25 protein-coding genes, 2 rRNA genes, 1 other RNA gene and 2 pseudogenes (2 of these 30 running past the window's edge) are annotated in these 57,671 nt (G+C 35.7%); 16 read left to right on the top strand and 14 right to left on the bottom strand.

The genetic code is table 11. From position 1 onward, the window contains the following. Together GFK82_RS03055 and rrf are read left to right on the top strand one after the other, a co-directional pair. Positions 1 to 2,480, top strand: a 23S ribosomal RNA gene (locus GFK82_RS03055) (it extends 429 nt beyond the left edge of the window). 94 nt (positions 2,481 to 2,574) lie between these two features. Beyond that, positions 2,575 to 2,690, top strand: a 5S ribosomal RNA gene (gene rrf / locus GFK82_RS03050). 110 nt (positions 2,691 to 2,800) lie between these two features. On the opposite strand, the gene dksA is transcribed toward rrf, so the two are convergent. Then, positions 2,801 to 3,256: an RNA polymerase-binding protein DksA gene (gene dksA / locus GFK82_RS03045; protein ID WP_226810520.1), complete on the bottom strand. Its 456-nt coding sequence runs from the start codon at positions 3,254 to 3,256 to the stop codon at positions 2,801 to 2,803. A gap of 2,285 nt (positions 3,257 to 5,541) precedes the next feature. Here dksA and rpoH point away from each other — a divergent pair. The 3 genes from rpoH (at position 5,542) to fbaA (ending at position 12,313) form a co-directional block, all read left to right on the top strand. Beyond that, complete coding sequence (gene rpoH, locus GFK82_RS03040; protein ID WP_226810519.1) at positions 5,542 to 6,399, top strand: RNA polymerase sigma factor RpoH; 858 nt, start codon at positions 5,542 to 5,544, stop codon at positions 6,397 to 6,399. Between the two features lie 3,563 nt (positions 6,400 to 9,962). Next, positions 9,963 to 11,126, top strand: a complete 1,164-nt coding sequence (locus GFK82_RS03035; protein WP_226810517.1) for a phosphoglycerate kinase — start codon at positions 9,963 to 9,965, stop codon at positions 11,124 to 11,126. Positions 11,127 to 11,233: 107 nt separating this feature from the next. Then, entirely contained in the window at positions 11,234 to 12,313 is a 1,080-nt protein-coding gene (gene fbaA, locus GFK82_RS03030; protein WP_226810515.1) for a class II fructose-bisphosphate aldolase, read from the top strand. 785 nt (positions 12,314 to 13,098) lie between these two features. Here the strand turns inward: fbaA and rpmE are convergent. Then, positions 13,099 to 13,314: a 50S ribosomal protein L31 gene (gene rpmE, locus GFK82_RS03025; RefSeq protein WP_226810514.1), complete on the bottom strand. Its 216-nt coding sequence runs from the start codon at positions 13,312 to 13,314 to the stop codon at positions 13,099 to 13,101. Between the two features lie 199 nt (positions 13,315 to 13,513). Here rpmE and priA point away from each other — a divergent pair, with 199 nt between their 5' ends. Both priA and GFK82_RS03015 read left to right on the top strand, forming a co-directional pair. Then, complete coding sequence (priA, locus tag GFK82_RS03020; RefSeq protein WP_226810504.1) at positions 13,514 to 15,733, top strand: primosomal protein N'; 2,220 nt, start codon at positions 13,514 to 13,516, stop codon at positions 15,731 to 15,733. 5,080 nt (positions 15,734 to 20,813) lie between these two features. Continuing rightward, complete coding sequence (locus tag GFK82_RS03015) at positions 20,814 to 21,431, top strand: TRIC cation channel family protein (RefSeq protein WP_226810503.1); 618 nt, start codon at positions 20,814 to 20,816, stop codon at positions 21,429 to 21,431. A 442-nt stretch (positions 21,432 to 21,873) separates the two neighbouring features. Here the strand turns inward: GFK82_RS03015 and erpA are convergent, their stop codons facing one another. The 10 genes and pseudogenes from erpA to GFK82_RS02965 form a co-directional block, all read right to left on the bottom strand. Continuing rightward, a complete protein-coding gene (erpA, locus tag GFK82_RS03010) occupies positions 21,874 to 22,221 on the bottom strand; it encodes an iron-sulfur cluster insertion protein ErpA (protein ID WP_226810494.1) in 348 nt (115 codons plus the stop codon). A 1,235-nt stretch (positions 22,222 to 23,456) separates the two neighbouring features. Next, the gene (gene lnt / locus GFK82_RS03005) at positions 23,457 to 25,022 is read right to left on the bottom strand and encodes an apolipoprotein N-acyltransferase (RefSeq protein WP_226810489.1); all 1,566 of its coding nucleotides are present in this window, start codon (positions 25,020 to 25,022) and stop codon (positions 23,457 to 23,459) included. A 7-nt stretch (positions 25,023 to 25,029) separates the two neighbouring features. Continuing rightward, positions 25,030 to 25,905, bottom strand: a pseudogene (locus GFK82_RS03000) (transporter associated domain-containing protein). A 29-nt stretch (positions 25,906 to 25,934) separates the two neighbouring features. Next, complete coding sequence (ybeY, locus tag GFK82_RS02995) at positions 25,935 to 26,420, bottom strand: rRNA maturation RNase YbeY (RefSeq protein WP_226810487.1); 486 nt, start codon at positions 26,418 to 26,420, stop codon at positions 25,935 to 25,937. Between the two features lie 1,373 nt (positions 26,421 to 27,793). Further along, positions 27,794 to 29,908, bottom strand: coding sequence for a bifunctional GTP diphosphokinase/guanosine-3',5'-bis pyrophosphate 3'-pyrophosphohydrolase (gene spoT, locus GFK82_RS02990; RefSeq protein WP_226810478.1), 2,115 nt, complete (start codon positions 29,906 to 29,908; stop codon positions 27,794 to 27,796). A 30-nt stretch (positions 29,909 to 29,938) separates the two neighbouring features. Continuing rightward, positions 29,939 to 30,214 (bottom strand): DNA-directed RNA polymerase subunit omega, encoded by a 276-nt coding sequence (gene rpoZ, locus GFK82_RS02985; protein ID WP_226810477.1) that lies wholly within the window; start codon positions 30,212 to 30,214, stop codon positions 29,939 to 29,941. 53 nt (positions 30,215 to 30,267) lie between these two features. After that, the gene (gene gmk, locus GFK82_RS02980; RefSeq protein ID WP_226811293.1) at positions 30,268 to 30,891 is read right to left on the bottom strand and encodes a guanylate kinase; all 624 of its coding nucleotides are present in this window, start codon (positions 30,889 to 30,891) and stop codon (positions 30,268 to 30,270) included. Between the two features lie 1,098 nt (positions 30,892 to 31,989). After that, entirely contained in the window at positions 31,990 to 32,415 is a 426-nt protein-coding gene (locus GFK82_RS02975) for a MarR family winged helix-turn-helix transcriptional regulator (RefSeq protein ID WP_226810470.1), read from the bottom strand. 2,401 nt (positions 32,416 to 34,816) lie between these two features. Continuing rightward, positions 34,817 to 35,437, bottom strand: coding sequence for a LysE family translocator (locus GFK82_RS02970; protein ID WP_226810468.1), 621 nt, complete (start codon positions 35,435 to 35,437; stop codon positions 34,817 to 34,819). Between the two features lie 681 nt (positions 35,438 to 36,118). Beyond that, positions 36,119 to 36,301 (bottom strand): hypothetical protein, encoded by a 183-nt coding sequence (locus GFK82_RS02965; RefSeq protein WP_226810467.1) that lies wholly within the window; start codon positions 36,299 to 36,301, stop codon positions 36,119 to 36,121. 3,998 nt (positions 36,302 to 40,299) lie between these two features. On the opposite strand from GFK82_RS02965, the gene GFK82_RS02960 reads away from it, so the two are divergent. The 5 genes from GFK82_RS02960 to ffs all read left to right on the top strand — a co-directional run bounded on the left by GFK82_RS02960 (position 40,300) and on the right by ffs (position 45,567). Further along, complete coding sequence (locus GFK82_RS02960) at positions 40,300 to 40,509, top strand: DEAD/DEAH box helicase family protein (RefSeq protein ID WP_226810466.1); 210 nt, start codon at positions 40,300 to 40,302, stop codon at positions 40,507 to 40,509. A gap of 240 nt (positions 40,510 to 40,749) precedes the next feature. Next, complete coding sequence (locus tag GFK82_RS04115; RefSeq protein ID WP_226810465.1) at positions 40,750 to 41,043, top strand: hypothetical protein; 294 nt, start codon at positions 40,750 to 40,752, stop codon at positions 41,041 to 41,043. Between the two features lie 2,034 nt (positions 41,044 to 43,077). Next, positions 43,078 to 43,314 (top strand): major outer membrane lipoprotein, encoded by a 237-nt coding sequence (locus tag GFK82_RS02950; protein ID WP_226810463.1) that lies wholly within the window; start codon positions 43,078 to 43,080, stop codon positions 43,312 to 43,314. A 617-nt stretch (positions 43,315 to 43,931) separates the two neighbouring features. After that, entirely contained in the window at positions 43,932 to 44,588 is a 657-nt protein-coding gene (gene rpiA / locus GFK82_RS02945) for a ribose-5-phosphate isomerase RpiA (protein ID WP_226810461.1), read from the top strand. A gap of 883 nt (positions 44,589 to 45,471) precedes the next feature. Continuing rightward, positions 45,472 to 45,567, top strand: an RNA gene (ffs, locus tag GFK82_RS02940) — signal recognition particle sRNA small type. A 1,119-nt stretch (positions 45,568 to 46,686) separates the two neighbouring features. On the opposite strand, the gene lpxK is transcribed toward ffs, so the two are convergent. Both lpxK and msbA read right to left on the bottom strand, forming a co-directional pair. After that, positions 46,687 to 47,688, bottom strand: a complete 1,002-nt coding sequence (gene lpxK / locus GFK82_RS02935) for a tetraacyldisaccharide 4'-kinase (protein WP_226810458.1) — start codon at positions 47,686 to 47,688, stop codon at positions 46,687 to 46,689. After that, a complete protein-coding gene (gene msbA / locus GFK82_RS02930; RefSeq protein ID WP_226810457.1) occupies positions 47,685 to 49,433 on the bottom strand; it encodes a lipid A ABC transporter ATP-binding protein/permease MsbA in 1,749 nt (582 codons plus the stop codon). The genes lpxK and msbA overlap by 4 nt, the downstream gene beginning before the upstream one ends. Positions 49,434 to 51,298: 1,865 nt before the next feature. On the opposite strand from msbA, the gene GFK82_RS02925 reads away from it, so the two are divergent. The 4 genes and pseudogenes from GFK82_RS02925 to uvrD all read left to right on the top strand — a co-directional run. Continuing rightward, complete coding sequence (locus GFK82_RS02925) at positions 51,299 to 51,517, top strand: LptM family lipoprotein (protein WP_226810455.1); 219 nt, start codon at positions 51,299 to 51,301, stop codon at positions 51,515 to 51,517. 67 nt (positions 51,518 to 51,584) lie between these two features. Further along, the gene (dapF, locus tag GFK82_RS02920) at positions 51,585 to 52,400 is read left to right on the top strand and encodes a diaminopimelate epimerase (RefSeq protein WP_226810447.1); all 816 of its coding nucleotides are present in this window, start codon (positions 51,585 to 51,587) and stop codon (positions 52,398 to 52,400) included. A gap of 1,034 nt (positions 52,401 to 53,434) precedes the next feature. Beyond that, on the top strand, positions 53,435 to 54,151 hold the full coding sequence (gene yigB, locus GFK82_RS02915; RefSeq protein WP_226810442.1) for a 5-amino-6-(5-phospho-D-ribitylamino)uracil phosphatase YigB: 717 nt from the start codon (positions 53,435 to 53,437) through the stop codon (positions 54,149 to 54,151). A gap of 1,573 nt (positions 54,152 to 55,724) precedes the next feature. Continuing rightward, positions 55,725 to 57,671 (top strand): annotated as a pseudogene (gene uvrD / locus GFK82_RS02910) (DNA helicase II); its annotated part runs 93 nt beyond the window's last position; the annotation flags it as partial.

Raw genomic sequence — 57,671 nt, 5'->3', positions numbered from 1 at the left:
ATACTCCTGACTGACCGATAGTGAACTAGTACCGTGAGGGAAAGGTGAAAAGAACCCCGGCAAGGGGAGTGAAATAGAACCTGAAACCGTGTACGTACAAGCAGTAGAAGCATTCTTCAGGATGTGACTGCGTACCTTTTGTATAATGGGTCAGCGACTTATATTCTGTAGCAAGGTTAACTGTATAAGGGAGCCGTAGGGAAACCGAGTCTTAACTGGGCGATGAGTTGCAGGATATAGACCCGAAACCCGGTGATCTAGCCATGAGCAGGCTGAAGGTTGGGTAACACTAACTGAAGGGCCGAACCGACTAATGTTGAAAAATTAGCGGATGACTTGTGGCTGGGGGTGAAAGGCCAATCAAACCGGGAGATAGCTGGTTCTCCCCGAAAGCTATTTAGGTAGCGCCTTATGAATTCATCTGCGGGGGTAGAGCACTGTTTCGGCTAGGGGTCCATCCAGGATTACCAACCCGATGCAAACTACGAATACCGTAGAATGTTATCATGGGAGACACACGGCGGGTGCTAACGTCCGTCGTGAAGAGGGAAACAACCCAGACCGCCAGCTAAGGTCCCAAAGTCATGGTTAAGTGGGAAACGATGTGGGAAGGCATAGACAGCCAGGATGTTGGCTTAGAAGCAGCCATCATTTAAAGAAAGCGTAATAGCTCACTGGTCAAGTCGGCCTGCGCGGAAGATGTAACGGGGCTAAATCATGCACCGAAGCTGCGGCAGCAGCATGAGAGTGTTGCTGGGTAGGGGAGCGTTCTGTAAGCCTGTGAAGGTGCACTGTAAGGTGTGCTGGAGGTATCAGAAGTGCGAATGCTGACATAAGTAACGATAAAGCGGGTGAAAAACCCGCTCGCCGGAAGACCAAGGTTTCCTGTTCAACGTTAATCGGAGCAGGGTGAGTCGACCTCTAAGGTGAGGCCGAAAGGCGTAGTCGATGAGAAACAGGTTAATATTCCTGTACTGAGTGTGACTGCGAAGGGGGGACGGAGAAAGCTAGGTTCGCCGGGTGACGGTTATCCCGGTTTAAGCGTGAAGGTGAAGGAAGTAGGTAAATCCGCTTCTTTTAAACACTGAGGCGTGATAAGAAGCCATTTAGATGGTGAAGGAATTGATGCTACGCTTCCAGGAAAAGCCTCTAAGCTCCAGGTCACATTTAATCGTACCCCAAACCGACACAGGTGGTCAGGTAGAGAATACCAAGGCGCTTGAGAGAACTCGGGTGAAGGAACTAGGCAAAATAGTGCCGTAACTTCGGGAGAAGGCACGCTGGCATGTAGGTGAAAAGCCTTGCGCTTCGAGCTGAAGCCAGTCGCAGATACCAGCTGGCTGCAACTGTTTATTAAAAACACAGCACTGTGCAAACACGAAAGTGGACGTATACGGTGTGACGCCTGCCCGGTGCCGGAAGGTTAATTGATGGGGTTATCTTTAGGGAGAAGCTCTTGATCGAAGCCCCGGTAAACGGCGGCCGTAACTATAACGGTCCTAAGGTAGCGAAATTCCTTGTCGGGTAAGTTCCGACCTGCACGAATGGCGTAATGATGGCCAGGCTGTCTCCACCCGAGACTCAGTGAAATTGAATTCGCCGTGAAGATGCGGTGTACCCGCGGCAAGACGGAAAGACCCCGTGAACCTTTACTATAGCTTGACACTGAACACGGAGTATTAATGTGTAGGATAGGTGGGAGGCTATGAAATCTAGGCGCTAGTTTAGATAGAGCCAACCTTGAAATACCACCCTTTAATATTTAATGTTCTAACTTAGCCCCTTAATCAGGGGTAAGAACAGTGTCTGGTAGGTAGTTTGACTGGGGCGGTCTCCTCCTAAAATGTACCGGAGGAGCACTAAGGTCAGCTAATCACGGTCGGACATCGTGAAGTTAGTGCAAAGGCATAAGCTGGCTTAACTGCGAGAATGACAGTTCGAGCAGATACGAAAGTAGGTCTTAGTGATCCGGTGGTTCTGAATGGAAGGGCCATCGCTCAACGAATAAAAGGTACTCCGGGGATAACAGGCTAATACCGCCCAAGAGTTCATATCGACGGCGGTGTTTGGCACCTCGATGTCGGCTCATCACATCCTGGGGCTGAAGTGGGTCCCAAGGGTATGGCTGTTCGCCATTTAAAGTGGTACGCGAGCTGGGTTTAGAACGTCGTGAGACAGTTCGGTCCCTATCTGCCGTGGGCGCTGGAAGATTGAGAGGGGCTGCTCCTAGTACGAGAGGACCGGAGTGGACGTACCACTGGTGTTCAGGTTGTCATGCCAATGGCATTGCCTGGTAGCTACGTACGGAAAAGATAACCGCTGAAAGCATCTAAGCGGGAAACTTGCCTCAAGATGAGTCTTCCCTGAAGCTTTAAGCTTCCTAAAGGGACGTTAAAGACGATGACGTTGATAGGTCGGATGTGTAATCGCCGTGAGGCGTTGAGCTAACCAATACTAATTGACCCGTGAGACTTAACCTCACAACACCTAAGCTGTTTGAGAGTGAAAAATTTTTTTAGCAGCCATGTTCCAGATAATTTAAATATAATACAAGGAGTGTGGTATAAGAATTTACCTGGCGGTATAAGCGCAGTGGTCCCACCTGACCCCATGCCGAACTCAGCAGTGAAACGCTGTGGCGCCGATGGTAGTGTGGGGTTTCCCCATGCGAGAGTAGGAAACTGCCAGGTATCCCATAGGTCGAAAGGGCTTGATCCCGAGCGATAGATAGTAAAAAATATGCCCGCCCTATTTTATAGGGCGGGGCTTTATGAATAAGATTGGTATCTTCAAATGGATATTATCCAGCCATCTGTTTTTCGCGAATTTCCGCTAGGGTTTTGCAGTCAATGCATAAATCGGCAGTTGGACGTGCTTCCAATCGGCGAATACCAATTTCTACTCCACAGGATTTGCAAAATCCAAAGTCAGTTTCTTCTACTTTCTTCAGAGTTTTTTCAATTTTTTTAATTAGTTTGCGTTCTCGATCACGGTTTCGTAGCTCAAGACTAAATTCTTCTTCTTGCGCAGCACGATCTACCGGATCAGGGAAGTTAGCAGCTTCATCCTGCATATGAGAAACGGTACGCTCCACTTCATCTCTAAGTTGATTTCGCCATGCCTCAAGAATGCGCTTAAAATGTAGAAGTTGAGCTGCATTCATGTATTCCTCACTAGGATTTTTCTGATATGGCTCCACCCCAGCTATGGCGAGAATACTCAAGGAGGATGTTTTACGCGTTTGCTTTTCTTGCATGTTCTTTCTCCTTTTTAAACACATTTTCGATCTCTAATCTAAGGAAAAGTAGGCTGCTATAAATAACAGATGATGTTAAGATTAGCAATTATTCATATGTCTACTTAATAAAATAGTCAGGTAATATGGGTCGAAATCGATAATCATTTTCATAAAAATAAGTAACTTTATATTTTTAAAATTAATGTTATAATGCAATTATTATTGTTATATTTAAGTTTGTTAACAGCAATAAATGCTGAGAAAGCATCAAAGGATCTTTTCGTTAATATCAACATTAAAGTATACAGCTAAAAATAATATATTCTCATTATCACTCCATGATTAGAGAAGGGTTTACTAAAATATTTGAGTGGTGATTAAGATAAATTTGTAGACTTTTTCAACTGCGAACAACGTTATGACAGATTTTAATGACCTGTTTGTAATTAGTTGAAATTTTTGTGTTAAGAAAAAATAACCATCTGTAAATATAATATCTCGATATAAAATTATACTTGATATTTTTTAATCTCAAGAAGAATATATCAGAATTGCATGAAATTGGGTAAAGAAATACATATTATGTAAGATGAATATAACATCACTAATAGGTCACGACTTCGTTATTACTGAGTATTTTTCTTTCATCTTTTGAAAAAAGATGAAAATTGCGAGGATCATCAGATAGTAAAATAGTGGAAATTTAAGGAAGGAAAGCGTCGATATTGAATTATATAATCTAACCATCTTTAGAGATAAAGGGTGGTAGGGAGGGGATCTAAGATATACTATATTAATTAATATAAATATTTTTTTTATAAAACGGTAGATTATACAACACTGACATTAACTGTTAGTGGGTTTTTCTAGCCATCTTGAATTTTTAATTCAACATTCTGAACTTCAGTCAGAGTATGAAGTCTGCTGTTTTGAATATAAGAGAAATGAAATCAGAGCTTTTTTGATTTAATTGAATCACTTCACGTGACTTTTTTCCATCCTTTATCTTTCTTTTGAAGTATTTTGATCTCAAGGTTTAGAGATCTTTATAGAGATAAGAGCTCTAAGAGTAGTTGATACTGCTTAAAGAAATTAGATAACGCTTATAGCGTAACTTAAATAGAAAGCTATTTCTATTGTTCTCATATATCTCTTATATAAGGAAAATACCAAGCTATCATTTCTGTATTTATAAAATACAGAAGATATTTGTTATGTATTCCGTAATAACATGTTTTAATTATAGAAAATATCTACTTAAAGATATAAGTGATAGAAAAATTTTGGATAAAATATCCCCTAAGAGTTAAGCTAAACTTAATGTAACGTAAGAAAGCATATTGATTTTATAGGCGATGTCTTTTTTATTAGTGATTTACTAATCTTTTGAATTTTCCTTAGTCGTACTATACCTTCATGAGCTTTGGATTGTTTTTAGGTAATCCCGAAAAAAAGAATGTATATATAATTTAAAATATGCCTAAAAGATTTTAGTATAAAATATTTAACATCTATATGTTCGCTTATCTAAATATCGGTATATGTTCTCGTTCTGAACTTAAATAAAGCTTAAATATTATTTGGTTCAGTACCGTAAAAACAATGCATAATATTTCGTAGTGAATTTTAACTGAGATTGGGTTTAGCATATATGAGATGTATTCAGGGATAATCTCAACAGACCAGGGGAAGAAAATATGATTTTAGTTTATTAAAGACTAGCATTTAGTTAAATCTAACTTATTCAAAAAAACCATACTATGGTTTAGTAATTCTTACTTAATTATCATGATATTTAGTCTGTGGGTATTGTACTCAGTAGCCATATAGACAGTACTGAAGGAGGGTGTGCAATTAATATAGGTCGCGATAGTGATATAGAAAAATACTTTCTTATCGGCAAGTTCATGTAACTTTGTTTTTTAGCCTGGATGATAAAATTCATCTTTACTCGCAATAGGTTGATCCTAAGACAATTTTAAAAAATTGTATCTCTGGTATAACTGATGTATTTATCTGATTGATTTTAGTATCTCTGTTCGATCATGGTGAATGTAGCGTAATGTTTGGTAGTATTTAAAGACTAGATAGCTAAGCGAAGATAAAGTCACGATTACCTATCTGATAAGCGTAGGTTGGTGAGTGTAAGAGATTTAGAGCAGTTTACGCCTGATGAGAATTTTTTACTGAAATTCTGGAGTTTCTAAACTTACCAAAGAAATCTCACTCTTATTTATTGAGCGTTTATTAGGGTGTGGGCGTTAAATTGAGCAGCGTTCGATTTTTTTATCAAGAGGTCATGAATGATTAAAGATATGCAAGTTTTAACCTATGTCCCCCAGGGCAGTCTGGAAGCATATATCAGGGCAGCTAATACTTATCTAATGCTAACAGCAGAGGAAGAGCAAGCACTGGCGAAAAAGCTGCATTACCATGGTGATTTAGAGGCTGCCAAACAACTTATTGTGTCTCATTTAAGATTTGTTGTGCATATTGCACGTAATTATTCGGGATATGGTTTACCTCAAGCTGACTTGATCCAAGAAGGAAACATCGGACTTATGAAAGCCGTGCGCCGTTTTAATCCAGAAGTGGGGGTACGGTTGGTATCCTTTGCTGTGCACTGGATTAAAGCGGAAATACATGAATACGTGTTGCGTAACTGGCGTATTGTAAAAGTAGCAACCACAAAAGCACAGCGTAAGTTATTCTTTAATCTACGGAAAACAAAGCGGCGCCTAGGGTGGTTTAATCAGGAAGAAGTAGAAATGGTAGCAAAAGAGCTTGGTGTGACTAGCAAAGATGTCCGTGAAATGGAATCGCGAATGGCTGCACAGGATATGACGTTCGATCCCATCCCTGAAGATGAAAATAGTGATGGGTGTTCAATGATGCCCATGTTTTATCTGCAAGATAAAACATCCGATTTTGCTGATGGCATTGAGGAAGATAATTGGGACGGGCACGCTGCCGATAAACTAAGTGGAGCCTTAGAAGGCCTCGATAATCGTAGCCAAGAAATTATTCGTGCCAGATGGCTAGATGATGGAAATAAAAGTACCCTGCAAGAATTAGCTTGTCGATACGGAGTTTCTGCAGAGCGGGTACGCCAGCTTGAAAAGAATGCTATGAGGAGAATGCGTATAGCGATTGAGGCCTGATGATACCTAAGCCGCACTTATTATAGATATCTATCACGACGATCTATCATGGATTTAGAATCGGTTGTGATATTGCTAATATTCTATGAGAAAAATGGTATGATCGTAATCATTAAATGACATCTTTTTTCCGATAACGCGATATTTATAAATATCCGCTATCAAAAATATATACTAGTAGCCAATTGCTATACTACGAGTAGTAGCTGTCGTCCTCATTAACTATACTATTTAGCATTTGTCGTGAGGATTGATTTAAATAAAAGCATACGTCCTGTGACCATAATTTAATATGGGCTTTATCTTGATTCAAGTTTTACTTGAGTTGATGTTTGAACCTCGTAGGAAATCCTTGATTAGAGCTTGTTCAGTGTTTTTTTAGAACCTGTATATCTAGACTAGATAAAATCTTCTTTACTTCAGGTGGATTTGAGTGTTTTAAATTTGTTAACTACTCAATCATTACTTGCATGGATTTCTGAAAGGCCTGACCAACCTTTATATCTTATATCAGAATAAATTTATCTATATTATATTTGAACTCATATGAGGATCGACAGGATTCCTTATCCTAAAAAATTAATACTAATTCAGCTCAATACTTGATTGTAGAAATAAGTCTGTTATGGTCGTGTAGTGTTATATATACCAACATAATAAAAAGTATATCTTTTTTTATTTGCGGACACTATCAATCCGTGAAGACACTTCCTGTATCAGATCTCTAGAGGGAACACTTAAATTATTGTGATGCTAGAATGGAGGTGTATTTAACGCTATTTTATATAGTGTTTTGTTTTTTTTCATATTATAAAAACCAGCCATTTTTATGGAAAGTATACCTTATCTATATATAGAGATGTAATGAAAGAATTTTTACTTTAATTACACTATATAGAATAAGAAAAGAAAACTTCTTTTATAAGGAATAGTTCCTTTTTTATTGCTGTCACCTATATGTACTAAGTGAGACTTGAATTTGAGTTACATATAAATCAGTGTTTTCTAGGGTATTTATTATAGACATTAGCTTGTAGTGAATAGTAAGTTATTTTCTGATGATGTAAATCCTTACTATTTTTATAATACGTCGATTTATACAATATAATTAAGAGTTAAAATCGTTATAATCTACCTTTAGTAGATTAAAGTATTACCTTTCATAAAATTACAGTTGCACTGAAAACAGGTACTCGAGCCTACGTTCACCTTTTGGTGATATGAACTATCACTTATAAGTATATTTTTAGTAGTTTACTAGTATATTGTTATGACAGCCCATTACATGTAGATGATGTATGCTTGTATATATCCTAGCTAGAACTTGATAGCGGTATATTTGATCGGTATACGCCAGATGCCAAGATGTATTGTATACGATTTTGGAATAAAACATTATATATTGATGATATAAGAATAGATAATTGTCGGGTATGAGGAGTTTTAGGCGTGTGTAAAAGGTGAGGAGAGAATATACATTTTAATTATTAATATGTAGTGCTAGATATAGCGTAGCGGTCTTAACAGAAAATATAATATAGTATCTCCAAGTAATACCATGATTATATAGTGTAAAAGAGGTTCTAGAATCATATTCGAATTTTTCTATGAAGTTTTAGATTACACAGCATTGATAGGTTCAATTCTATAAGTATATAATGTTTCATTATATTAAAGTAGTAAAAAAGCTCAGTTAATACAATGACTTCAAATGATAGAAATTAAATGATATAAGAAATCTCTCTTTCCTTTATCAAGGAGAAAATATGATTTTTATTAAAATCCAGTGTGTCTTTGTATAAAGGAACCTTTCGCTCTTGTTAAGGAAAATATTTATAATATTCAATTTTCTTGGTCGCCATCAACGGTGTACTGAAACAAAGATATCGCTAATGATCTGCATGCTTAAACTGAGTTTAAGTAGTAGTAATAAGCTATCAGCAACGCTGATTTACCTCTTCTATCTGTCCCGTTATTGCTTAAATATTTTTTTTACATCTCATTCTATTTTTAACCTAGCTTTATATAAAGACGCCAATACTGTGTTGATATAAAAACTCATGAACTGGGTCATGAGTTTTTATATCTAGAACATTAGATAAACCTTAATCACTCAGTGAGTGAGACAACGAATTTTCTGATTAGGTATGAAGTTAAGAGTGAAAGAGAATGATGAATGCTATTCTTGAATTGGCAATCATCACTATTAAAATTAGAGCAGAATTTTAGAAAAGTCATGTATTTGTCCATAACTCAATTGAGAGGTTATGAGGTTACAATAAACTCTTTTAAATGGTAAAATGTAATTACATTAAGAATTAGAGACCTGTATTTCGTTTTTTTTGAGAGATAATACTGCCTATTTGCATAGGCAGGTATAGTGATGAGTGAAATGTTATTTAAGTATGTTAAATCGAGAAAATAGTTTTTATAGGATAACGAGGATATTTTGATTTTTATGTGTATCCATGTGTTTTTTATTAGGTGGGGCCTGAGCTAATATATAAAACATCATCTCTACTAGATATATGGAGCCAATACTGGCATATTGCATATAAGATTATTATAGAAGAATCTTCTTCTCAAGAAGTTTTATATTTTTTTGGGTAAGTGTTGGTATGGTCTGGATTTTACAAAAAATAAAATGTTTCGCTGAGCTTTTGGATAAAAATAGTTTGTTTTTATGTTGATAAAAATTTGATTTGTTTATCAAGACATCCATATTTAATTATTATAAAAATGAATTTAACAAAAACAAGGGTTTATTGGTTTTCTGATTTATCTATCAGATAATATACTTTAATTCATCCTCGTTAATTATGAGGATAGATATGAAAAAGAAAAGTAAAAAATAGACATGCTGTACGATGCAGGCACTCTATTCTGAGTGGATATGTTGTAATTAAAAGGCATTTAGTGACTGCTCTCTAACAGAAAAAAGTAAAGTGCCTATCAAAAATATAAACTACTTCTATACAGAAGTAGTTCTACATCGCTTATAGATCTGTAATCTAGAGAGGGTTTTTCTATAAAATCAAAATTCAGGTTATAACCAGGCGTTTTTATTGTGATTTTTACTGAGCATCTTGCATACTTAATCTTGAGGTACTTGCTTTTAAGGTAATTAATTAACAAACTATCTTTAAAATTCAATAGGTTTAAGATCTGCTAAAATTTTAGCTGATTTAAATAGTAAGAATTTATTAAAGTTAAAAAATATACTCGGTCAACTCCAACATCTTTAAAAAAACACTATCTTTTAGTGTGAGTAGAGATAGATATAAGTGATGTTATTTATATCGTAACTCTACCCCAAAGTAGCAATATTCAGCATAGGTATAATTACGTGATATAGGAGATAATGGTGAATGATTACTTAGGCTGATTTTTTTCCTCGTTCGCGAAATTTTTCATAGGAATGACTTTATATCATCTGATCTATCAAAAATTCAGTCTTTTCGATTGATGTTGAATGAATAAGGTAGGAAGAAAATACTTGCTTGTATGAGGAGGTGTTTTCATTATGTAGGAGCTTTAGTAAGCTAAATATAAGAGGTTGTACCATGGCTATCATTAAGATGAATGAGGTAGATCTAGCCGGTAAACGTGTTTTAATTCGTTCTGATTTTAACGTGCCAGTTAAAGATGGGAAAGTAACTTCCGATGCGCGTATTCTCGCCTCCCTACCTACAATAGAAAATGCATTGAAAGAAGGAGCTCGAGTTATGGTAACTTCTCATCTTGGTCGTCCTATTGAAGGAAAATATAATATTGAGTTTTCTTTACAGCCAGTTGTATGTTACCTCAAAGATAAACTAGGTTTTTCGGTTCGTCTAGTAAAAAATTATCTAGATGGAGTGGATCTCGTCGAGGGTGAAGTCGTCGTACTCGAAAATGTGCGTTTTAACAAGGGTGAAAAGAAAAATGATAAAGTCTTAGCCAAGAAATATGCTGCGCTGTGTGATGTGTTTGTTATGGATGCTTTCGGCACTGCTCATCGTGCCCAGGCATCGACCCACGGTGTTAGTGAATTCGCTTCCATTGCCTGTGCTGGCCCTCTACTAACTTATGAGCTGGAAGCCTTATCTAAGGCGCTGGATAATCCGGCGAGACCAATGGTAGCTATGGTTGGCGGTTCAAAAGTTTCCACTAAACTAAGCATATTAGATGCGTTATCTAAAATTGCAGATCAGATTATTATTGGTGGTGGTATTGCTAATACCTTTCTTGCAGCACAGGGTTATAATGTCGGTAAATCGCTCTATGAGCCTTGTCTAATACCGGAAGCTAAATTTTTATTAGAAAGTAGACGTATTCCCATACCAACTGATGTCCGTGTTGCAACTGAATTTTCTGAAACTGCGACTGCGACTCTAAAATCTATTAGCGATGTTCAGGATAATGAACAAATCTTAGATTTAGGCGATGAATCTGTTGCTAAGTGGGCAAAGATTTTAAAAAATGCAAAAACAATTTTATGGAATGGGCCAGTTGGCGTATTTGAATTTATCAATTTTCGTAAAGGTACAGAGATCCTGGCCCACGCTATTGCGGATAGCGAGGCATTTTCTATTGCTGGTGGTGGTGATACCCTGGCAGTCATCGAGCTCTTTAGTATTGCCGATAAGATTACCTATATTTCTACTGGTGGTGGTGCTTTTCTTGAATTTTTTGAAGGTAAATTACTTCCTGCAGTGGTTGTTCTTGAAGAACGTGGCAGACCTTAAGTTTTAAGAGGATCGATTATTATCTTTTCCCGGTTCGTATAAAGGTTCAGATTTTAGTGATAAATCACCTTCTACTTTATTATTTTATAAATACAGGATAAATTTATATGTCTAAAATTTTAGGTTGTATTAAACCAGGGGTCATTACTGGTGATGATGTGCAAAAAGTATTTGCTGTCGCAAAAGAAAATAACTTTGCTCTACCCGCCGTTAATTGTATAGGTACCGATTCTATTAATGCTGCGTTAGAAGCAGCGGCTAAAATGCGTGCGCCAATTATCGTGCAATTCTCAATTGGTGGTGCTACCTTTATTGCAGGAAAAGGGATAAAAATAGAAGATCAGACGGCTGCAGCAGTTCAGGGTGCAATTTCTGGCGCAATGCATGTTCATCATATGGCAAAATATTACAATATCCCTGTTATCCTACATACCGATCATTGCGTTAAAGAATGTTTGCTGTGGCTAGATGGGTTACTCGAGGCTAATGAGAAGCATTATAGAGCTACCGCTAAGCCGCTGTTTTCATCTCATATGATTGATCTTTCTGAAGAAGCGTTAGAAGAAAATATCAAAATTAGTGCAAAATATCTGGCACGTATGGCGAAGCTAGATATTACGTTAGAAATTGAGCTGGGTTGCACTGGCGGCGAAGAAGATGGCGTGGACAAGAGTTATCTACATAATTCTGCTCTCTATACCCAGCCGGAAGATATCGCATATGCTTATGAAAAATTACGGGCTATTAGCCCGCGCTTTACTATTGCAGCCGCTTTTGGTAATGTTCATGGCGTTTATAAGCCGGGCAGTGTCAAATTGACACCAAAGATTCTTGATAACTCACAAAAATATATTTCAAAAAAATTCAATCTTCCAGATAAATTCTTAAATCTTGTATTTCATGGTGGTTCAGGGTCGACTTCAGAACAAATTCAAGAAGCCATCAGTTACGGAGTGGTTAAAATGAATCTCGATACTGATATTCAGTGGGCAACCTGGGAAGGTATCCTAAAGTATTATCATCAGAATGAATGTTATCTAAAGTCTCAACTAGCTAATCCGGAAGGCGAAGATAAACCTAATAAAAAGTTCTATGATCCCCGTGTTTGGATCCGTGCCGGTCAAATATCTATGATAACGCGCCTAGAACTGGCTTTTAAAGAACTTAATGCTGTTGATATACTATAATGATTTACTGATACTTAATTGTTGTATCCGTAGTAAGTTAAGTTTAACAATCAATCAATTTTGTAGACTGATATGATATTTGAGTATCTCCATACTCATAGAGACCGTGTTTAACCATAGTGAAAAAACATCGCAATACTCTCTGTTTAAATTCTTTATATTAGTAAAAGTTCTGGAATATTTTTTTAGTAAAAACACGGTTAAAATCTTGAAACAGGCATTGTATTAACCGGTGTTGTAATATTAACGAATCAAACCTTTTATCGAGTCAGTATATTTTATACTGATGTATAAGCAATTTATCGAGATGTTATTTACTACTATTTATAATAATGCTTAGTTTTAGATGCAAGGATATTACTGAGTGTTAGGTATAAAATGAAGTGACTATTATTTTAATGAATTTAAGAAAATAGCAGATTACCGAGCAAGGCTATCACTACATTTTTTATCTAATATATCCAGATAAATATTTTTAATTTCGTAGGAACAAGTAATTCTCATAGATATATAAATATATGATTTTATAGATAAAACTTTGATTTCTTATATCAAGAAACATTAAGTGAATTTACGCTGGTTTTTACATAATACATGCATTTTTCTGATATTAAAGACATCAGCCCCCTATACTATTTATATTAAAAACATATAAATTATCAAAAATAACAGCCTAATATGACATCATCTTTTATAGTTCACGAAGATAATCGAGCTATTGTGAACTAAATATAAAAATATTATCAATATATCTCGCCTGCTGAGATATTTGCACAGAAAAAAAATTATTTTTTATTATTAAGCAGGTTGAAACGTTTATTAAAACGATCAACACGACCGCCAGTATCAACTACACGTTGTTTACCAGTGTAGAATGGATGGCAAGCGCTGCAAACATCTAGATTTAGGTCATGACCTAGGGTAGAGTTAGTCTTGATAATATTACCGCAAGAACAGGTGGCACTAATTTCTGTGTATTTTGGGTGAATATTTTTTTTCATCGGAACCTCTTTGATAAGACCACGTCACAATCTAGTCCATCGGTAGCTAGCTAGATACTACGCGAATAAAGTTAATAGATTTATATATTGGATAATACTAAAGTTGACGGATGATACAGAATTCACCCTATTTTTACAAATAGAAAGAAGTGAAGACAGGGTAAATTACCAATGCTTTTGTAACATTTAGGATACATGGATGCCTGTTGTAAGCATTGTCTTACCAGTGCCACTACTAAGGACATTTGATTACCTGTTGCCAGATAATGCTGCTCCGGCGATTGGAGGTCGGGTACGGGTTCCTTTTAATCACCGTGAAGCTATCGGTATTGTTACGGCTATCTCTACACATAGTAAACTTGATTTAGATAAGTTAAAATTTATTATTGAAGTAATCGATAGTCGATCGTTATTTCCGCATAGTCTTTGGCGACTTCTTAATTGGGCTATTGATTATTATCATTACCCCGCTGGTAAGGTGTTGTTCCATGCTTTGCCAATCCGGCTCCGTCAAGGAAAACCTGCAGAAACGACGCCGATATGGCAGTGGTTCGCTACTGAACAAGGACGCCGTGCTCTACCTGATACCCTTAAAAGAGCTCCAAAACAGAACGCTGCACTGGCAGTACTACTGAAGAAGAAGTCGATTTATACTCATCAGATGGGAAGGTTTAATCTAAGTAGTTCGACACTGCAGGCGCTACGTGCTAAAGGATTATGCGATCTGCGACTCCAGTGTGTGGATACGCATGACTGGCGGTCTGTATTCAGCGTTAATCGTCAATGCTTAATGCTAAATAGAGAACAAGCTACTGCCGTTGCTGCTATTTGCAGCGATGGTAATCGGTTCCTCACTTGGTTATTGATTAGTCTATCCGGATCGGGTAAGACTGAAGTGTATCTAAGCGTTTTAGAAAAGGTCCTGTCTAAAGGACAGCAGGCGCTCGTCTTAGTACCGGAAATTAGTTTAATATTACAAAATATTACTCGCTTTCGCGAATACTTTAATACCCCGATAGAGATCTTGCACTCGAGACTAAAGGAAAGCGAACAGTTGGCTGTCTGGCTGAAAGCGGGTCGAGGCGATTGCGCTATTGTCATTGGCACTCGTTCAGCGCTATTTACCCCGTTTGCTAAACTGGGGATGATCATCCTCGATGAGGAGCACGATATTTCGTATAAGCAGGACGAAGGATGGCGCTATAACGCTCGCGATCTAGCAGTGTTTCGTGCACAAGAAGAAAATGTACCAATAGTGCTCGGTACTGCCACCCCGTGTCTTGAAAGTCTTTATAATGTTAAGAAAAAAAAATATCATCAGCTTACGCTGGGTGTTCACACTTGTAGCACCTATACCACCCGGCAGCAAGTATTAGATATGAAAAGGTTGCCGCTGAGAAATGGTTTGTCAATACCGCTATTAGATAAAATGAAGGAACATTTATTGGCTGGCAATCAAGTCATGTTATTTCTCAATCGTCGCGGTTTTGCTCCGGTTTTTTTGTGTCATGCATGTGGCTGGATTGCTACATGCAAACGCTGCGATCGCTATTATACACTACATCTGGATCTGCATTTGCATCTTGATCTGCATCAGTGTCATTTACGTTGCCATCATTGTGCGAAGGAGTCTCCAATGCCGTATCAATGTTTAGACTGCGGATCTATCCGGCTAATGAGTATTGGGCTTGGCACTGAACAGGTGGAGTCGATACTACCCTCTTTTTTTCCGGAAATTCCAGTAATACGTATTGATCAAGATAGCACGGTTCGAAAAGGTGCTTATGAGAATGGTCTATCCCAAGTGCATATTATTGGCGGTGCGCGTATTTTTATCGGCACTCAGATGCTCACTAAGGGTCGAGATTTTCCGCATGTTACATTGATCTCGCTGTTGGATGTAGATGGTGCACTGTTCTCCGGAGATTTTCGCGCTACTGAACGTTTTGCCCAGTTTTACATCCAGATTATTAACTGTACTAGTAAAGAAGGGGAAGTTTTACTACAAACTCATTATCCTGAGCATGTTTTATTGAACACATTACTAAATCAAGGTTATATGGCCTTTGCTCATCAAACGTTAGAGGAACGTCAACAGGTAGGGCTCCCTCCTTTTAGTGGTCAAATTCTTTTTCGTGCGGACGATGATGATAATCATCAGGCCGTGTTATTTCTTGATCAATTGCGCCAATTGCTATACAGTAGCCCGTACTGTGATAGTAGCCTTTGGCTCATGGGACCAAACCCATCATCTCCCACTAAGCGTAAAGGGCGTTTTCGTTGGCAGTTGCTATTATCCCATCCTTCCCGTATATACTTGCAGCACATGGTTAATGCCAGTTTACCACAGTTAACCACTCTTCCTCAGGCGCGTAAGGTAACATGGTCTTTAGATGTGGATCCGCTTGAGAACCGATAATAACCTCTTAAGAATTTAGCGCCGAAAATAGTATTAATATATATAATGTTGATACATTAACTTCTTATCGGTATTACCAGATTATACGGAAAGATAATTTAGAACAAAATGAAGCGAAGATACTTCTTTGTCTAATTAAATGATTTATGTGTAAGTTTTTCTCAATTATTTCAGTGAAAATTTGTTAAAATAGTTTATTTTTCTATACTGAAATAAATTTTATTATGCACTATCTGCTCACTTTTTTCAGTGAATAGTTCTAGTAAAGAATTACATTCCATATAAACAAGTAATATTAAAGGATTAGTAGTTATTTTTTGGTTCTCTTAGTTGTGTATCTGAAGATCATGATAAAGTTTCTAAGAAAATCCATATTGAATGTCATAAGAAATAGATCAGATTAAGTGAGTGACTAGATACTGACAAATGATAAGCTAGTATTTACGGGTTCTCTTTGTGTTAGAAATAACATGTCTATATAAATCCATCAAAATTTAATGTTATACCTAAAAATGCATGCTATATAAAAGGTATAGATGAATTTAAAATAAGGTGTATTTGTAATACAATCGGAGGTGGTCATATAGTAGAATATCTACTATTCCGTGTTGGATGAAATCAACTAATAAATATAATACTTAATGGAATTAAGTATTAAGTAGAAAATTTCTGCCTATGTGACTAATATTGATTCTTTATGATGAAAACTAACATCTTTAACTTTTTAAGTATCATATTGAGTTAGATATTAAAATCTAAAAAAAATTGCTTCTATTCAGTACATCAGTTAATCCTTACATTTTATATATGAAATATAAGTATTATAAAATACTATGTTGTCAAGAGACTGATTAGTTAATAAGAATTTTTAAAGAAGACACAACACCACTATCTATTGTGTTATCTCTTTTGAAATTAATTGTATTATGATCAAATCATGATTTGATAAGACGGAGTGCATATTTTTTAGGCATAGTTTTTTGCTTGACCATATATGAGTAGAGTAACTAGCGTTAAGCCAAATTAAGTGCTTGGAACTGCAGTTTAGGCTAGATGGTGTGTGCCATCCTGCATATGAATAATAGTCTGGATTCTATCCAGGATTGGATTTAGTACAAAACACTATTGTTTTTTAGTAGGTTTTGCATATTGGAGCAAAATCCTGTCTTTAAGATCAGGCATCTATTGTTAATAAAAAATCGTGGTACTTCGGTGGTTTTATCAATGTTCATATCAAATTCATCGGAATTATCATTATTTGTAGTACAGTTGCAATGACATAACTGCCGACTAAGCTTCTAGCTATACTAACTTATAGGTGACTCTGTCATGTTCTGTCAGACTCGATGATATTAACGAAATCTGGCGCTTTTTCCTCTTAATGGCATGAGTATCGCTACCTAGAAAACAGAATATATTAGGAGTTTAGGATTTAATAGAAAAAGAATCTATTTTATCATGGATCACAATACCGCTATAGTGATAACGATCATACTGTGAATGTAGTAGGCATTCAGCGTATATGTCACTGCTGCCACTGCGTGGCTTTTTGATTAATTAAGAGAATATTAGGTTATTTGATTGTTCTCATATGGTAAGCATCCCTTCCTTGTCGAATAGTAGAGCATGGTTTCATGTGATTTAAGTCGATCTATTTTGATAATGTTAGTGTATAACTTGCTAGTTACATCCTAAAAAAATTAGCCATCAGAATTACCTAGCTATTTAGAACGACCGGTGTAAGTATACTTCATTGTTTTCGATATCACTTATAGCAAATTAAGGCTACTGATTCCCAGTTAAGTTCAATAGAAATTTTTAGGGTCTTCAGGATCTGGTAACCGTGATAACGGCTATCCACCATCGATCGATGCTCTATCGATTTTTAATTAAAGAGATTTTTACCATTGTTCTGTCTATCTCACCGTTGAATCTCTGTGACAATCTGAATTGAAGATAAAACCTTTTTTCCTAACAGGAATCGCTGGTCTGATTACTCAATGCGCGATTTATTGATCAGTAACGTTTAAAGGTTATGGTTATGTCTGCTATGGAGTTTGGTGTTCTTGAGGAAAGAGGACTGCAGTTATATGGCATTGTCATCTGTTTTGATAAAGAATATATATGTCACGATCTTTAAGGTTATGTGATAAACACTAATTGCTGTGGTATATCTGGTCGGAATAGGTAAAAGAATACAGCCATCGCGTCTTAAATTACTGAACTAAAGATGATTAACCCCCGCTGGGGAAAACCCTAATGGTTCTTTCGGCGTCGTCTAATACATTTTATGTATACTAGCAACTATGCTATTGGGTTAAATTGATAGAATAAAAAATAGGATTGTAAATGCTATAAGCGAAAATGACTATGATCAGTTTTGAGAGACTGAAGAAAATCTTTAGTCCCGTAATCTAGAGGTTATCATATAGCAAGTAAGGTAAGAGAATGATAATTCTTCTTATCGATAGATATCTTTAAAAAAACGTTTGTTTTTTCAAGGGACTTACTTAAGTAAGTCCCTTTTATATATAACTATGCCATTTTTCTACTCGATATTAATCGAAGCAATTTTAAGTACATCAATAAATGATATGCTCAAAATTATATGATTTATATACGTTGTATAATTAATGCGATATATAAATATATATCCTGTTCTGAAAGGAAAAAATATTTCTTTTCTACCATATAGATTTCTATATCTATCTAATAATTTTTAATTATTTAAAATTAAACCAATTGTTTTAGTGTGGGTTAGGTGTAATATGTTTATTGTAACATCAATATTAATAATAGGATCTTTCTATTTTTATATAGATCTCTTATTTTTGCGTTTATCTTTTCCCTCATTTCTTTTAAAGTTTACGAATGTACAAGTAAGTATTTTATCTGATACTTATCGTGTATGGCAAGATATATGAAATATCATGTCTTCGAAGAAGTATATGCTTTTTTGCTTCAGGATTTGATTATTTTGTATATCTATTTTGTTTTAGTGCTAAGATGGGTTTATTTCATAAAATAAGAATCACGATTATAGATATATGATATCTCTAGATAAAAAATATCAGTTAGTGAGAAAAATAAATTTTTTGTATGGTTAGAAAAAGAAAAGGTCGATACTTTTGTTTCTTGTCAAATATTTTTTTTGATAGTTCTTTGAAAAGAAAAACTATTTAGCTTTAAAATTCAAAGGTTTTCAGTAACCATTTCATAGAAATGGTTACTGAAACAAATAAAACTGTTTTAAAGAAAGTAGGTGTCTATATAACATCCCATATATATTTCAAATATTTTTAGTAGATGAATATATTATGGTTAAAAATATTGTGCAAGAGAAATGTACATCGTATTGGTTTGTGACTGGGTATGATTTAATATCATGTCGAGTTATGTACTATTCATAATGGTTCTATGAGTATGTCGCTATAATTTTATCTCATTGCTTCCTTAATATAGCTTTATTGTCATGGATAATTTTAGTTGGAAAAAGTATTAGCAATCAAGATTATTGAGCACTGTAATCCCATTGCTTCAAAGCATAAAGAGACATTGGTTTTGATATAAAAACCGTATCTTCTCTTAAATTAAAATAATGACTTTGTAATGATTTGGAGAAATTAACACCATTAATCATATTGTCCATAATAGAGTAAATAATAATTTATTAATATTTGATGACATTGGCTGCACAATCTCCTATTGTGCAGCAACAAAACATACTTGGTAGATATAGATATAGAAATATAACTTTAATTTAAGTATTAATATTTTTAATATTCCATAGAGTGATGATATTTTAGCAATGTTAAATATAATATATTATGGGGGGTATAAGGATTTAACTTTTTAAAATCCGTCTCATCTAATACCTATAAATATCCTATGAGCGCCGCATCTATCCACAATGACAGTTGTCTTTAATAAATAATATGCTATGCAATTTTATTGCTTCAGAATAGATATTCTAGAATATGTTTGTTCATATTATTTATGATTAAAACTGTTGTTTTAACGGACATCTTTACTAAAAGATTGATGTTTTTTTGTGTTCTTGGATAGGGGCATCACTATTTTATCATCACTAAAAATCACTTGATTTACTATCAGAATATGATAATGTGTAATTTATTAAGAATAGTCTAGATAACCAGAAAATTTCTGTAACCCTAGCTAAAATGTTTCGGTTAAATTATTTCATATTATCGTTAGTGGTTAACGATCCTTCTTAAGTTGATCTAATGTCGTTTTTAAAAATCATGCATCTTCTAGTATCTTATATAAAATAAGATATATGCGATAGCAGTACTACCTGCTTGATAAAAAACTATTTAAATGTGATCATGTTTCATTTAAAAAAACTTTTTTAGCGATATTGTCGCTATTGATAATCTGTTTTCCTCATTTCTTCTTAATAATTAGGAGGTGATATCGTCAGATTAGGTTGAAATATTCCCCCTATATTGTGCCCAATATTCCCCTTATTTTAACTGGATTTGTTTTTTAGGAAGGGAAAATAGGCAACTTATCCTGGTACTAAAATTGGAACTTTTGCTAAGTTTTTATATTGGAAAGTTTCAAGAAATATTAGGAATGTTATTCCTTTTAAATCGCTTGGTTTTCATCATGAATGCATAAATGATTAGCGATGGGGCATAGGTTCTGAAGAATTGTGTTAATACCTCTGGCCTATATCAGCAAGATGCTGTGAAGTGGGTCAGGAGGATAGAAAATTCACAGACGATATTTAAATTAAATTATAGGCACATCGTGCTACGAGAAAATGAAATTTTTACACTTGGAAATACGCATGATATTTTTCGATTAACATTTTTATTAACTCGTTAACTGTGAGAAAGTAATAATTAAACAGTTCAAGATTATTATATAACTTGGTTATACTAGTGCTATTCACCTAGTAGGTGATATGTGTCTGGTTCTATTAAGAGACCCAGGTAAGTGATCCCTGTTATAAAGATTATGTATCTATCGGGATACCAGTGATTTTATTAATGGAAGGACAACTGTACCTCAAGTTGGCTATAATTCGTTTTCAATCTCGTCTAAGGTATTAGAGATGCTCTATTGGTTTGATGTTTTTGGTACAGGGGTATTCGCTCTTTCTGGTGTACTGTTAGCGGAGAAATTGCGGATGGATCTATTTGGTATACTAGTTCTTGCTGTAGTAACTGCAGTAGGTGGAGGAACGATTCGCGATATTATTTTAGGTAATAGTCCAGTTTTTTGGATAAGAGATCCTACTAATTTAGTAGTGGCGATTCTTACTTGTTTTTTCACTCTTTTAATTATGAGATATAACTGCCAGTTACCCCAATGGATTTTACCTGTACTGGATGCAATTGGATTAGCAGTCTTTGTCAGTATTGGAGTGAATAAAGCATTTTCTAGCGGCTCTGGTCTCCTTATCGCAGTATGCATGGGGGTGATTACCAGTGTTGGTGGTGGGATGTTGAGGGATATACTTGTCAGAGAAATACCATTGGTTTTTCATTCTGAGATTTACGCTACAGCTAGTATCGCCGGTGGTATTGTCCATGCGGTGGCATTTAGTGTATCGCATTTTAGCCTTTCAGTTGCTGCCATAATGGGCATGGTGACTACCTTACTTATCCGATTAGCAAGTATCCGATGGCACCTGAAACTACCGATATTTGAATTTACTTCTCACAACTAGAGAGCGTCTAATTACTAGAATTACTTGATTTTTTTATAGTAATTCTAGCTAAGATAATCACCCCAATAGGGGCTGATGCGCTCTTCTCATCATGCCATCTACATTGCGCATGGTATCTCCATGTCAAAATAAATATCTCTTGTCTTATAGTTTTACACTGTCACTTGTACAATCAGAATTGTATCTGTTTAAAATGCTGATGAGTCGGAAGTAAAATTATTGATGAGAGCAAGAAAAGCTTCTCTTCTACAATATAGGGAGAGAATAAACTATATCAATATAACAATTAATACGCATGATCATATTAAAAGCATGCAGAACATCTGCTAACACATTAATGAAATCTTAATACTGTTAAGTAAAGTTATAAGATATCGAGATATACCTTACAAAAAAATCAAATACATCTTCTTTCTTTTAAGTCATCTTATCGTCCGGCAGATTAGATGCTAAACGACGATCCACATCCACAGGTGGTCTTGGCATTAGGATTGACAACAATAAATCGTGACCCTTCCAATTCTTCGCTGTAATCCACTACCCCACCTATAAGGTATTGTAGACTCATAGGATCAACCACCAATCCTACACCTTGCTTTTCAAGAGTAAAATCGTCTTCGTTTACTGTATCGTCAAAGGTAAAACAATACTGAAATCCACTACATCCGCCACCAGTGATGTAAACACGTAATTTTAGATTCGGATTGTCTTCATGTGCGATAAGGTATTTTACCTGACGTATCGCTAAATCAGTTAGCTGTAATGGTAATGTAGAGATATCAGCAGTCATAATTGCATTCCTTGGTTATAGTTGAAGGAAAGAGATAATACTCTAATCGTTAAGATTATTATCCGGTATAGATTCTTTAGGTTTTAGTATAGTAAAATAACTTAATTTTAATTCAGTGATATGAATTCAAGTAGAATGTTATCATAACGGTTACCTTTTTATTTTTCATTAATTATTATTTTTACATATAAACATTCAGACCTATAAAATACATAAGAAAATATTCATAAGATAAGCAGCGATCATAATAGCTTATGCAATGTTATATTTTCATTGAGATTGATACTTTTACTATGGAACTTTTAAAGTATTTTAATACATTGTATGTATCATGTAATTAAAGTGACATCACTGAGCTAAAGTATTTTCTTTTCTTATTAATTCTCTAGTTCTAAAAAATAATATATAAAAATCTTTTATCAACGCCTTTAATTTTCAGATATTTTTTATTTTATCTGCATGTGATTATTTTTATAAAAGATTTTCTTTGTTTTGGGGGAAGTCTATAGTTTTTGTATTTTTTTATTAATCATTTTGATTCCCATGTTAAGATAAGAAATCTTAATCCAGATTAAGACTCAGCTTTATTGATAGTAAAAGTATATAAAGAATATTCTCGAATAATATTTATTATAATGATGTATGTCTAGAAAACCATAGACTCAATCATCAGTCTATATTAAAGTCGTCTAAAGGTTATAGAACAATCAGTTTTAAAATATAATATTTGTAAGTGTGAATGTGATGTTTCTGATAGTATACAGAGGATCTCCTTCTATTTGAAGAATGCAATAGTACTTTCCCAGTGTAAAGTATATTTTATTTTTTAAGGATGTTATAACGATCTTATATAGATTTCTATACTTTACTTTATCATTATTTAAATGAGGCGTAGTTCGGTTTTTATGTTGGTGTAGAGTATAAAATTTTAGTCAAATGCAACAGATAGTACGAAAGCTACATATAACGAATTAAAAAGATATGAATTTCGGTGATTTATACATGGAATTAAGTGTATTCTACGTGTCTGACCTAAAAGAAAATGCACTTTTCTTTTTATTTATACGAATCGTAAAAACCGATGAGTTTTATTAATCATGACAACTAGAGTATATTAGAGAAGATGTAAAGTATTTCATGAGAACTTTACTAAGTATCTTCCTGGATATTGATGAGATAAGGACAGACATATATTATATCCTTAAAAATATTCTTATATTATGAAATTATTGCGGTTATTTGTTTGGATACATTGATCTTGTTGAAGATGTTAGATAACGTTTATCAATCACTAGTGCAGTTAATCCTAGCAGTGTTCCAAAAATCCAGAGTGGCCAGTATCCAGCACGGGTATAAGGGGTGATGCCCTTCGTGGGGCTGACACGGGCGATAAGGACGTCGCGAGTAAATTGTGGTAATTGTGCTTGCGGGATTCCATTGGCGTTAATCACTGCGGTGATGCCATTGTTCGTGCTGCGAAGCAGTGGTCGACCTAGCTCTAGGGCGCGCATACGTGCCATTTGGAAATGTTGCCAGGGACCGATAGAATCCCCAAACCAAGCATCATTAGATAGGGTAAGGAGGAAGTCTGTATTAGGATGAAAATTATCCCTTACCTGCATACCGAGGATAATTTCATAACAAACAGCAGCGGTGAGCTTCATTCCGGCTACCTGAAGCTGCGGCTGTAAATACTCTCCATGACTAAGAGAAGACATTGGAAGATTAAATAATGATGATAGTGGTCGTAATAAGTTCTCCAAGGGTATGGTTTCACCAAAAGGTACTAGGTGATATTTTTGGTAGCGATTCTTGGAGGGATAAAAATAAGGAGTCTCTTCACCTAATACCAGGATGCTATTGTAAGCATCATAGTGATGAGAGGTAGGTCGTATGTCTATGATGCCACTTATTAACCGAGTATGCTGGGCTCGTAGTTGTTTATCAAACTGAGTCAGGAAAACGTTCTGGGAAATTTCATCGTCGGGGATGGCTGTTTCCGGCCAGATTACTATCTGCGCTTTACCAAAAGTCGGTAAGGTGCGCTGTAGATAAATATTCAGTATCAGCTCAAGCTGACGGGGTTGCCATTTTATTAGTTGAGGAATGTTTCCTTGGACTAACGCCACATTCAAAGCTCGCTCCGGTTGAAGTTGGTACCAATGTAGAAAGCTCAGTGGCCAGGGGAACAGGAGTAAAGCTAACGCACTGAGTGCCAAGTACCACTTCTGCTCTATCATTGCAGTAGCAGTTAATCCGCTCACTATAACAAGAACAAAAGTGATAGCCTGTACACCGAAGATAGGAGCGATACCTTTTAATGGTCCGTCTATTTGACTGTAACCAAATTCTAGCCAAGGAAACCCCGTAAACACCCATCCACGTAAAAAATCAGTTATTAACCAAACCGTTGGCGCACCGAGCACTAGTCGACATAAATTGCTATGAGGCCATAACTTGACCAATATAGTAGAAAACAACATAGGATAAAGCGCTAGATAGGTAACCAGTAGTGCTATAAGTCCAATGTTTACCAGGTGTGGAAGATCACTAAATTTTACAATGCTGACGTAGATCCAGTTAATGCCAGTGCCGAACAGGCTAAATCCCCAAAGAAATCCAAGCCATGCAGCCTCTCGGCTACTGCAGTGAAAGGTTATTACCATTAGCAAGCCGACAAGTGAGATAATGGCTGCTGGCCAAAAATCATAAGGAGAAAATGCTAAGGTACCGCATGTTCCAGTAAGAAGTGCAAGTAATGTACGGAGCCACTGCTGTGAAAACACTGAGGGTATAACCATTGAAAATTTAACCTTCCATATTTTGTTTTGGTGACTGTTCGGGAATCTTGACATTTACCTGAATAATTCGCTGACTATCCGCTATCGTTATTTTAAAGTAATATCCAGGCTATGTTAATAGCTTCACCATTCGACAGTAAATGATTAAAGTCGTGCATTGCTAGCCCTGATAGTAGTCACTTCCGAGTGACTGAAGTGTGTATGGAAGCCCTCATGGAAAAATTTAATCGGTGTTAAAGCACGAATTTTAAAAATACGTCGGTTTAATTGAGAGATATCCAGTTCTTCATTATGAAATTCATTCTCAATTTTCCCAATACTCAGTGGGAGAACATCCTCGATGGTCACTAGACCAGATCACTTCTGAATTCGTCTATAACGATAGCCATATGATATGGCTGAGAGTAAAATTTTTAAAGCATAGGGTCCACTAGCTTGCTTTTTGCGATTAGGATCGCGATCCTAAGGATTCTATTGATCTTAAATAGTGTTGGTGACTGAATATGAATGATAGCTAATCTTTATCTAGTAAGATCCCATCCAGATGATCTTTATTATTGCTGATAACCGGGAAGCAGGAATGAGTGGATAAGACGGTAAGATCAAGACATTCCTTCAGGGACTGGTTTTTCTTTAATATAGCAATAATCTGCGAACGGGAAATCATAATATCCCTCACTCGTTATTCGGCGGTGTCCATAGCATCTACTAGCCTATCTCGAGTATCGGGGTCAATTAGCTCATGCCGTTCAGAACTTTTAATGATTTCCAAAAGATTATGACGGTTTTTAGGTTCACCGTAAAATAGCTGATTGAGTCTGAGGGTAAAGAAATTTTTCTTATGACTAAGACTATTATTCCTCGGATCATGCTTGTCGCTCATAGAGCTTACTAAGCTTCACTCTTTATAGATTAAAGGGAAAGGGATGTTTCGCATATATTAGTAATGTATGGATTTGGATAACCGAGTTTTTTCATGAGCTTGATTTCTAATAATTCCATTTCCAAAGCATCTGCATCTCGGATGTGATTATACCCTACCAGATGCAGTGAACCGTGAACAACCATATGTGCCCAATGTGCTTCTAATGCTTTCTTCTGCTGCTTTGCCTCCTGTTCTACCACTTGTCGACAGATAACTAGGTCTCCCAGAAGCGGTATTGTTATTTGTGGGGGGGTTTCAAATGGAAAAGCGAGTACGTTAGTGGGTCTGTTTGTTTTTCGGTAGGTCATGTTAAGCTTATGGCTTTCCGTTGTATTTACTAATCGCACTGTCACTTCTGAGTGGTAGAAAAATAACGGTAGTACGGCCTGTAACCATCGAAGAAAGTTTTTGGCTGCTGGTAGACCTTGAGTTGTATCACAAGCCAGTTGCAGATCAAGTATGACTTTTCTCATATCTTTGTTTCCTTGAAAGAGGATTGTTAGGTTGCTCATGGTTTTGGCTTATGGTTCGTATTTTTCTTTCCTTTGACGGTTAACTTTGATTTGTATCTTAAATGAGCAAGTTTTAAAATGCATGGAGATTAAGAATACATATTAAATGACGTACGCTGGCATATTTTCTTTTAAAGGAGTTAAGTATGACATTGCATGAATCTGTTATGAGTTACCATAAGGTTTTAATAGCTAATATATATTGAGGTTGTTCCTATTTTAGAGCATAAGATATTAGTAAAATATGTGCTCAAACTTTTCAACAGAATGAGTGCAACACATCGCTTATCAAGCGTATGAAACTATTTGACCATGCTAATTTAAAGGTGTGGTATTCTTCACTCAGATTCTTGTATACAAAGATGGTTTCTGTCTGATAATGCGTTTCAATAGTAAAAGTGTAAGCACTTAAAATATCCGTGCTGTAGTTGAGAAAAAAATAGGAACCCTCGAGTTAAGTATTGTCAGCTTCTTATTTATCATGTACAGGCAATGTTGCTACCTGAACGCAGGGAGAGTGTATAAAGCTTTTTATCAATAGTTTTTTGCTTATTTTAGACGATTTTTTAATGAAAATATGTTAATGTATACGCAACATATACCATATTAATTAAAGCTTGATCGTTGTCTCTTTAGACAGAGAGTAAGATGCATTTTATATAATGCACTATAACGTACTAATATCGTGGGATAAAGTGTTTTACAATCACCATTTCTCTTCTCTAGATCTATAGCTAAAGGATAGTTAATCACACTATTATTTCGGTAAATATTATTTTGTAGAATGAGATTCTCTGTTAATACTCTGAGAGTATTTTATCAAATACTGTGGTCAGAATTTATATGATATAAGTTTTTTTTCTAAAGTAATTGGAAAAGTTAAGATGCGCGTTAGCGCGTGATTTAACTGAAGATCAATAACAATCGAACTAAATAGCACAGAAATCTGTTTTATATCAAACAAAAATAAGTGATACATCATAATATAGAAATGAGTACCTATGTGGGTACTCATTTCTACAATCTGGTTTAAAGGTTTTACATTAGCAGAGGGAGAGCATCAATAGTGTAGAGACTGTAAGTTTATTAAGATCAGGATGTTAATATAGGTAAGAGCCTAAAAATTTAATCTAGATTTCTAGGAAGGTGTGACAATCCACTATTGTGAAAAGAATTTATATGGCTAAATCTAGCATAGAGATTTATGACCGTATGAGTTAAATAAAAGCGACAATTAACATCTGTTTGCTCTAGCTAAGGGGTAGATCATACTTGACTTAGTGATATCAGATTCTATATGGAAATCTCCGCGAGAAGGATAGTAATATCATACTTTAATTTCGATTACGGTGCACTTTTATGACATCTGGTATAATACGGATTTTTCGCATAATTTTTGCCAGGTGATTACGATCATCTGTCGTTAAGCGAATACATGCAGTATATACTCGGCCGTTTTTTTCCTCGGTGTTAAGGCTTTGGATATTAGAATTAGCTGCATTGATCGATGCGGTTAAATGGGCTAGTGCTCCTTGATAGTTGAACATGGCAACCTTAATTTCTGCGGTAAAGTCTTGTTTGTTTACTATTTCCCATTCCACTGGCATAAATCTCCCCGGCTCTTTCTGGTGGCTGCGAATATTACGGCAGCATTCATGATGAATAACCAACCCTTTTCCGGGACTAATATGGGCGATAATGAGATCGCCTGGAATAGGTCGACAGCATTTAGCAAAGGTAATTAGCATACCATCAGCGCCTTTTATTGGTAACTTATTCGGGCTGCTAGAGCGAGAGAGATTCGATCGCTTCCCCTGAAGATTCTTAGCAATCACTAGGCTCATCGCATTTCCGAGTCCGATTTCGGCCAGTAAATCTTCTAGCGTCGCTAGTTTCATTCTATCTAGTTCGCATTGAATATTATTCAATGGCATGGCAACTAGTTTTTGACTACCGCCTAGCGCATGGTTGAGCAGACGACGCCCGAAGGTGATAGAGTCTTCGCGTTTAAGATTTTTTAGCATTTGGCGAATTTTAGCTCGAGCTTTAGAGCTAACGATAAAATTTAGCCAGGCAGCGTTAGGTCGAGCGCCAGGAGCAGTGATGATTTCTACAGTTTGACCGCTGTGAAGTGATTGAGAGAGTGGATAAGGTTGTCTATCCACGCGCGAACCTACACATGTGTGGCCAATATTGGTATGTACAGCATAAGCGAAATCTACAGGACTAGCGCCTGCAGGTAATTCAATGATACGGCCTTCCGGGGTAAAGACATAGATTTCATCAGGAAAAAGATCGGATTTAACGTTTTCAATAAATTCAAAGGAGCTACCAGCGCTTTGTTGTAGTTCAAGAAGACTTTGCATCCATCGTTGCGCGCGGATTTGCGCTGTTGTACGAGTCTCGCCCTGCTCTTTATATGTCCAGTGTGCCGCTACTCCCATCTCTGCCATTTGTTCCATATCTTCAGTGCGGATCTGTACTTCAACTGGTACACCATGAGGACCTATCATAGATGTATGTAAGGATTGATAGCCGTTCGCTTTGGGAATTGCAATATAATCCTTTACTCGACCAGCTCTGGGTTTATACAGGCTATGCATTTGACCCAATACCATGTAACAGGTGTCTAGTTGACTAACGATCACGCGAAAAGCGTAAATATCCATAATAGAATGAAATCTTTTTTCTTTCCGGTACATCTTGCAATAAATTGAGTAAAGATGTTTTTCCCGTCCACTGACACGACAGGAAATACTCGCTTCACTTAACCGACCTTTTATCTCAGAAAGGATTTTTTGGATCATTTCCTTTCTATTGCCACGTGCTGATTTGACTACTTCTTTAAGAACGTGATAACGGGTAGGATACAATGCTTCAAATCCTAGTTCTTCTAATTCTGTTTTGAGGTGATGAATACCTAGTCGGTGAGCAAGTGGGCTATAGATTTCTAATGTTTCACGCGCGATGCGTCGACGTTTTTCTGCTCGCAACGCGCCTAGGGTACGCATATTATGAGTTCGATCGGCAAGTTTTATAAGAATTACACGGATATCTTGCACCATTGCCATAATCATTTTACGAAAGTTTTCTGCTTGGGCTTCTTTTTTATTGCAGAATTTTAGTTTATCTAGTTTATCTAGCTTAGATACGCCTTCAACCAGTTCAGCAACACTTTTACCAAATAGCTGTTCTATATCTTGGTAGGTAGCTGGAGTATCCTCGATAACATCATGAAGAAGTGCGGCCATTAATGTCTCATGATCGAGACGCATCTCAGCTAAAATGTAAGCGACCGCAAGTGGATGGGTGATATAAAGCTCTCCACTGGAGCGAGTCTGCCCATCATGTGCATCTCGAGCAACAGAATAAGCTCGCTGGAGAAGTGTGATCTGATTTACAGGCAGATAGTGTTGAATCAAAAGATTCAGATTATTAAATAAATACACAGTAGGGAAGATAAAGATATTTATTTCTTTTTAAAAGCGTCTTTCAGCGATTGAGGTAACCGCTTGAATTTCAGCAGCGTCTTGTTCTTGTTGTTCTTGACAATCACGAAAATCTAGAATTGGAGTGGTGATTAGGCCTTTCTCGATTTCACGCAAGGCGATAACGGTATATTTATCGTTTTCCTCTATAACCAATGGATCTTGACCGCCAACTTGCATCTGACGAGCGCGTCGTGCGGCCACCAGTACTAGATCAAAACGATTACCAATTTTTTCGACGGCGTCTTGTACAGTTACGCGTGCCATATGTAATCTACTCCACAGATAAAGCAATGTGAGTTAATATTACTAAAAATACGTCATTCTGCCAACAATTTGCTAATCAATACATCATGGCGTAATTTTTGACGCTTAAGACGAAGTTGCTCAACCCAGACAATAGTTTTCAGATCATATAATGCAGTATTAAAGTCTTCGTTAATGATAAGGTAATCATACTCTGTAAAATGGAGCATTTCAGCAATTGCATGTGCCATGCGTTGTTTAATGATAGCTTTGCTATCCTGCCCGCGTTTGCGTAGTCTGCGATTTAACTCCATCCTAGATGGAGGAAAAATAAAGATGCTACGAACATTAGGAATTTTATGGCGGATTTGCTGTGCCCCCTGCCAATCAATATCGAGAAACACATTAATACCGATAGCCAGTTTTTTCTCGATGGTGTCACGAGACGTGCCATAATAATGACCGAATACTCGAGCGTATTCTAGAAAAGCACCTTCTTCAATCATATGCTCAAATTCTTCCTCTGATATAAAAAAATAATCCTGGCCGTTTTTTTCTCCTGGACGGATAGTACGACTGGTGTGGGAAATTGACACTTGGGTATCATGAGACAGACGAATATTCATCAATGCCTTGATTAAACTGGATTTTCCAGCTCCGCTCGGAGCGGAAACAATATATAGATTACCCGGAATTATCATGAAAATAAATTGGCTGAGGTTGAACACTATAGGGTATTTTATATATTATACACAGCATTAAGAATCGATATACTATTCAATGTAGCGATAGTTCCAGGAGAATAAAAACAGGAGAAAGAAGCCACAAGATTAGTGTTTAGTTTTAGATTATTCGATGGATTTTTATAACTTGATTTGGATCTTCTTAAGAAGATCCCCATAAAGTATAATGATATCTAATTTCTTTAGATAGGAAACAAGTCTACTTAAAATTGAATTTGATTGCAGATAACTAAGATTTCCTGATTCAACTTGGATAGGAGTTATGGAATTTCTGAATTAACTTTTATCAACGATATTAATACGAAAAAATTGATTTTTTATCAGGTTTTCTGTATAAAAATTAGCCTTAGAAGGCGTTTTTCATAAGCATTTACTAAAGAACTTTCGTAATAGAAAAAATACGAAATCTAGAGTTTTTATTGTTAAAAAGTCATCATGTGATTTATTGCACAGGTATATGGGTATATGTGGAATATCTTTATCATGTCATTAAAGCCTCACATAGTTATCTATCGAGTACCACAAGATAATTAGCAGGTATTTAAATAATATCTTTTATATTAGCAAGGCTCCTTGATAGAAAAATATGCATTTGTTTATTGATGTGGAAAGGTTTACATAAACTATTTTAGTATATTGGTCTAGCTGAACATAAATGGTCAGAAAAATCCTTTGTTCAGGATATGGAAGATATTTCTAAAATCTACTATGTCGATCTTAATCAATGGAGTGATGTGAGTACTAAGTAGTGAAGAGTTCAGAGCATTAGCATATAGTGAAATCAGAATGATTTAATAAAATATGTTTTTTGTCGATATAAAAGATGAGGAAGCACGGGTACTGCTGAAAATCTTCCATGCTTTCCCTTTTTAAGTATGTTACAGATGTTTCTGCAAAGATAAACGAGTAAACAATGTTTTTAGTCTTAAAATAGAATAATATTGATGTTCTGGTAGCCCGAACAGTTATATACCGGTTCGGTTACGAAAAATGAATACGAGTATCTGACTTTTTACTGAAGATTATCATACTAATATGACGTCATATATTGTTCTATTTTTGCTGGGTTTCCAGTAAATGGCAAATTTCGCTGAACTTCTCTAATTCCATATCAGACAATGGTGAAAACATGCGATCTAGAATAGTTTTATGGGTTTTTTTGGCAATATGTAATTTTTCACGGCCTCTTTCTGTAATATAGACATATTTCACTCGGCGATCGGTAGGGCTTTGCTGCCGTTTTAGCATTTCCTCTTTTTCCAATGAATCAAGTACCGTTACCACGGTACGAGATGAGAATCCCATATAATTCTTGATATCGGTAGCACTAGTTTTTCCAGTAGTGATTAAGTGTAAAATTTTCATTTTTGACATAGAGAGGCCTTCATTCACCAGCTGGCCGTTTATTTCTTTTCTTAGGTTGTGATAAATACGCGACAGGGATTCTACCATTACTGAAATATCGGTTGATTTATTCATATTCTAGTCTCTTAAAATTATTACTTGGCCATTTGGTTATTCTAAAATCACGTTAATTGCCTGTTTCGTATGAATAAAAACTTTAATGGCATTAAGTAAACATGCTGCTTTTTATAAAGTTTGTAACCCTGTTAAATATTTTTAAGCAGTTTCGCTAGGTGATTTCAATAAGAAATACGTGTTTTAAATAAAGATATTAAAGTGTTCTCAACCTCCATACAGTGATAAAAAGTCGAGGCATCCTAGATATAAGAAGAGTATGGAGTCCTGCGCAGTATATCATTAAATGATGAAATAGAGTGCGATTGGTTCCTGACTTAATAACTATTAAAGCAATGTATCGAGATTTTTTAAAATGCAAAATATAACTATAAGAAAAAGATACGTACTATATAAAATATATTTTCTTGTTTTTGATTAAAAAATTACATGTATCGATATCATGCTAATTATATTATCCATTTATATGGATAGAATTTGTTTTGGAAAAGGGTTATCTATGCCTTTTGAGGTGATGCGATTTCTACTATAATTTCAGTAGGTTAAAAGCATCCAGTATATTAAGTATATTTTATTTGTATTGGGACATCTGTTATAACGCGGCATTCTTCTACTTGAAGAATCGCTTATAATAAGTGTAATTATATCATTTAACTGAACTAGTTACAAATTTTAATGATTTATCGATGTGATCATATTTCTCAATCGGTATGAAATGTGTTTGAAATATTGCTAAGAAGTTTTAATTTGGATGTAAAGATAATAGTGAATAGTTGTATATGAGATAATAATCTTTTCGTGTATTCTATCACCTGATAACAAGCTATAGAAAATGTTAAGAAAAGACGTTTGATATGAGTGTGTCAATTTATCTTATATCTCTTTTATCCGTTTAGATTAAAGGACTAAGCGGTGCTATATGTTTATATAAGACGCGTAGTTTTATCTTATTGATTGAACCAGGGTAGATTGAGCAAACGATTTAAAGGTAACATACCATATTAGTTACTCTTCACAGTTACAGCGCCTAGCATTCTCAAGATAAAAATTAATGGTATATAACTAAAAACTATGTAATCCCATCGTAATTCATAATTATCTTATATTGTATTTTAAATCATGTGAGTGGTGTTTTTGACAAATTTAAATGAGGTGCGGTGATGTTTAAATAGGTAATCTTGATCGAGGTATGCTTGATAATAAAGCTTAAGATATAGGCGTGTTATAGTATTAAAGGCCATTATTACAATGGATAAAGCTAGGTTAGCAACATCGATTTTATTAAACACGGATTGAATCATTTAATAATGGCAAGGTTTATATGCAATCTGTAATAACAATCGGTGTCATCTATCGTTTGTAATGTTGAACTTTCTCAGTTTACAAGAGTCTATAAGTTTCTTACTGTTGACTTTAAAGATAATCATACTATGAAGACTTTATTTTTATGTTATAGTTCTTTATTTCTATTTGACTTACTCATATTAAAGCTGTTCTATACACCTCGTTTACTTGATTCAGATAAAATCTATGAGACAATATATGAAAAGTGTTTAGAGATATAGATGCTATTTAAAACAGAAGATAGAGCGTAAGTTTTTATAAAATCAGCAAAGTAATTTTATATCTTTTTATGTTTATATAATTTTATTTTTTAAAAAAGACACAGTATTCACCTCGCATTAATAAAACAATGATACATTTAAGATGGGGAATTTTTTAGGAGTAAAAAAGGACAAGAGAGAATTTTAATTAAAAACAAGTTATGGTAATTAACAAAAGTTAATGTTTCTAGATGTTAGTAATGTTTTCACTCAAGGTTGATTGTCAGTCAAGTAGAGAGAAAACATTCTAAATTCTCTAATAGACAAAATCGGTTTTCTATTATATTGCAATGTAAAATAAAGTGTTTTATATAAATCGTGATTCAAGAATTGTTAGCAAACTAGCACTTATGCTTTATATCAGGTAAAGCGTCTATCTATATTTATTAAAACCAAATTCAATGCCGCTTCGATAAAGAAAAACCTTTTTGAGGATATAGAAAATCTTTGTTCAGTCTACATGAGAGAATGTAGACTGAATTAGTTGTCCAGTATATAATTATCTTTTAAGATCTACTATGAATCATAGTAATTTTCAATATTCGAAGGATTAAAAAATTAATATTAACATTTTTACAATACAGAATACAGATCTTTATTTATATTTTCCGCTTTTATATCTGTATTTTTAATACAGCCTATTTCCTATAAACTATTTAGTCGTCTATCACTAGGTGGTTTCTAGTCTAAAATCCTTGCGCATCGGAAAAGGAAAATATTACCAGCATGGAAAATCACAAGTGGGGTTATAAACTTTGACTGTAATATCTAGGAAATAAGATCGAATCTTGAACAACTTAATTCGAGTTTTCAAGAAAACAAATACTAACAGCAATGAACATTAGAAAACCAGCAAAAATTTGGTTTTGTCGTTTAAGTGCTGTTGGCGATTGAAAATAAGGTCGAAGACGGGCAGCAATAAGAGCGTAAAGTGCCATCATGAGTGTATCGACGATGACCATGGTCAGAGTCATTATAACAATTTGCGGTTTTAAAGGTTGGCTCGGATTAAGAAAAACCGGTAAAGCCGCTACTAGAAAAGCCAATGCTTTTGCATTTGTGATATCGGTCAGAAAACCACAGAAAAAACGTTGCGCAGTACTAGTGAGTACTGCAACTTCATAGGTATCAATAATCACTGGTGCATGCCAGGTCTTGTATGCGGCAAATAGCAGCCAGAGTACGCTAATTGATTTTAGCAATAACCAGGCAGTCGCTGAGGCACGCAATGACTCAGCGCTCAGTGCGACCATGGGGACCATCAAGCATAAAGCGGTTGCTTGACCAGCAATAAGTGGTAATGTTTTTTTCCATCCTCTTTGAAAAGCATGGTTAAGAGTAATGATGGCTCCAGCACCTGGAAGAATGGCACTGAGAAAGACACCACTTAGAAAAACCAACCAAAGATGAAGATTCATTGTTTATTTACCTCGTGAGTTTGATAATGCATCGTGGTTAATCTTGATAGAGAGTCTAGAATGACAGTGTGTAATCGCATACTGTCCCAGTAACGTGCTAAAGCATGATAATTTTGTCGACAATGTCGATATACCATAAGTAGCAGGTTCCGCTTGCATGTCTTATATGTGAATTTTGTGAGAATATTTTCTTGGAACGGATATAAATAATGAGTTACATGATAGGAATTTATGAAGATACTAATCATAATGATGTCTCCTCTGACATGTCTAGTCGTGGGATGATTGGAGCGATATAATTACCTATTTATATTGAAATTGCGTATGTCGGAGACCGTGAAATCCGTGCCTATCGCTCATTACAGGTGTTACCGTAGGCGCGCTATCGGTGAGTGTCAAGTTGGTTCTCGTCTATATTATTTTTTAAAAATTAAGAATTCTTCTTCTAGATTTGGTCATACTGATTTGTTTATTTTAATGGAATTAAGGTATGAACCTTGTTCATGCATGGTTACTAACCTACCTCAGTAGCGTTTGGTTTTTAGGGAATTGTCCCTGAACTAGGATGGCGACTTCGATCTTGATATTGCTAATTCCATCCACGGGTCATTTCTTCTTTGATGCTATATCACACTTTATCTAATGTCGAAAAGGGTTTTGTCAAGTCACCATGTGACATATCTAGTTTCCGGTATAAGTGAGATAACAATCACGAGTCAGATTTGCAAATACGTCATGTTTTATATATTGAAGAATTACGCTGATAGCAAAGTGTTCTGTTATCACGTTACCGTGAACCGGATTGACTTCAATATGATCATCGTTTGGTATTGGGCTCTGAACGGTACGTTTTAAAATTAGCATTTGATAATATGTTAGCGTTATTTCCACTTTTGAAAAAGTCAAAAAAGCGTACACATCCATAACGTTATACATTAAGCGACATTTTGATTTATAATCTTCATATAAATCCTTATTATGTACTTCTATTTATATCACAATAGCTTGTGAAAGATATAACAAATCATAAAATATCATGATGATGTATTGCTATAAAAAGGTAGAGATGACTCCTCAGATCAGTTCGAGGTTTAGGCAATTCATAAGTCTTTATTCATTGATAAGGAATAAAACACTATCGTTACAGTATCAATCGATATAACACTATGGTCCTAGTGGTTTATTTAGAGATATACATGTATTTTTCAATAAATCAATACAGAATTTTATCAAACTTCTTTTGTCGCTCTAGAATATATAACTCGATAAATTTCATTTTTTATAAAGCATAGTTCATAAAATAGTTACGAGGTTGGTTGTGCTATTTTAATTGAGGAACTTTTAATTTTCATCCATTCTCTATATCGAGAGAGAGTGTTAAGTAATTTATAAATTACCTTTATATGTCATAATTTATTTTATTGATCCTGCAATCAATACAGGTAATGTAGTTGTCTTTTTATATATCGATTTTTTGAAAATCATATAGACTTATAAGTAACAAGTTTTCCTCTATCCATCAACCGTGTTTTTACTCATTACTAGTTACTATTTGTGGATTTTATAAGATTTTATGAAGTAAAGTGGTTTATCATTAAGATGATTTGTATTAAACAGTGTATTGATTTTTATAAACTGTGATAATGGTTGACTATCTCATCCTTCTTAAGGGATGCCCGATTCTAGTGTTAGCATATTACTGCTAGGTATGGTGAAGCTTGTGAGCAGGATAATAAGGGTAGCTAGTATAGGAGATCAACTAAGTAATAAGTTACTTAACCATGATTTTTTTTTGAAGGAGTGATAATGTGACTTTAGGGTTATATTTATTTTTTCCATAGCGTTATAATCAACGCTATACAATTAAACAGTCTCTGTAGCGGCATTGTATTGCTAAAATTGCAATCTATTTTAGAAGTATGCATCAATGAGATTGAGAAGATTTTGATATGCGCGAAATCAAAACTAGAATACTTGAGATGACAAGTAAAAGAGATTTGTTTTTTAAGACAAACGATTGTATTTTAAATTTAAATAGATTCATTCATATGGTGAATAATAACTAAAAAGGTACTGTTTTTATCTAGGATGCTTAGAGTAATTGTGATACCCTGATTAAGGTGTGTTCTCTCGCTAACAGCCTAATAGCGCAAAAGTTTCTCTTGTCTGTGACTGTTAGATTAAAATAAATATTTTATATTTAACCACGTAACGACTCTGGAGAAGCCATCTATGATAGAGTGATTAACTCAGTGTTCTAAAAATCATAGAACGTGATTTTTATAGGTATTAACTGCTTTTTCACTAGAGATCACTGCGCTATACGTGCAGTATATTACGATATTAAATTTTCCCCATGACTATATGTATTCAGCAACGTATCGCGCTGTTTAGCATTATTTTTCTGTGGCTTGCTTGTGTTGCTATCCCAGCAGAGACCCCTTTTCGTTGTACACGTTTCAGAATTTTTCTATTATAGTGCATGGTAAGGTTTAGTATTGGCGATAAAAGATGCTAATATGTATCTCTGGTTTGCACCTGCGAGTGTTTTTTTTGAGTTACCCTCTTTGTCTACCGTGAGATAAAGATTTCCTGTTAGTTTTTGGCAGTAGTGGTGATTGTACTATCAGAAAATTATCTATCCTATCATAGATAGGCCGTAATAGATAATAATTATCTTTGTTATCTATGTAGTTATGGCATCAATTACTCCGCTAGCGGAATTCCCCCCTCGGCATCGTAGCGCACTATTAGCGCGCTAATGATACAATCCGGTTTCATTGCATTTGTAGATAGAGCCATTATCTATCAGAGGTGAAATGATGTTATTGATGATTATCCTATAACTAAGATGATGTTCTTTTGTTTCTTATTTTTTTATCTATAGTAGTAGGTCATGCTGTTGTCGCAAGGTCCCACTTAATAGTAGGATGCTTACTTAGGCATTACATTATCCTGGATAAATACAATCATTAGATTTCATATCCCTAATATGTTATAAATTATTTTTTAATAGTTCAGATTCAATCCGGTTTTTAATGTTTTCCAGATTATAATCTTTTTTTACTATCTTAATCCACTATCACTATAAATATTAAAATAGATTAAAAACATTTGATTGAATTATGTTTATATTTTTTAGATGTTGCTTTCTAGCAAGGTCTAGAGATAAGCGGTTAAATTTATGTTGTCTTGTATTAAATCTGGGGGGGTAGGTCAACAGGACGATAGTCTATTAGTTTTTATTATTGTCTATTACTGATAAATAGATAGTGATTAGCGATAATGTTTACTCAAAATCGTGTAAAAGCATCCGTCTTATATGTTACCTTCAGTGATACTGTGTTGTAAGGGCGACATGAATATATTGCAGTCTCAGCACTTGTATTGACCAAAAGATAGTGGCTTGTAGTGTAATTTAGTATCTTCTAAAAAAGATTTTAAAAGCGTTATAGCTCTTAAAAAGAGGATATTAATCTTCCGTAAATCACGAATCTTTAATTCATCAGTTAGAGAGTATTCTTTTATTTTCAGAATTAAAATTCTATAACGATTAAATATAGATTCATGCGTTGCTTGAAGTATAATCGTGATGTATTTGACCATACATCTTCACTAAAATAAGATTGAGTGATAAGAATGGCTGTAGTCATTTAGAAAATAATATTTCGATTAAGAATCGAAGTTAAGAATAAAAGTCGAGTCGTCTTCTTTACTGTCGTATTTACAACAGTAGCGGATGTTGAAAGATGCAAGACTTAAGGTAGAAAGGTGACCATGTATGGCACTAGATATTAATGTATAATCTTTATCAAGATTAACAACAATATTTAATTACAATAGCCTCATCGCTTTTAGTTATAAAGGATTTAAATTCATTTCATCTTTTAAACCCTGCTTCGGTCAGTCCGAGAGCGTTCGTCACTTAGAAAAATATTCAAGTATGTATTGATCCATAAAATTTTAATCAGTTGTTATCTGAGCAGGGAAAACTTTTACGATAGCGAATCTAATACTTAATTTACACCGTCCCGTAATAGTGTTGGTATCTAATAAAACATTGGTAGTGCGGCTATACAGCGATATAAAGACGTATTTTCTGAAAATACGGGTGTGGAGTATTTGTTCTATTATAACTACTTATCAGCCAGTATCTTATATACTAAATGCTTATATCTTTATTGAGAAAAACGCATGAGTTAACGGGAATATCGAGCAGATGTATTTGTCCGTTATTGAAAGCATTACTAAAACGGTGAGATATTATCGAGGTACCCTGGGTTTCTTCTATCTATAGAACTTGGAGATTTTAAAGTTCATTCTCTTAAAATAATATGGTATGGTTATTGCCAGATGTAGTATTCTTCACTGGTGTCTCGGAGATGCAGTATACGCGTATACGCTTAGGGTCTTCAGTAAAAAATCTTCTGTATGCGTGGCGAAAGAATTGATATTCTTCCGTCCGCGTGCGACGAAATGGTATTTCGTATTAATTTATTCGACAATTAAACAGAAAGTCCTATTGTATTTGATTTACTCGATGCTCATTGCTACTAGCACGTCTTGCATTATGCTATTTATCTAAAATAAACTATTTCACTCCGTATGAATATTATTAAAGGGGATATAGGCCCGAAGAATAAAGCTAGCCAAAGAGCGATAAAGACTTCTAGCCAATATTAAGTTTCTAGAAGAATACTCTGATTATTACAGTAGTATATTACTGTTAACCTGGAAATGATGCATGAGTTAAGTAATCGTTCAGGTATCGAGAACTATTCCCTGCTATTTATCAATCGAGCAGTAAGCTAGACAATTCACCGTCGACTGTATGTGATTACCTCCCCGTAGATAGTTTGTTGGTGCTGGATAAATATCATTTCACCATTCCAGAAATTTACGGGGTGTATCATAGCAACCGGACATGTAAAGCGATTCGGGTAGAAAACGGTTTTTTTACTCTAGTACTAGAGAATAGGCTAATTAAGTTAAAATGTTTTGTAGAGCTATCATTACCGACTATTTATATGTTTGCCATGGCGGGTCTTGATGAGATACTTATGTCTGGATAATACAGTTATTGATCAGTTCGTATAGCCGATCAGGTCTTATAAATCTGAAAATAAGGCAAAATCGGTTATTTAACAAGTAGATAATTTTTTTTAGAAATGCGCTTCCTCGTAAAGATTAAAAGGGTGTTTTAGTTAATCTACTAACTAAATAGATGTCGGAGGGTAATTTACCGAAGCATCTTGGATAATATGGTGAATAGGTGCATTAGTCGCACTCGGATATAGAGAATTATAGCGAGGGTGAAGAGATTCTCTGAGATTTACCCTCGCGGCGACTGTTATCTTTTGGTTGGTGTTAACCTGTTGCGCAAAAGGCTGGATGTACCTAAAGCGTTGCTTATAGCTATTTTATACAGTGATAAAATTACACAGTTAACGGTGTTAGCCATTGGGGAGACCGAGTGTCGTCGGAAGAAACAGAATACTTATAATTTAGATATAGGAATCACATACATCGTCTCTGCGATAAATAAAGAAATTCCTGATATTGTGCCACAATATAAATTGTCAAGATATCTCAATTATAAATCATAATGCCATAAAATTAATAGCCAACAAACTATGACGATTTAAATCTGAAGTTACTAAAGATAAAAATTCAAGCAATGTAATTTCATATTCAGTAATATGCGTGAACTTAGAATGTAAATATGCAGGTAGGCTAGATCAGTGATGTCTAGATAACCATCTAAGATGGCTAAAAAAACTAGCATTGCTAATATTGCTCTAGATTTATTAGTTATAAACTGAGTAGTTTTCTATAGAATTAGATTCTTTGAAGTTATACTTCTAGTTTCAGATCATATTTATTGATATTCAGCACTTTTCTTCCAATTAATAAAGATTTATTTTATCAGGTGGTATTCGACTAAGGTCGTTCTGTAGTAAGTATAAAATGAATGATAAGCAATTGTGTATGGTAGCATGTTTCATAAATATTGATTGTTATTAATAACTTCATGGAAGAGCTTACTTTGGAATATTTAATATTAATTAAATCATCCAAATTAAGACACTTAAGGAGATTTAAAGAGATTTATTCACTAGAAAATGAGGTGTTTTTTTTTCGTATTTCTTATATACTCATCTAATGTTTTTCGGAAATCTATGAAGATGCATTTAAATGCATTATTTAAATAATCTTATAAAAATATTTATATTTACCTCTGGTATGAGTCTTTCTAGACTCTAAAACAATCTATTGATTTCTGGGTATTGTATTCTGTATCTGACACAATGAAATAATTTATGTCCACGAGAAAGTAACTTCACGAGATTCCTTGTCGTGTTTATAGAAGAAATTTTATATGGAGATTCTGATGAATTGAGTATTGGTTTTTGACCATTGCATATATCAGATAATCCGTGTAATCGTCTATTACAATTTGGTTTTTTTTATTATTATCGCGAGGAGTATAGTCTCTCTAAGATCAGAGACATTATAATTAGATAAATAAATTTATTTTCTATTTTTAATAGAACATTTAAGGCCAAAAGAATTGTGGAGAATATTAGTATATTATAAAAACTATGACAGTGTCGTTTTTTTTAAAAGACGATGGATCTTTTCCTTTATGTCATCTGTTTTTCCATGGATAAATAACTAGTTACAGCGATGTTATAATATTTATAAAAATTATAGAGAAGCGCAGTATTTACCTGCAGTATAATTTTAAAAGTGGGCGCTAATATTTTTACCATGAGCGTGATAATATCCTGATATTAGATCTAGAGTGATATACTCGAAGTATTTCTTATTAGCTATAAAATGCTAATACATGAGGATGTATATAAAAGTGTTAAGAAAAAAACAATATTCTTTACGATCTTTAATAAGCTTTATCTGGACATTTACCGCTCGGATAGAGGGGTGGCAATAGAAACAAACATTATTACTAATGTACAGTAATTAATCATGATTGTTAACTTAATTTTAATTATCTAGATTTTCAAAGGTGTATAATTTATTATACAATGTATAAATAAATTATTATTACATAAAATGTGATTTTTTGTGAGAATTATAAGAATCCACTATTTATGACTGTTGTTTAATATCTGATGAAGTGCTTCCCGATATGTTTTTTATGATAAAGTAACTTAAGGATAAGCAAAAATATCACCAGAGATGTTTGTTAGGACATAAACGCTCTATTATTGATAAGTCACTTCATATGGGCAGAAGTGAGTTACTGCTCTTTTATAGAGCAACCTTGTATCTACAAACGCATAGTATAAAGCGACTGATTTAGTTGGGGTATCAAGATTTTTTATAAGGGTGCTAGCACTGCTCTGTTTAAAATGGAAGTATAATAATACCTATATTTTCAATGTGATAACTAAGTGGGTCTATCAATATAGACGGATTAAATACTATTGTAATTCATGAAAGATTATGAGATAATCTTATTGGCTTTATTGAACGAGTATAAAGTATTCTGTTGCAGTGGAATAGCGTCCAATTAATCAATCTGAATTACGACGTGAAAATTTTTTCTCATTTAAAAATCGTTTGTGTAATACTTGTGATCCGATATAACACGTAACGTAATTTCAAGGGTATTAATAATGAATCATACCAAACTGGTACTAGCAGCGGGAATTTTAATTCCCACTCTTCTGGCTGGTTGCTCTCGCAACGCTAAAATTGATCAATTATCTTCTGACGTTGAGACACTAAACGCCAAAGCGGATCAGATCAGTAGCGATGTCAACGTGTTGCGCTCAGACATAGAGGGGGCTAAAGACGACTCTGTTCGTGCTAATTCACATTTAGATAACCAAGTTACCCCTTACCGTAAATAAGGGTGCTGATATGTATCAGAAATAGCGCACTTTGTGCGCTATTTCTTTCCTATTTTAAAATAGGTGAGCATTTAGATATAGCTAAGCTATTTGCTTTTGATTATATATTATATATATTATATATTTTATATATTTTATATAGGCTAATGAATTTATATTGTATATAAGGTTTCTGTCTCTATAAGAGACATACATTCGAAATTCATCATGAATTTCTGTTATCTCCTTCTGAGATCGCTCAGATATTCGCTAGATCTGCATCCAATTAACCATGATCGAAAATTAAGAAAAAATATTAATTTTAAAACAAATACTAGTCTATTTTTTGACTAGCTAATCCTATTAGGATGTCTTGTCTTTTTTACAAGTTATATTTACATATCCATCTTCAGCTTACATGAAAAGATTATTATAAAGTATGCAATGATGATTGATTATCATCGTATAAGGGTGGCGATTTAAGATTTTAAAAGATCCTTCGAGTTTAAGCATCATAGAATGATGAATCTTATCAGATAACTATCTGAATCTGTAGTTATGGAAATCTTTTAGCTTTTACTAAAAAGATATAATTTATACTGTTAACCACATAGAGTTATACACGGATAAAAGAGACCATGATACAGGGTAAATTGAAAAAATCGGTGGGTTGGGCGGCACTCCAATATATACAACCCGGAAGTATTGTGGGAGTCGGGACTGGCTCGACCACTTCGTGCTTTATTGAGGCACTGGGATCTATTAGGCAGAAAATTGAAGGTGTAGTTTCCAGTTCAGAGGCTTCATCTGAGAAAGTAAAAAGTCTTGGGATTCCATTATTCGACCTTAATGATATAGGTATAGTGGATGTTTACGTGGATAGTGCTGATGAGATTAACAGGAAAATGCAGATGATTAAAGGCGGGGGTGCTGCCTTGACTCGAGAAAAAATTATCGCGGCTGTAGCGCGCGAGTTCATCTGTATTGCCGATGCTAGTAAGCTGGTAGATATGCTTGGCACGTTTCCTCTTCCGGTTGAAGTAATTCCTATGGCTCGTGCCTGGGTAGCCCGTGAATTGGTGCGTTTGGGGGGGACTCCCGTCTATCGCCAAGGTGTCGTGACCGATAATGGTAATATCATTTTAGATGTGCATAATCTTGCAATCTTAGATGCGGTGTTTCTGGAAGAGAAAATAAATAACATTCCTGGATGTGTTACCGTCGGTTTATTCGCGTGCCGAACCGCTGATATGGCGCTTATTGGCAGCGAGCAAGGCATTAAAATTATGCGGTAAGATTCTATATAAATAGACAAAAGATAAATGTCTTGGATATTTACTCTTAATAATCTTCTAATAAGATAGATAAGTGTCTAATAAGTATACCAAAGTTAGAGCATCAAGGGTGATAAAATCGGTAAACTAACTTTTAGTTACAGATCATGAGTGTACATTAATATTCATTACTACACAAAATCGTCCATGTTTATAGGTGATTTTGTGTGGTGTTTTTTATTTTAAATAAAGAATGATAATTCTTTACGGGAATCTGTGACTGATTGATATAGATAGTAATCTGAGACGACTCAAGATTTTTAGGGATATGGGAATGAATATATGACCAGAAAGAAGCTCATAAAAAAGTAGAGCAAGTCTTTCTTATATAATGCTGGTGATTTATAGGCATCAAAGTGACTCTGATTTTTGGGTTTATGATGCTTGGTGATAAAAAGTAAACTTTTTGACTTTTTTCGAATATATAGCGCGCAAGCTATCTTGTAATAACTACCTTAAATAAGGTCCCTCCTGTAAGGAGGTCATACCGCTTAAACAAAATTCAGTTACAATTGAGAAATACCATTATGATCGATAACATATTAAAAAATCTTACCTGTGATTTTTAAAAAGTAACAAGCCCCCAAAGAAACTATTAGGGAATTTGCTATGTAAAAAATTCTCTATCGGAGATGGAGAATTTTTCTTATAAATTCATTTTTAAAAAAAAACTAAAACGAGATATGATTAGATCATCATAGAGTTACTACTACATTAGTATCATGGTAACTCAATCACGGTTATCAGTCGAAAAAAATATTTTTTTTTGATCTGACTTGTAATTACCTAAACTTTCATAAATAATGAAACAAGATTTATTAGAACAATCCTCCAATGGAGGCTCTGTTAGGCTCTTACAGCACTATCTTGTAAACTTGGTCAGGTCCGGAAGGAAGCAGCCATAGCAAGGGATGTGTGTGTAGGGATAGCGCTGGCACAGCCTCCACCTATTATATTTTACTCGATATTCATTTTATGCTAAGACGTGGTATTCTCGTTGATTTTCAGCATCGTCGCTAGAAATAAATCAAGAGGAGAGTATCCGGACTCAGTAAACACTGCTTATTTCGCAATAAAACCTTTTATTGTTTACTTATGTTGAATCAGATTCAGATCTGATTAACATAAGAGGGTCAGTCTACTCAATACTCAGTATTAATGATGGTTGATTGTATATTATTGAAGCATTGAAAAAAAAGAATTTTTTATCGGTGTTATACGTTTTTTTAAAAATGTATATCTTTATATAAATCAAAAAACACTGTTAAATAAAATTGAGACGTGAATAATTTTTTTATTATACTGTTTTAGAATCTGGTTAATACGACATATATTAATGTACTCAATATACATATATTCTAACGGTAATTAACCTGTTACAGGTTGGTTATCTTGCTGCATACTACTTACTACAAGTAACGCAACTCCAACGTAAGGTAAAAATAAAGAAAAGAATTATTCCTTGCACGCATTCCGTCTTATAATACTGTACTACTAAAGGTAGTAGTGAAGCTATCTTGACGTGCAAATCTTATAATGCAACTTCAATCTTTTCTACGAATTTTTCAATAGAAACCATATTCTATGCAGAAGCATATATTATTTATCCTAAATGATATAGTATAGCGTGTAGAATAGGGGACCTCGTTATCTGTGAATAACGAGAAGTATATCTGTGTGTACTATTGGTCGTTTACTTGTTTAAATTTGGCTTTGATTTTAATGATGAGTATCTATCTCATGGAGCTAAAGTCATCATGATAGTTGTATTAACTCTGATGATATTTTTTGAGTTATTTCTCAATGAAGAAGAGAGTGGAATAATATTCTAAATTGTAAGCATTTTTAGTAAAAAATGCTTAAATAAAGTTTTACCTGTAGAAAAATGGTATGGTGAGTAATAAAAAATCGGAGGGATGAAAATATCTCTCTCTATACAGTCTTTCGGAGACCATGAACCTCTGCGCATGACTACCATGATATGGTTTAGAACATCTGCTTCCGCGGATATTCTTTTTTGGCGGATGGTATACTGAGGTATACGTTTATATTTCTACTCCTATTCTTCGCTCTGTGCTGCTGTATACCGAATGACTTCCTCAATAGATCTTAGTAAGATATCTGCTGAGTTACTGGGCAGTCGTACGTCTACAGGTAAATACCACCAATTAGTAAGAGCAAAAGGGCGGCATTTAACTGCGTCTTTTTCTGTCATTAATAAGTGTTCATCTGAATTGACTAGTGTGCGGAGCATCTCCTGTCGGTAGGTCTTGTGATCACTGAATATCACTTCTCGCAATGGTGATGCTCCAGCTCTTCGTATCGTGGAAAAAAATCGCATTGGATGAGCAATGCCAGCCATTGCCACTACTGGAGTTAGACTAGTTATATCGCGTCGTTCGCCGCTCAGTAAATTTACTACCTCGCCGGCGTCAAGTGACATCTGTACCTCACCAGAACGGGCGTTTCCGCCGTTAATAATGATGGCTTGCACTTTATGTAGGCGGTTGGCCCGTTCTCGCATAGGGCCGGCGGGTAACCACCAACCGTTACCGAATCGACTCTCACCGTCGATGACAACCCACTCTATATCTCGTCCTAGCGCATAATGTTGCAAACCGTCATCGCTTACTACCACGTCTAGAGGCTGTGCTCGCAGTAGCGCCTCTACCGCCTCGGGGCGTCGTGGTGACACTGCCACTGGCGCACCGGTACGCTGCCAGATTAGGAGTGGTTCATCGCCGCACTGCTGGCTGGTTGTTGTAGCGTTTAGTATTAAGGGATAGTGTTCTGCACGTTCGCCATAGCCTCGTGAAACCACTCCGACTCGCCACCCGCGTTTCTGAAGTTGCGTTACTAACCATATCACCACTGGTGTTTTACCGTTACCCCCGCTGGTTAGATTACCTATCACTACAATAGGTAATGGAAAGCAAAAAACTTTTCGCCAGCCATGACGGTAGCTATATCGGATCAACCCTGTAATTAAACCATATAGCCAAGAAAGGGGTAGTAATAGTAAATAGATCGCTGAGGCTCCAGACCAGATTCGAGTAATCATTGACCAAACTGTAATCTATGGAGCTGGGCATAACCTCCTTGGCGAGATAGTAGTTCTTCATGATTGCCGCGCTCAACGATTCTCCCCTCTTCCACTACCAGAATTTCATCAGCTTTTTCAACGGTAGACAGGCGATGCGCAATCACTAGGGAGGTGCGATTTTTCTGAAGAGTATCCAGAGCTTTTTGAATTTCTCGTTCGGACTCACTATCAAGTGAAGAGGTAGCTTCATCGAGGATCAAGATCGGACAATCACGTAATAAAGCGCGTGCAATTGCAATGCGTTGACGTTGACCTCCGGAGAGCGAGATGCCATTTTCACCTATTACCGTATCTAATCCATTTTCCATTTTCTTAATAAAATCAATTGCATGAGCCATTCTTGCTGCATTTTCAACCTGCTCTCTTGAGTAGGTTGTCTTACAGGCGTAAGCGATGTTATTAGCGATAGTATCGTTAAATAAATGCACGTTTTGGGAAACTAATGCCATCTGATTACGCAGTGAAGTGAGCTTATAGGCGCGCAAATCAGTACCATCTAGCAAGATTTTTCCTTGTTGGATATCATAAAAACGTGTGAATAGGTTGGCTATAGTTGATTTACCAGAACCGGAACGTCCGACTAAGGCCATCGTATGACCTGCAGGAATAGTCAAGTTAATGTTATATAGAGAAGGTGTCTGTTTTCCTGGATAGGCGAAAGTAACGTTCTGGAAAATAATTTCACCTTTGACGCGCTCAACGTTTAGTGTACCTTCATCCTTTTCAGTTTCCATATCAAGAATAGCAAATAGAGGTTGGCAGGCACCCATCCCCCGTTGAAACTGCGCATTAACGTTGGTGAGAGATTTGAGTGGTCGCATTAGAGCAATCATTGATGAAAATACGACAGTAATGCTACCTGCACTTAAAGTTTCCATTACGGAAGGGAAACTAGCAGCATATAAAACAAAAGCCAGTGCAAGGGACGCGATAAACTGAATTATCGGATCTGAGAGAGAAGAGGTGGCTACCATTTTCATGCTCTGTTGGCGCATGTGGTTGCTAACGTTGTTAAAACGTTCGTTTTCTACTGTTTGACCACCAAAAATTAGCACTTCTTTATGCCCTTTTAACATTTGCTCAGCGCTAGTGGTAACTTGCCCCATGGTGTTTTGCATTCTTTGACTAATTTGGCGAAATCGTTTCGATACTACCCGAATAACACAGGAGACGAGGGGCGCAATGACTACTAAAATCAGCGATAGCTGCCAGCTGTAATAAAACATCATCGCAAAAAGAGCAACAATCGAGGCTCCTTCACGTATTACAGTAATTAATGCGCCGGATGATGAAGAAGCCACCTGTTCGGAATCATGGGTAATGCGTGAAAGCAGAGTGCCAATAGACTGCTGATCGAAAAAAGATACTGACATGTCCATCATGTGATTAAATAGTCGGCATCGCATGTTCATGACTACTTTGCCAGACACCCAGGATACGCAATAGCTGGAAAAAAAACTGCTGATACCGCGAAGAACCATTAGACCGATAACTATAAGAGGCATCCAGACCAGAATGTTGCTGTTAGTTTTTCCAAACCCTTCATCTAGCAATGGTTTAAGTAGCGATAGCATAAAGGTATCGCTAGCGGCATTGAGAATCAGGGCAATCACCGCGAAGATCAGACCTATTTTGAAAGGTGAAATCATTGGCCAGAGGCGCTGGAAGGTCCCCCAAGTGGAAAGATCTTTATCGTTTTGCATTCATTCACCGTTGCCGAGATTAAATAACTGTTTATTCTACTTGTTTGTGAAGTGACGCCAAACTACCACATGTGTCATGAATAAAAAATTTGACCCCGGTTGGTTGGTGCTTCAAGCGCTCGTTGATAAAACTTTCTTCTCCCTGCTACCCATAACATTATCAGAGTATCATGATTCCGTTTTATTTTCATGGAAAGCTGATAGAGCAGTACCCCTCGACCGTATGGGGTGTCGAGGCTACAGTTAGCCTTTTTATCCCCGTGATTTGTAGAGGATGTTTCTGAAGGATATTCTATTGTAGTGATACTATATTTTTATCTGCCTTATTTTATCGCGTAAGACCGGTTGATTAAAGTAAAACTTCAGAGTAGATGTTATTAATGTTTTAATCCGAACGCCTGTAGAACTTGAAAGTGGCTGTAGTAATGAACTAGAGAAACCCGTGCGGTTTTTTCAATAGTTTTAAATAGTTTTATTTTAAATTTTTTTGTTGGGTTTTCATGAATATATGAAATCTTAGTCCCTAAGATTGATTAAATAAATATTTCTTTTTCAATAGCATCTAGCACTATAATGTGATCTTTAGCGCTTTACCAGAAGCGAATACGTGATTTACAGGGACAGCTTCTTTAGTTTATTCAGCTACTCATGTTTTAGATGTAATCTGCCGGGTTATTTTATGTAAATTTTATACATGAGTATAACTAAGTTATATTTTTGGAATCAGTGAATTTTATAACTTAGAGTGAGGGTGCTGTTTTTTGGTATTGTTAGTTGTTATTTAGATGTATATATGAGGAATAGTAATTTGGTACTGCATGATATAGCGTTGATTAGGCTTAACTGAATTTTTAAATAGATAGATCAGAAAACATATTGGCGAAGAGAAAAAATCATGATGGTTGTTCTTCATGACTAGTAGTGATTATTCTCGAGATTAGAACTTCATTTGAGGAAACTGCCACGTTAATATGCATACACTTTATATAAATATTATTGGCAAGCACCCTGCGATTATTCCTTACAAGTACAATATATAATGTTGTTAAGTATTATGGATAAATTTCCTATTTTTCTACAGACGATCCCATTATGTTTTTAGAAAACCTTATATGGGTCCTTTGCGAGAAAATTTTTCTACCGATTGAGAATCTTTTAGCGATCACGATGGTTTTCTGTATTGTACGGTATCTTAGTGAGCTTGATTACTGTTAGTAAGATATAACGCGGAGTGCAGTATATTCATAAAGTGAAGGAGATAGAAAAATCTCAATTTGTTAAAATATATCAGCCAAATGTTTACATATAAACATATAGTATCTTGATGAATTCGAAATGAAATATTGTCATGCTATCTTTTTTTTGGGAGGGAATAGTGTGATTTAATGTATTGTTATCCCTTTCAATGAAGGTAAAGATACTCGTCGATATTACAATACTTCATCGTAATTTTAAGCCAGCGCATCTCCGATTGGGAGACTCTTTGGTACTAATGAATAAATAAAAAGGAACATAAAAGATTGTTTTGTTAGTAAGCCTCCTCTCAGCACAAGGAAAGGAGAGTTTTGGCGTTTTTGTAAGAAAACTCTTTTTGTTCTAGTTTAGTGGTTGAGAACATCTTACATCGATACTAATAAAAACAAGCACCGCCTTAAGCAGTATTAGATAGTAACCCCGATATTATATTTTAAAAAACATGAAGATCACCGTTAAAAGTGAATGTTTTAAAAAATACACTACTGGTGATGGCCTGATTACTAGATATTCTGTGCCGCCTTATTTTCAGATGAGGTTGATGGATACTTTTTATATCCTAAGTCTCCTCACAGAGAGCGGGGATAAATACGAGATAGGTAATCAGAAAAATGAAAAACACATTGCGTTATATAATAGTGAGGTTGATAATTCTGGGACTCTATGGATGCGGCCTAAAAGGCCCTATTGATTTTCCTGTGATAGAAAAAACGGATAAACGTGAACAACAGCGTCATCTAACAAGCACGCCGTTCTTAATTGACTCTCTAATACAGCGAGTCTTACCTAGCAGTAACATTAGAAGAGATTCTATTGTTGGGATTGAATAACCGCAATTGTAATACAGATCCCTATCTATCTAGTAGGTGCGTTATCGGCTACTCAAGGGAGTGAAACATGAAATTCTCTAAAATGCACGGTCTTGGTAATGATTTTATGGTCGTGGATGCCGTTACGCAAAATGTCTTTTTTTCGTCTGAAATAATTCGCCGTCTATCAGACCGTCATTACGGCGTGGGATTTGATCAATTGTTGCTAGTAGAACCGCCCTATGATCCGGAATTGGATTTTCATTATCGGATTTTTAATTCTGATGGCAGCGAGGTTGCGCAATGTGGTAATGGGGCTCGCTGTTTTGCCCGTTTTGTACAGATGAAAAATCTAATTAATAAACGTGATATCTACGTTAGTACCCAGGCAGGACGTATGGTATTAACCATTACCGAAGACGATATGGTCCGTGTGAATATGGGCGAGCCGAATTTTGATCCGAAGAACATTCCATTTCTTGCACCCAGAATTGAGAAAAGCTATATGATAAATACGGGAGAACAGACCGTTTTATGTGGCGTAGTGTCTATGGGAAACCCACACTGTGTGATTGGTGCGGATAGCGCTCCGGTTGAGAAACTTGGTCCGGTATTAGCGCATCATGAGCGTTTTCCTGAACGGGCTAATATCGGTTTCATGCAAGTGTTAAACCGCGGTCATATTACTCTTCGCGTCTATGAACGGGGTGCCGGTGAAACAAAGGCCTGTGGTAGCGGTGCTTGTGCTGCAGTCGCAGTAGGGATCTCACAGGGGAAGCTAGCGGAGCAGGTTCGGGTTGATCTTCCTGGTGGTCGACTAGCTGTCAGTTGGCGCGGACCTGGTCATCCGCTGTATATGAGCGGACCAGCTACTCATATCTATGATGGAGTGATTCATCTATGATATAAGGAGTGGAGATTGAGTAAAGATTGAAATGAATTCTGTCATCTTTGCTGCTTTACTCGGATTGTTTTATGTATATTATAAAGCAGATCATAATCTTATGTCCAATTCATTGTTTTTATGCTTACTTCAAGGAGTAGAGCATTGCTACTACGTTTTAATGTAATAGATAGATAATAAATATGAATGAATAATGTTATTTTGCTCCTATGTAGAGAAGTCTCTTCTCCATAATAACGAATTAAAGCACGTTACAGAAATCTTATTGGCTTGCGCATTAGGAGTGACATATAATTCAGAAGGTTACATACACCGTTTCAAATTAAGTGTTATAATTAAGGCTATCATTATTTTATCCACTAGGTGAATAATACTCGAATTGTATGGGTAAGTCGGAGAGCTTCCTGACTATCTTTATTTCTCTCAGATCACACTTATTATAGCCTACCAAGATGTGTCATTTTTATAAATAGTCCTTTCAAGATCACTACACTATTATTATGGTAATTAATCACGCCATTATCCCCAGCTATACAGTAATACTATGGTGCTCCGGAAGATATGAAAAATCCATGATCAATATAATCTGATCACGGGGATCTTGATACGAGGAGGATGGGGGGTGATGGAAGTGTAGCAACTGGAGTGGAGTCACATTCCATTGTTGGTTTAGAGGAGGCGAAAATTGCTAAAAGTTGAGGTAATAGCCCAGTGTTCATAGTATTTTTTCCCCTTTTACGGTTTGTGACTACCGAAGATATAAAATGTTAATATAGTGGATAATCAAAATCTGTTTATGGAGTTTGACTATCCACTATCGAAGTGTTAGTGTATAAGTAGAGAGAAAATTTAAACTTTTCCATTAAAATCAAGCGATAGCTATCGATGTGATACACCATATGTATAACATCTATCACTCAGTGATAGATGTTGGTTAGGCTTGACTATAACAGGAGCACCGAGCCCCTACTACTTCATCTGGTGTAGTATGTATATGATGCCAGAGAATTTAGGCCTCAACAAGAAAAAATCTGATGTATTTTTATCGTCCTCTTCGCCAGATTCGCGCATTCACTTTCGACCTTGATGATACCCTTTATGATAATCGACCGGTCATTACTCGTACCGAGTACGAGTCTCTGCAGTTTTTAAAGCGATATCATCCTGCACTACGAAATTTAGAACAGGAAGACTACAAGCGTTTTCGATATGAGCTAAGACAGCGCGAGCCGGAGATTTGTCACGATGTAGGAAAATGGCGCCGGTGTTCGATGGAGCTGGCGATGTGTAATGCTGGGCTGAGTCAGAAAGAGGCGCGCATCGGTGCAAATGTTGCTATGGAGGTAGTTCTGTGCTGGCGAAGTCAGATTGACGTACCAGCAGAAACCCACTATACGTTATCAGCACTCAGTGCGCGCTGGCCGCTGGTAGCGATTAGTAATGGTAATGCTTCTCTTTCAGCCTGTGGATTAGCTGGTTATTTCCGTTATATTTTATATGCTGGTCAGGCTGGTCGCGCTAAACCTTACCCAGACATGTTCTATACGGCATCAGAACTTCTAAATGTACCCCTACAAAGCATTTTACATGTAGGTGATAATTTAGAGACGGATATCATCGGAGCTATCTGTTGTAGTATGCAAGCCTGCTGGATTAACGATCGAGGTGCTAATATCGCACTAGTCGCAAATACACGTCTGTTACCGCATTTGGAAATTTCGCGATTAGCATCCCTGATGGATTTCTTATAACAAAGATTAACTGTAATAGATAAATTATCTGGCTTCAGCGATCATTATGAGAACAATATCTGTGGCTGTATTAAAAAAATACTGGTAATTTAAATTAGTGTGTGAGGCATCTTATCCTAGATAAGCGCTAAATGATTTTAGCGCTTATCTTTCTTTCGTGAGTTAGTAGTTACTGATAGAGATATTTATCTATGTAATCCGCCTTAAAATTTAGGTGTAGAGTAAAACCTACATCTATTATAAGTTAGCGGTATAGCATTTTAATAGTGATGATTTTAAATAGAAAAAAATAATGAGATTCATTACTACTATGTTCCCTAATTTTATAAATTAAGCTATCGCTTTACAGAAAGCCATAATGGTTTCTGTAAAATGTTTTGCTTACTCTTAAAGTGTAGGAGATAAGTATCAATTTTATTCTAAAACCGCGCTGCTCTTAATCAGACTTAGATTTTCATTCACTTCGATATACGGTAGGTAATTAAAATAAAACTAAGCAGATAGTAAAAAATTGAGAGGATAGAGTATGAAAGTATGATATAATTAATGTATGAATATATTATATCGTTTAAAAATTTAAAACGAAATGAAATAATTTTTATTAGCATGAATTATGCCATTCTCAATTTTAATACAAATTAAAATGTATCGCCTACGCGTGTATATGTAATCAAGTTTTATCCATATGATATTCGATAATATCTCTAGTGCGCAGAACTGTATAGCGCAGTATTTTAGCTCTATTACAACATCTGTCAAACTTCTAGAGAAATAATAGAGTTGAAGATTACAATGAGAGCTTAAAATCTATTGCAGTTTATGAAACATTTTTCGCTTTTTTCAAACAACTAGACTGCTGTCCAAGACATAATAGAGAATTAGTATAATTAACTACATACTTACATGGAATTGACAAATCCGAGTCAGTAAAGAATATAAAGATAATATTCTGCGTGATTGAATCTTGGGTACAGCTTTAAAGGCAAAAATGCAGCTTTTATATCAAAAGAAAAGCTTTTTGCTTTCTATAATGCCTACATATGCATAACGTAACTTTGGAATGGGTGAATATTCAGACAACGAGTTTTAGAAACATATCATATTAATTATGGGGTTTCGAATATCACGTTACTTGCGTTAACCGAGAAATCGATCACATAGCTAGCGTTTATAAACTCACTGAAAGACGGTTACGCGGGCATCAACAGCGGTGCTAAGTGGGAAAGGCAGATTGTTTCATAAAAAATGGTTCTCTTTTAATATAAAATGCATATGACTATGAGTTTACCACTATAGACCACGCTGGGGAAAATGGCCAGTATTAAGAAGCTGAGGTAGTAAAATAAACTTAGGATAGTATATAAAAGTTCTTCTTTTGATATAGAGACGTTGTTGTTAATTTAAATAGCGTCAGTAACAGCATTCTAGCTTAGTTAGCTCTCAAGCTATAAAAAAAATAAAAGAAAATTAGTCGAATATTAAATATATCAACACTCTCTTTCCAGAGTTTAATTGATCGTTTTTTCGATTGTATATGCCATTCCTTATCATTTTAAATGTTAAAGGCTTATCTATGGATGCTTCTGATTTACTTAACAGATTGAATGACAAGCAACAAGCAGCTGTGGCAGCGCCGTGTGGTAAGTTACTAGTATTAGCCGGTGCTGGTAGTGGTAAAACTCGAGTTCTGGTACATCGTATTGCCTGGCTTTTATCAGTTGAAAACCACTCTCCTGATTCGGTGCTGGCCGTGACGTTTACTAATAAAGCATCAGCGGAAATACGAAAGCGTATTCAACAGCTTATAGGGTCTAAGCAGAGCGGAATATGGATTGGTACTTTTCATGGACTCGCGTATCGCTTGTTACGCGCCCACTATCAGGATGTCAACTTGCCGCCGGATTTCTTAATTATTGACAATGAGGATCAGTTGCGTTTGTTAAAACGACTTATACGCGCGATGAATTTAGATGACAAACAGTGGTCATCGCGCCAGGCGATGTGGTATATCGGTAGTAAAAAAGATAAGGGGTTACGCCCTCAGGGATTAACAGGTTCCAGTAATTTGCTCGATTCTACCTGGCAACGTATCTATCAAACCTATCAAGAAGCGTGTGATCGAGCTGGATTGGTAGATTTTTCTGAATTGCTGCTACGGGGTTATGAGTTATTACTAAAAAATAAGTCATATGTTTTATGCCATTATCGCGCACGTTTCACTAATATCCTGGTGGATGAATTCCAGGATACTAACCAAATTCAGTATGCCTGGCTCCGTCTTTTAGCTAGTAATAATAGTAATATGATGATCATCGGCGACGATGATCAGTCGATTTACGGCTGGCGTGGGGCACGGGTAGAAAATATTCAACGATTCTTAGAAGATTTTCCTAAAGCACAGACTATACGTCTAGAGCAAAATTACCGTTCTACTAGTAATATTCTCCAAGCGGCCAATACCCTTATTGCTAACAACGGATTCCGGCTAGGTAAAAAATTATGGACAAAAGATGCAGAAGGTGACCCAATTACCTTGTACTGTGCTTGTAACGAATTAGATGAGGCTCGTTTTGTGATTCATCAGATTAAGATGAATCAACAGAAAGGCGGAGCGCTTAAAGACTGCGCTATCCTATATCGGAGTAATGCTCAGTCGCGTATTTTTGAAGAGATATTAGTGCAGATAGGTCTACCTTATCGTATTTATGGCGGTACACACTTTTTTGAATCCCAGGAAATCAAGGATGTAATTGCCTATTTGCGTCTTATTGCTAACCGTAATGATGATACAGCATATGAACGGGTCGTAAATATGCCACCTCGCGGACTTGGTAATCGTACTCTTGACGTAGTACGGAACACTGCCCGTAATCGAAAGTTAACGCTGTGGCAATCCAGTTGGGCGTTACTTTCAGAGAATCTGTTATCTGGTCGCGCTGCCTCTGCTTTGCAGCAATTTTTAGAATTGCTTAATAAAATGGAGAAAGAAACGGCAGCTTTATCATTAGGTATGCAAACTGATCAAGTGATCAAGAACTCTGGTCTTTGGAATATGTACAGGCGGGAAAGAAGTGAAAAAAGTCAGGTTCGTATTGAAAATCTTGAAGAGTTAGTCACTGCTAGCTGCCAGTTCCATTATATCAATGCAGATCGGAAGCAGTTACCACTGCACGCTTTTCTCTCTCACATTTCCTTGGAGGCCAAGGAAGACCCACTTGATACCTATCAAGATGCTGTGCAATTAATGACATTGCATGCTGCCAAAGGGCTTGAGTTTAAACATGTTTTTATTGTCGGTATGGAAGAAGGAATATTTCCCAGTCATATGTCATTAAATGAACGATCTCGATTAGAAGAGGAGCGTCGTCTTGCATATGTTGGCCTTACACGCGCGATGAAAAAACTAACTATCACTTATGCGGAGACTCGCCGAGTATACGGGAAAGAAGTATGCCATCAGGCATCGCGTTTTATCGCCGAACTTCCGTTATCATGTATAGAAGAAGTACATATGCGCGCT

This window comes from Candidatus Steffania adelgidicola (assembly GCF_020541225.1).
GTDB classification, from domain to species: Bacteria; Pseudomonadota; Gammaproteobacteria; order Enterobacterales; family Enterobacteriaceae; genus Steffania; species Steffania adelgidicola.
This window is presented reverse-complemented; position numbering and strand designations above follow the sequence as displayed.

Excerpts from the sequence above, each read along its gene's own strand:
- dksA (WP_226810520.1), bottom strand. The coding sequence starts at position 3,256 with ATGCAAGAAAAGCAAACGCGTAAAACATCCTCCTTGAGTATTCTCGCC.
- rpoH (WP_226810519.1), top strand. The coding sequence starts at position 5,542 with ATGATTAAAGATATGCAAGTTTTAACCTATGTCCCCCAGGGCAGTCTG.
- GFK82_RS03035 (WP_226810517.1), top strand. The coding sequence starts at position 9,963 with ATGGCTATCATTAAGATGAATGAGGTAGATCTAGCCGGTAAACGTGTT.
- fbaA (WP_226810515.1), top strand. The coding sequence starts at position 11,234 with ATGTCTAAAATTTTAGGTTGTATTAAACCAGGGGTCATTACTGGTGAT.
- rpmE (WP_226810514.1), bottom strand. The coding sequence starts at position 13,314 with ATGAAAAAAAATATTCACCCAAAATACACAGAAATTAGTGCCACCTGT.
- priA (WP_226810504.1), top strand. The coding sequence starts at position 13,514 with ATGCCTGTTGTAAGCATTGTCTTACCAGTGCCACTACTAAGGACATTT.
- GFK82_RS03015 (WP_226810503.1), top strand. The coding sequence starts at position 20,814 with ATGCTCTATTGGTTTGATGTTTTTGGTACAGGGGTATTCGCTCTTTCT.
- erpA (WP_226810494.1), bottom strand. The coding sequence starts at position 22,221 with ATGACTGCTGATATCTCTACATTACCATTACAGCTAACTGATTTAGCG.
- lnt (WP_226810489.1), bottom strand. The coding sequence starts at position 25,022 with ATGGTTATACCCTCAGTGTTTTCACAGCAGTGGCTCCGTACATTACTT.
- ybeY (WP_226810487.1), bottom strand. The coding sequence starts at position 26,420 with ATGAGAAAAGTCATACTTGATCTGCAACTGGCTTGTGATACAACTCAA.
- rpoZ (WP_226810477.1), bottom strand. The coding sequence starts at position 30,214 with ATGGCACGCGTAACTGTACAAGACGCCGTCGAAAAAATTGGTAATCGT.
- GFK82_RS02975 (WP_226810470.1), bottom strand. The coding sequence starts at position 32,415 with ATGAATAAATCAACCGATATTTCAGTAATGGTAGAATCCCTGTCGCGT.
- GFK82_RS02970 (WP_226810468.1), bottom strand. The coding sequence starts at position 35,437 with ATGAATCTTCATCTTTGGTTGGTTTTTCTAAGTGGTGTCTTTCTCAGT.
- GFK82_RS02965 (WP_226810467.1), bottom strand. The coding sequence starts at position 36,301 with ATGCTAATTTTAAAACGTACCGTTCAGAGCCCAATACCAAACGATGAT.
- GFK82_RS02950 (WP_226810463.1), top strand. The coding sequence starts at position 43,078 with ATGAATCATACCAAACTGGTACTAGCAGCGGGAATTTTAATTCCCACT.
- rpiA (WP_226810461.1), top strand. The coding sequence starts at position 43,932 with ATGATACAGGGTAAATTGAAAAAATCGGTGGGTTGGGCGGCACTCCAA.
- lpxK (WP_226810458.1), bottom strand. The coding sequence starts at position 47,688 with ATGATTACTCGAATCTGGTCTGGAGCCTCAGCGATCTATTTACTATTA.
- msbA (WP_226810457.1), bottom strand. The coding sequence starts at position 49,433 with ATGCAAAACGATAAAGATCTTTCCACTTGGGGGACCTTCCAGCGCCTC.
- GFK82_RS02925 (WP_226810455.1), top strand. The coding sequence starts at position 51,299 with ATGAAAAACACATTGCGTTATATAATAGTGAGGTTGATAATTCTGGGA.
- dapF (WP_226810447.1), top strand. The coding sequence starts at position 51,585 with ATGAAATTCTCTAAAATGCACGGTCTTGGTAATGATTTTATGGTCGTG.
- yigB (WP_226810442.1), top strand. The coding sequence starts at position 53,435 with ATGTATTTTTATCGTCCTCTTCGCCAGATTCGCGCATTCACTTTCGAC.